Origin of the sequence: Nocardioides zeae (assembly GCF_010686755.1) — a bacterium.
Classification (GTDB): domain Bacteria; phylum Actinomycetota; class Actinomycetes; order Propionibacteriales; family Nocardioidaceae; genus Nocardioides; species Nocardioides zeae.
Genome location: NZ_JAAGXA010000005.1, coordinates 171,504 through 228,171, shown reverse-complemented (window position 1 = coordinate 228,171; position 56,668 = coordinate 171,504). Strand labels below are relative to the sequence as shown.

Sequence of the window (56,668 nt, the reverse complement as noted above, 5' to 3'; positions counted from 1 at the left end):
CGGCTCGAGCCGCGTCGGGTCCTCCAGCGTGAAGTACCGCGCCAGCACGGCGTCGCACGTGCGGAGCCACGCCTCCTCCGTGGTGCCCGTCGCCGCGAACTCGGCCGCCACGGCCGGCTCGCGCTCCCGCACCTCGGCCCAGGCGGCGGGGACCATCCCGGCCGCGCGGTCGGGGGTGCGCTCGCCCGCGGGGAGGTCGAAGAGCAGCTCCAGCACGCGGTGGACGACGGTGCCGCGCACCGCGTCGAGCGAGGGACGCTCGGGGAGCCGGTCCACGTGCCGGAACCGGTAGAGCAGGGGGCACGTCAGGAAGTCGCCCGCCCGGCTGGGCGACAGGGTGCCGAGCACCTCCTCCGACGCGGCGAGCGTCGTGACGGCGTCGGCGGGCGAGGACATGCGGATCACCCTAGGACAGGCCGCCGACAGTCCACCGACAGGACGGGGCCGGGCCACCGACGGTCCCGCGTGGCCGTGGCGGATAGCCTCGCCACGTGGACCGAGCCGACCGCGACGCACCCGAGCAGCCGCGCGCTCCCCGACCCCGCGGGACCGTCCGCGTCGGGCGCATCGCCGACAGCGACGTGCTGGTCTCGGGCTCGTGGTTCCTCGTGGCGGGGCTCATCGCCGTCGTCCTGGCGCCCCGGATCGAGCAGGTGCAGCCGGGGCTCGGGGCGGGCAAGTACGTCGCCGGGCTCGCCTTCGCCGTGCTGCTCTACCTCTCCGTGCTGCTCCACGAGGCGTCCCACGCCGTCGCCGCCCGCCACTACGGCTACCGCGTCACGTCGATCACCCTCCACTTCCTCGGCGGCATGACGGCCGTGGAGACGGAGGCACGGCGACCGCGCGACGAGCTGGTGATCGCCGTCGTCGGTCCGCTCACCTCGATCGCGGTCGGGATCGGGGCGGTCGGGCTCTGGTTCGTGACGCCCGACGGGCTGCTCCGGATGGCCGTGGAGGCGCTCGCGGGCGCGAACATCCTCGTCGGCGTGCTCAACCTCGTGCCCGGGCTGCCCCTCGACGGCGGTCGGGTGATGAAGGCCGGCGTCTGGCGCCTGACCGGCGACCCGCTCCGTGGCGCGATCGCGGCCGGCTGGAGCGGCCGCGTCGTCGCGGTGCTCTCGCTCGGCTGGCCGCTGCTGCTGGCTGCCGTGCTCGACACCCAGCCCCGCCTGCTCGACTTCGTCCTCGCCGGGGTCGTGGCGGCCTTCCTCTGGACCGGGGCGAGCGCGGTCATCGCGAACGCGCGGCTGCGCCAGCGGCTGCCCCGGCTCGCCGCCCGGCCGCTCGCCCGGCGGGTGGCCCTCGTGCCGGCGGACGTGTCGGTCGCCGAGGCGGTGCGCCGCGCGCAGGAGCAGGAGGCCGGGGGGATCGTCACCGTCGCCCCCGACGGGTCGCCGGTCGGGATCGTCAGCGAGGCGGCGCTCGCCCGCATGCCCGTCGACCGCCGGCCCTGGGCGGCCGTGTCGACGGTGGCCCGCACGCTCGAGGCGGGCCTGCGGCTGCCGGTCGACGTGGCCGGCGAGGAGCTCATCGACGCGCTGCGGCGCCGCCCCGCGGCGGAGTACCTGCTCGTCGGGGCCGACGGTGCGCCGTACGGGGTCCTGACGGCCGGCGACCTCGATCAGGCCCTGCGCGCCGACGACCGATAACCTGCGCCGCATGTCCGACGCAGCCCCCGAGACCGACGCCCCCGCCGCGGCCCCGGCGACCGACGCCCCCGACGTGCCCCCGGAGGCGTGGTCGGGCGTCCACCGCGGCCCGCTGCGCGAGGGGGAGTGGGTGCGACTCACGGACCAGAAGGGCCGCCGCCACAACTTCTGCCTCGAGGCCGGCAAGCGCTTCTTCAGCAACCGCGGACACCTCGACCACGACGACCTGATCGGCCGGGAGGAGGGCTTCACGATCCCGTCGTCGGCGGGCGGGGAGTACCTCGTCTTCCGCCCCCTGCTGTCCGAGTTCGTGGTCTCGATGCCGCGCGGGGCCGCAGTCGTCTACCCGAAGGACTCCGCGCAGATCGTCGCCCTCGCCGACATCTACCCCGGCGCGCGGGTCGTCGAGGCCGGCGTCGGCTCCGGTGCCCTCACCTGCTCGCTCCTGCGGGCGGTCGGCCCGTACGGCACGGTGACGAGCTACGAGCGTCGCGAGGAGTTCGCCGACGTCGCACGCCGCAACGTGCACCAGTTCTTCGGTGCCCCCGAGGGCGGCTCGCACCCGTCGTGGACGCTGCGGCTCGGCGACCTCGCCGAGGAGCTGCCGCGTCGCGGCGAGGGTGCGGACCGTGTGATCCTCGACATGCTCGCGCCCTGGGAGTGCGTCGACGCGGTGGCCGACGTGCTCAGCCCCGGCGGCATCGTCTGCGTGTACGTCGCGACCACGACCCAGCTGAGCCGGGTGGTCGAGACGCTCCGTGCCCACGGCGGCTTCACGGAGCCGCAGGCGTGGGAGTCGCTCGTGCGCGACTGGCACGTCGAGGGGCTCGCGGTGCGACCGGGCCACAAGATGATCGGCCACACCGCCTTCCTCGTGACCTCGCGGCGAATGGCGCCGGGCCAGCGCCCGCCGGTCAAGAAGCGGCGGCCGGCGCCGGGTGCCTACGGACCCGACTACAGCGGTCCGCGGCCCGGCGACCTGCCCCCGGGGATCGAGCTGGAGGGCACCGACCTCTGAGCGCAGGACGTCGCTCACTTGGTGGCGGGTTCCCTTCCATCGGCGCGTCGCGCGAGTAGGGTCGGGATCACCCTCAGGAGGTGGTGACGACCATGTCGACATCCGACGACCGCGGCCTCGAGCTCCGGCTCGCCGACACGCAGCGCTCGCTCGCTGCGGTCACGAGCCAGAACGAGCGCCTTGCGAGCACGCTGCGCGATGCCCGCGACCAGATCACCAGCATGAAGGAGGAGATCGACCGCCTGGCGCAGCCGCCGGCCGGCTTCGGTGTCTTCCTCCAACGCAACGACGACGACACGATCGACATCTTCACCGGCGGTCGGAAGCTGCGCGTGTCGGTCAGCCCGGCGGTGGACGCCGAGTCGCTGCGCAAGGGCCAGGAGGTCCTGCTCAACGAGGCGCTGAACGTCGTCGCCGCGTTCGAGTTCGAGCAGGTCGGCGAGGTCGTGATGTACAAGGAGCTGCTCGCCGACGGCGAGCGCGTCCTCGTCATCGCGAACGCCGACGAGGAGCGGGTGGTGCGGCTCGCGGAGCCGCTCATCGGCCACCCGCTGCGGGCCGGTGACTCGCTCCTCCTCGACTCGCGGGCGGGCTACGCCTACGAGGTCGTGCCCAAGTCGGAGGTCGAGGAGCTGGTCCTCGAGGAGGTGCCCGACATCGCGTACGAGTCGATCGGTGGCCTCGGCGCCCAGATCGAGGCCATCCAGGACGCGGTGGAGCTGCCCTACCTGCACCCCGACCTGTTCCTCGAGCACGAGCTGAAGCCACCGAAGGGCATCCTGCTCTACGGCCCGCCCGGCTGCGGCAAGACGCTGATCGCCAAGGCGGTGGCCAACTCGCTGGCCAAGAAGGTCGCGGCGAAGACGGGGGAGGACTCCGACGCGCGGGCGTTCTTCCTCAACATCAAGGGTCCCGAGCTGCTCAACAAGTACGTCGGCGAGACCGAGCGCCACATCCGGCTCGTGTTCCAGCGGGCGCGCGAGAAGGCCAGCCAGGGCACGCCCGTCATCGTGTTCTTCGACGAGATGGACTCGCTGTTCCGCACGCGTGGCTCGGGTGTCTCCTCCGACGTCGAGAACACGATCGTGCCGCAGCTGCTGAGCGAGATCGACGGCGTCGAGACGCTGGAGAACGTGCTCGTCATCGGTGCCTCGAACCGCGAGGACATGATCGACCCGGCCATCCTGCGACCCGGCCGCCTCGACGTGAAGATCAAGATCGAGCGCCCCGACGCGGAGTCGGCGCGGGACATCTTCAGCAAGTACCTGACGACCACCCTGCCGCTGCACCTCGACGACCTCGCCGAGTTCGGCGGCGACCGCCAGGCGTGCGTCGACGGCATGATCCGCGCCACCGTGGAGCGCATGTACACCGAGAGCGAGGAGAACCGCTTCCTCGAGGTGACCTACGCGAACGGTGACAAGGAGGTCATGTACTTCAAGGACTTCAACTCGGGCGCGATGATCCAGAACATCGTCGACCGGGCGAAGAAGATGGCCATCAAGGACTTCCTCGAGCTCCAGCAGAAGGGGCTGCGCGTGCAGCACCTGCTGCAGGCGTGCGTCGACGAGTTCAAGGAGAACGAGGACCTGCCCAACACGACCAACCCCGACGACTGGGCGCGGATCTCCGGCAAGAAGGGCGAGCGGATCGTGTTCATCCGCACCCTCATCACCGGCAAGCAGGGCACGGAGCCGGGGCGCTCGATCGACACGGTCAGCAACACCGGCCAGTACCTCTGACCCACCCTCTCCGCGCAGGACCGTCCCCGGCCCGGCGTACGCTCGCGGCATGAGCGTGCGCCGGGTCATGGGCTCCGAGGTGGAATACGGCATCAGCGTGGTCGGGCAGCCGACCGCCAACCCGATGGTCGCCTCGTCGCAGGTCGTGAACGCCTATGCGTCGTCGGCCCTGCGCGCCCGCCGCGCTCGCTGGGACTTCGAGGAGGAGAACCCGCTGCGGGACGCCCGCGGGTTCGACCTGAGCCGCGGCCAGGCCGATCCGTCGCTCCTCACCGACGAGGACCTGGGGCTCGCGAACAGCATCCTCACCAACGGCGCGCGGCTGTACGTGGACCACGCCCACCCGGAGTACTCGAGCCCCGAGGTCGTCACGCCGCTCGACCTGGTGCGCTGGGACAAGGCCGGCGAGCGGGTGATGCTCGAGGCGACGCGGCTCGCCGCGCAGCTGCCGCAGGGCCAGGCGATCGTGCTCTACAAGAACAACACCGACAACAAGGGCGCCTCCTACGGCGCCCACGAGAACTACCTGATGCGGCGCTCCACCCCCTTCGCCGACATCGTGCGCCACCTCACGCCGTTCTTCGTCTCCCGGCAGGTCGTGTGCGGTGCAGGCCGGGTGGGGATCGGCCAGGACGGCCGCGCCCACGGGTTCCAGGTCAGCCAGCGCGCGGACTTCTTCGAGGTCGAGGTCGGGCTCGAGACCACGCTGAAGCGGCCGATCATCAACACCCGCGACGAGCCGCACGCGGATCCCGAGCAGCACCGCCGGCTGCACGTCATCATCGGCGACGCCAACCTCGCGGAGGTCTCGACCTACCTCAAGGTCGGCACGACCGCGCTCGTGCTCGCCATGATCGAGGACGGCTTCATCGACGCCGACCTCTCGGTCGACGGCCCCGTCGCGGCGCTGCGCGCCGTCTCCCACGACCCCACGCTCACCCACCTCGTGACGCTCAAGGACGGCCGCCGGCTCACCGCCGTGCAGCTGCAGCGGGTCTACCTGGAGCTCGCCCACCAGTACGTCGACGAGCGGCTCGGCGGCGACGTCGACGCGGCGACGAAGGACGTGCTCGTGCGCTGGGGCTCCGTGCTCGACCGCCTCGAGCGTGACCTGTTCGCGTGCGCGGGCGAGCTCGACTGGGTGGCGAAGTACGCGCTGCTGCGGCAGTACCAGGAGCGCGACGGCCTGGACTGGGACGACGCGAAGCTCCACCTGATCGACCTGCAGTACTCCGACATCCGCCCCGAGAAGGGGCTCTACCACCGGCTGGTGGCCGCGGGCCGGATCGAGCGGCTGCTCACCGACGAGCAGGTCGCCGCGGCGATCCACGAGCCGCCGGAGGACACGCGCGCCTACTTCCGCGGGCGCTGCATCGAGAAGTTCGCGGACAGCGTCGCCGCCGCCTCGTGGGACTCCGTGATCTTCGACCTGCCCGGCCGGGAGTCGCTGCAGCGCATCCCCACGACCGACCCGCTGCGAGGCACCCGGGCCCACGTGGGGCGCCTGCTCGACGCCTGCGACTCGGCCGAGGAGCTCTTCGCGGCGCTCACCGGCTGACGCCGGACGAGCCCCCTCCGGCGCCGTCGAGTCGGTAGGGTCGTCACCACGGCTCGACGTCGGGGAGTCCCGACGCCCGAGAGCCCGTCGACGAGGAGGTGCGGTCGTGGCACAGGAGCAGAAGCAGCCCCGGTCATCGAACGAGGAGACCGAGGAGGTCACCGCCGAGGCGAGCAGCGAGGTCGCGGAGCGCAAGGAGGCGCTCGACGACGACGTGGACTCGATCCTCGACGAGATCGACGAGGTGCTCGAGCAGAACGCGGAGGACTTCGTGAAGTCCTTCATCCAGAAGGGCGGGCAGTGACGCGTGACTGAGAACCACCACGGGCCGGCCCAGGGACTCGGGGCCCGGCTCCCCGCGGCGTACCTGACGCCCGGCTCCTCCTCCTTCAGCGACTTCGTCGCGGCGCAGGCGCCTGACCTCCTGCCGGGCCGTCGGGCCCTGCCCGCGGGTTCGGCGGGCGACCTCGCGCCGCACGGCACGACGATCGTCGCGCTCTCCTTCCCGGGAGGCGTCCTCATGGCGGGCGACCGCCGCGCGACCATGGGCAACATCATCTCGAGCCGCGACATCGAGAAGGTGTTCCCGGCCGACGAGCTGAGCTGCGTCGGCATCGCCGGCACGGCCGGTCTCGCCGTCGAGATGGTGCGGCTCTTCCAGCTCGAGCTGGAGCACTACGAGAAGATCGAGGGCACGACGCTCTCGATGCAGGGCAAGGCCAATCGGCTCTCGGCGCTCATCCGCGGCAACCTCGGCCTGGCCATGCAGGGCCTCGCCGTCGTGCCGCTGTTCGCCGGTTTCGACGTCGACAGCGGAGAGGGACGCATCTTCAGCTACGACGTCGTCGGCGGTCGGGGCGAGGAGAACGGCTTCCACGCGGTGGGCTCGGGCTCGCTGTTCGCGCGCGGCTCGCTGAAGAAGCTCTACCGGCCCGACCTCGACGCGCGCACCGCGGCGCTCGTGGCCCTGCAGGCGCTGTACGACGCGGCCGACGACGACTCGGCGACCGGCGGCCCCGACCTCACCCGGCGCATCTTCCCGATCGTGCACGTGATCACGGCGGACGGGGGCGCCCGGCTCTCGGAGGCCGAGGTCAACGCCCTGGCCGAGGAGGTCGTGGCCGGTCGGCTGCGTCAGCCCAACGGCCCGCTCGCCCGGGTCGAGCAGCCCGACACCCCAGGGGAGGACGCCCGATGAGCATGCCGTTCTACGTCTCGCCCGAGCAGCAGATGAAGGACCGGGCGGACTTCGCGCGCAAGGGCATCGCGCGCGGTCGCTCGGTGGTCGCGGTGCAGTACGCCGACGGCATCCTCTTCGCCTCGGAGAACCCGTCGCAGGCACTGCACAAGGTCTCGGAGATCTACGACCGCATCGCCTTCGCCGCGGTCGGGCGCTACAACGAGTTCGAGTCCCTCCGCATCGCCGGTGTCCGGCTCGCCGACATGCGTGGGTTCTCCTACGACCGGCGCGACGTCACCGGGCGCAGCCTCGCGAACGCGTACGCGCAGACCCTCGGGGCGATCTTCTCCTCCGGCGGCGAGAAGCCGTACGAGGTGGAGATCTTCGTCGGCGAGATCGGCGAGTCGGCCGCTGGAGACCAGCTCTACCGGCTGACCTACGACGGCCAGGTGTTCGACGAGCACCGCTACGCGGTCATGGGAGGCGCGGCCGACGTGGTGGGGTCCTACCTGGAGGAGCACTACCAGGAGGGGGCGGACCTCGCGGGCGCGCTGGGCGTCGCCGTGGCGGCGCTCGGCCACTCCCGCAACGAGCGGGGCGAGGAGGCCGACCGGAGCATCGGTGTCGAGCAGCTGGAGGTGGCGGTGCTCGACCGCACCCGGGTGCAGCCGCGGAAGTTCCGCCGGCTGCGGGCCGCGCAGCTCGCGACGCTGCTGGGTCCGCAGGGCTCCCCGGCGGACGCCTGACCTGGGGCTTCCAGGGCGCGACCTCGACCCGGGGGCGGCACGACGCAACTCGTCGTGTCGCCCCCGTCGTCACCACGGGAGCCGTATCGTTCGGTCATGGACCGTCGGATCTTCGGTATCGAGAACGAGTACGGGGTCACCTGCACGTTCCGGGGGCAGCGACGGCTCAGCCCCGACGAGGTGGCGCGCTACCTCTTCCGTCGCGTCGTGTCCTGGGGGCGCAGCAGCAACGTCTTCCTGCGGAACGGTGCCCGGCTCTACCTCGACGTGGGGAGCCACCCCGAGTACGCGACGCCCGAGTGCGACGACATCGCCGAGCTCGTGGCCCACGACAAGGCCGGCGAGCGCGTCCTGGAGGGCCTGCTCGTCGACGCCGAGCAGCGGCTCCACGACGAGGGCATCGCCGGCGACATCTACCTCTTCAAGAACAACACCGACTCGGCGGGCAACTCCTACGGCTGCCACGAGAACTACCTGGTGAGCCGCGCGGGGGAGTTCAGCCGGCTGGCCGACGTCCTCATCCCGTTCCTGGTGACCCGGCAGATCGTCGTCGGGGCCGGCAAGGTGACGCACACGCCGCGGGGGGCGACGTACACCGTCAGCCAGCGTGCGGAGCACATCTGGGAGGGCGTCAGCAGCGCGACCACGCGCAGCCGCCCCATCATCAACACGCGGGACGAGCCGCACGCCGACGCCGAGCGTTACCGGCGGCTGCACGTCATCGTCGGCGACTCCAACATGAGCGAGACCACCACCATGCTGAAGGTGGCGAGCTGCGACCTGGTGCTGCGCATGATCGAGGAGGGGGTCGTCATGCGCGACCTCACGCTCGAGAACCCCATCCGCGCGATCCGCGAGATCTCGCACGACACCTCCGGCCAGCGGCGGGTGCGGCTCGCCAACGGGCGCGAGGCGAGCGCGCTCGAGATCCAGGGCGAGTACCTGTCGAAGGCACGCGACTTCGTCGACCGCCGCGGCATCTCGACGCCGTTGATCGAGCGCGTGCTGGACCTGTGGGAGCGCGGCATCAAGGCCGTCGAGTCGGACGACCTGGGTCTGGTCGACACCGAGATCGACTGGGTCATCAAGTGGAAGCTCATCGAGGCCTACCGCGCCAAGCACGGGCTGCCGATGAGCCACCCCCGCATCGCCCAGCTCGACCTGGCCTACCACGACATCCGGCGCGACCGCGGCCTGTTCTACCTGCTGCAGAACCGGGGCAGGGCGGCACGGGTCACGAGCGACATCGAGATCCTCCAGGCCAAGTCGGTGCCCCCGCAGACGACGCGGGCGCGGCTGCGCGGCGAGTTCATCAAGAAGGCCCAGGAGCGGCGCCGTGACTTCACGGTCGACTGGGTGCACCTGAAGCTCAACGACCAGGCCCAGCGCACCGTGCTGTGCAAGGACCCGTTCCGCTCGGAGGACGAGCGCGTCCAGCGCCTCATCGACGGGATGTGACCACAGGGGGTATGCCGCCCGGTCCGCGCGAGGAGGGTCGGTAAGGTGACCGCGGTTCCTTGCCGATTCGAGACGAAGGGTGTCCTCGTGCGCACTTCCCGGTCCGTCCGCCGTGTGTCCGGCGCGTTCCTCGCCGCGGTCCTGCCGCTGACCGCGCTCGCCGCGTGCGGCAGCTCCGACGACCAGGACGCAGGTCTCGACCAGGTCACCGTCAGCGGTGAGCTCGGGCTCGTGCCCGAGGTCGAGATCGACGGGGAGCTGTCCCCGGAAGGCTTCGCGTCCGAGACGGTCATCGAGGGCGACGGCCCGACGGTCGAGGAGGGCTCCAACGTGGTCCTCCAGGCGTGGATCGGGAACGGGTTCTCCGGCCAGGAGGCGTTCTCGACCTGGGAGTACGGCGACCCCGGCATCCTCCCCGTCTCGTCCGAGGCCCCGTCGACGACGGTGGCCGCGGCGGTCCAGCAGACGGCGGCCTCGCTGCTGCTCGACCCGCTCACCAACGCCATGCCCGCGTCGATCGCCGACTCCCTCGAGGGGGTCAAGGCCGGGTCGCGCGTCCTCGTCGTCTCGGACTACGAGAACGCGTTCGGCGGTGACGGGCAGGCGAACATCGGGATCGGCAACCGCGACTCGGTCGTCTACGTCATCGACGTGCTGGCGGTGGCGCTCGACGGGCCCGAGGGCACCGAGGTGGCCGCACCCGAGGGCCTGCCGACCCTCGTCGAGAGCGGCGACGAGGTGACGGGCTTCGACTTCGAGGGCGCGGCCGAGCCGACCGACGAGCTGCAGGTCGCCACCCTCGTCGAGGGCGACGGCCCGGTCGTCGAGGAGGGCGCCCTGCTGGTCGCCAACTACCTCGGCCAGGTCTACGGGGGCGAGGCCCCCTTCGACGAGTCGTACTCCGGTGGTCTGCCGCGCACCTTCGTGGTGGGCGGGCCGAACGCCGGCGTGATCGAGGGCTGGAACGAGGCCCTCGTCGGTCTCAAGGCGGGCACGCGGGTCGTGCTCGGCATCCCGCCGGCGCTGGGCTACGGCGAGACGGGCAACGAGCAGGCGGGCATCGCGCCGACCGACACGCTCTACTTCGTCGTCGACGTGCTCGGCTCGGTCGTGCTCCCGGAGGCCCCCGCGGAGACCGAGTCGCCCGACGCCGAGGCCACCGACCCGGCCGCGACCGACCCGACGGACCCGGCCGCCACCGACCCGGCTGCGACCGAGTCGACCGAGGCGCCCGCTGACCCGACCGCGCCGGCCACCGAGTGACGCGACGCGCGATCCGATGACACGGCCATGAGCGGACGGCGCAGCGAGCGGCTCATGAAGCTGCTCATCATGCTGCTCGTGCAGCGCGGCTTCGTCTCCAAGGCGCGGATCCGGGCGGAGCTCTACGCCGATCTCGGCGACACCGCGTTCGACCGGGCCTTCGAGCGCGACAAGGACGAGCTCCGCGGGCTCGGCGTACCGGTCGAGGTCGGGTCGTTCGACCCGCTCTTCGAGGACGAGCTCGGCTACCGCGTGCCGGCGGCCGAGTTCGCGCTGCCGGAGATCGCCCTGGAGCCCGACGAAGCGGCGGTGCTCGGTGTCGCGACGCAGGTGTGGCAGAGCGCCCGGCTTTCGGACGCGGCGCGCACCGGCCTGCGCAAGCTCACCGCGGCCCGCCGCGGGGCGGACGGCGACCCGGAGAGCGAGGCGGCCGAGACGATCGACGCCGCGGACCTCGGCGTCGCGGTGCCGCGGGTCGGTGCGGAGGAGCCCTCCTTCGAGGTGATGGTCGAGGCCGTGCACTCGCGCACGGCGGTGGAGTTCGACTACCGGGGGCGGCGCGACGCTGCCCCCGCGCGTCGGCACCTCCAGCCGTGGGGTCTCGTCCGCTACGGCAGCCGCTGGTACGCCGTCGGGCTCGACACGGACCGGGACGCCGAGCGCGTCTTCCGGTTGTCGCGCATCGTCGGCACGGCGCGGGCCGTGGGACGCCGCGACGCCTTCGTGCCGCCGCCCGGCGTGGACGTCTCCGAGGTGGCGCGCCGGTTGCGGCCGGCGCCGCCGACGGGGGACCCCGCCGTGCTCCTGGTACGTCGCGGGGCCGGCTTCGCGCTGCGGCGCGACGCCACGAGCACGGAGCCCGAGGTGCGGGGACCGGACGGCACCGACGCGTGGGACCGCGTCACCCTGCCGTGGTCGGGTCCGGTGGCCCTGCGCCTCGTGCTCGAGCACGGCCCCGACGTCGTCGTCGAGGCGCCCCCCGCGCTCCGGAGCGACGTCGTCGCCGCCCTGCGCGCGGCGCTCGAGCCGACGACCCGTCCCGAGGAGGAGCCCGCATGAGCACGGCCGGCACCGGCGCCCGCGAGCAGGTCGGGCGGATGCTCGCCCTCGTGCCCTACCTCAACGCGCGGGGCACCGTGCACGTCGAGGAGGCCGCGCGCGACCTGGGGCTGACGCCGCAGCAGATCGTGAAGGACCTGCACGTGCTCTTCATGTGCGGGTTGCCCGGCGGCTATCCCGACGACCTCATCGACGTCGACATCTCGGCGCTGGTGCAGCCGGACGGCGACCGCCTGATCCGCATGTCGAACGCCGACTACCTCGACCGCCCGCTGCGGCTCTCGCCCACCGAGGCCTCCGCCCTCGTGGTGGCGCTCCGCGTCGTACGCGGGTCGGCGGAGGCGGACACCCGGGACGTCGTGGACCGGGTGCTGCACAAGCTGGAGGCCGCCCTCGGCGACGAGGCGGCCATCGACGCGGGGGAGGACGGCTCGGGCGTGGACCCGGCCGCCGACGTGCGGGCGCAGCTGGAGGAGGCGGTGACCGCGGAGCGGCAGGTGCTGCTGCGCTACCACGTGCCCTCGCGGGACGAGGTGGTCGAGCGCACGGTCGACCCGCACCTCGTCACCGAGCACGGGAACGTCGCCTACCTCGACGCCTGGTGCCACGCCGCCGACGCGCCCCGCACCTTCCGCGTCGACCGCATCGTGGAGGCCCGCACCCTGGACACGCCCGTGGTCGTCCGCGCCGACGCCTCCCCGGCGGAGGCGACCGGGTCCGAGGCGGCGCAGGCGACGTTCGAGCCGTTCGTGCCGCCCGCCGACAGCCCGCTCGCGACGCTGCTCCTCGACGCCGAGGTGCGGTGGCTGCCGGACTACCTCCCCGTCGTCGCGCAGCGTGACCGCGCCGACGGCCGGTCGGAGGTCGACCTCCACGTCGTCGACCCGCGGTGGCTCGTGCGCCTCGTCTCGCGGCACGCACCGCACGTCACCGTCCTGGCGCCGGCGGAGCTCGCCGCATCGTTCACCGCGCGTGCACAGGAGACCCTCAGCCTGTACGCCTGACGTCGCGTACAGTGGACGAGCCGTCTCCGACAGTCTGTGAGGAATACCGTGGTTCTGCCTCTCGTCACCTTCCCGGGAGGGTGGGAGCTCGTCCTGATCATCCTGGTGATCGTGTTGCTGTTCGGCGCCAAGAAGCTCCCCGAGCTGGCCCGCGGCACCGGCCAGGCGCTCCGCATCTTCAAGTCGGAGACCAAGGGCCTCGTCGACGACGACGACGACGAGAAGGACGCGAAGGGCCGTGGCACCACGGCCGAGCTGCCGCTCGAGGCCCGCCAGGTGGACGACGCCGAGGCCCTGCGCCAGGAGCGTCGCGACACCACCAACGGCTGACCTCCGCACCGTCCTCCGTGGCTATCAAGGGACTCCTGCGCTTCTACTCGGTCCGCCCGGTCCACACCGTCGGCGACGACGGCCGGATGGCGCTCTCCGACCACCTGCGGGAGCTGCGCGGCCGCGTCATGCGTGCCGTCACCGCCTGGGTCGTGGCGCTCATCGTCGCGCTCTTCTTCTTCGACCAGATCTTCGCGCTGGTCTTCGAGCCCTACAAGCAGGCCGCCGAGCGGCTCGGCGGCGACACCGACACCCAGGCGACCATCGCCGGTGTGGGCGGGCCGCTCGTGCTCTACCTCAAGCTCTGCGGCATGGCCGCGCTCGTCGTGACCAGCCCCTACTGGCTGCACCAGATCTGGTCGTTCATCCTCCCGGGGCTGCACGCCCACGAGCGCAAGTGGAGCCGCGTGTTCGCGGCCTTCGCCGGACCGCTCTTCATGGTCGGCGTGCTGGTGGGCTACCTGACGTTGCCCAAGGGCCTCGAGATCCTCATCGGGTTCACGCAGGCCGACCTCACCAACCTGGTGGAGTTCGGCGACTACTTCTCGTTCCTGGTGCGCACGCTGCTGGTCTTCGGCATCTCGTTCGAGATCCCCGTCTTTCTCATCCTGCTCAACCTGACGGGCCTGCTCCCGGGCCGGGTCATCGGGCAGTACCGCCCCTGGTTCATCATCGGTATCTTCGTCTTCGCGGCGATCGCCACGCCGTCGACCGACCCCTTCACGATGCTCTTCCTCGCGCTCCCCATGTGCGCCCTCGTGGGCGTCTCGGAGGTCATCGCGCGGGTCCTCGACAAGCGCAAGGCCGCGCGGTCGCCGTACTCCGGGCTCTCGCCCGACGAGCCGTCGCCGATCTGAGGCGGCCGTGCGTCGGATCGCCCTCCTGACCCATCCCGGCGCGGGTCGGGGCCGTGGTGCCCGCGCGCGGTCGGTCGTGCTGCCGCGCCTGCGCGACGCCGGGTTCGAGGTGCTGGACCTCGTCGGTCGTGACGTCGACGAGGCGCGCCGGCTGGCGGGTGCCGCCGTGGCCGACGGCGTCGAGGCGCTCGTCGCCTGCGGCGGCGACGGGACGGTCCACCTCGCGCTCCAGCACGTCGTGCCGGCGGGCGTCCCGCTCGGCGTCGTACCGGCGGGCACGGGGAACGACCTCGCGCGCGAGCTCGGGCTGCCCGCCGATCCGCGAGCGGCGGCGGACCGGATCATCGCGGGACCGCGTCGTACCCTCGACGTCGCCCGCGTGGGCGACCGCTACGTCGCCACCGTCGTGGCGTGCGGCTTCGACGCCCTCGTGGCGGAGCGGGCCGACGCGATGACCTGGCCGCGGGGGCCGTTGCGGTACGTCGCGGCGACCGCCGTCGAGCTCCGGAGCCTGGCTCCCCGTCGCTACACGCTCGAGCTCGACGGGCGCGTGCGTACGGTGGAGGGCGTGCTCGCGGCCGTCGGCAACACCTCCTCGTTCGGCGGGGGGTTGCGCATCACCGAGGGCGCCGAGCCCGACGACGGGCTGCTCGACGTCGTGGTCGTGCGCTCGCTCGACCGTCGTGGCCTCGTGCGGGCGTTCCCCCGGCTCTACCGCGGCACGCACACCACCCACCCGGCCTACGAGCACCACCGGGTCCGGTCGGCGACGATCGCCGCCGCCGACATCACCGCCTACGCGGACGGGGAGCCCCTCGGCTCCCTCCCGCTGACCGTGACCGCCGTTCCCGCGGCGCTCACGGTGATCGCCTGAAGGGGCTGCCCATGACCGACCGGTCCGACACCGCCGAGCCGAGCGCCGCCGAGCGGTACGCCGCGTTCCGCAAGTCCCAGTCGCACCCGCTGCTCCACGACTTCGCCGCGGGGTTCTCCTTCGGGCTCGACGACTTCCAGCTGCGCGCCTGCCGCGAGCTGGAGGACGGTCGCGGCGTGCTGGTCGCCGCGCCGACGGGCTCCGGCAAGACCGTGGTGGGCGAGTTCGCGGTGCACCTGGCGCTGGCCGAGGGGCGCAAGTGCTTCTACACGACGCCCATCAAGGCGCTGTCGAACCAGAAGTACAACGACCTCGTCGACCGGTACGGCGCGGACCGCGTCGGCCTGCTCACCGGTGACAACGCGGTCAACGGCGAGGCGCCGATCGTCGTCATGACGACCGAGGTGCTCCGCAACATGATCTACGCCGGCTCGCGGACGCTGTCCGAGCTCGGCTACGTCGTGATGGACGAGGTGCACTACCTGGCCGACCGCAACCGCGGTGCCGTCTGGGAGGAGGTCATCATCCACCTCCCGGAGTCCGTGGTGGTGGCCTCGCTGTCCGCGACGGTGTCCAACGCCGAGGAGTTCGGCGAGTGGCTCGCGACGGTGCGCGGCGACACGACGACGATCGTCGAGGAGCGCCGCCCCGTCCCGTTGTTCCAGCACGTGATCGTCGGGCGCCAGCTGCACGACCTGTTCGCCCGCAGCGACGAGGCAGCGAGCGCCGGGTTCGCGGGCGACGGGGCCAAGGTGAACCCCCACCTGCTCAAGATCGCCCGCGACGACTGGGCGAGCAGCCGCATCCGTGACCGGCGCACGCCCAAGGGGCAGCGCCACGGCGGCAGCCAGGGCCGCGGTGGCGCCGGCCGCGGTCGCGACGTCGGCAACGGGCGGCGCATGTGGATCCCCAGCCGCGCCGAGGTCGTCCAGCGCCTCGACCGCGAGGGACTGCTGCCGGCCATCACCTTCATCTTCAGCCGCGCCGGCTGCGACGCCGCGGTGTCCCAGTGCCTCGACGCCGACCTCTGGCTCACCGACACCGAGGAGCAGAAGGAGATCCGCGCCTACGTCGAGGAGCGGTGCGCCGACCTGCCCCGCGCCGACCGCCAGGTGCTCGGCTACGCCACCTTCCTCGAAGGCCTGACGCGCGGTGTCGCCGCCCACCACGCCGGCATGCTCCCGACCTTCAAGGAGTGCGTCGAGGAGCTCTTCGTCCGCGGCCTGGTGCGGGCCGTCTTCGCCACCGAGACGCTGGCGCTGGGCATCAACATGCCGGCCCGCACCGTGGTGCTCGAGAAGCTGGTGAAGTGGAACGGCGAGGCGCACGCCGACATCACGCCGGGGGAGTACACCCAGCTGACCGGCCGCGCCGGGCGTCGCGGGCTCGACGTCGAGGGCCACGCGGTCGTCGTCTGGCAGCAGGGCATGAACCCGACGGACGTCGCCGGGCTCGCGTCGACCCGCACCTACCCGCTGCGCTCCTCGTTCCGGCCGTCCTACAACATGGCGGTCAACCTCGTGCACCGGTTCGGCCGTGACCGCTCGCGCCAGCTCCTCGAGAGCTCGTTCGCGCAGTTCCAGGCCGACAAGGCGGTCGTGGGCCTCGCCCGCCAGCTGCACAAGAGCGACGAGGCGCTCGCCGGCTACGCGGAGTCCGCGGCCTGCGACCGCGGGGACTTCATGGAGTACGCCGCGCTCCGCCGCCGCGTGTCCGAGGCCGAGAAGGAGGGGTCACGGGCACGTCGCACCGACCGGCGCGAGGACGTCGTGGGCTCCCTGACCCGGCTCAAGGTCGGCGACGTCATCAAGGTGCCCGGAGGCAAGTTCGCCGGCTGGGCCGTGGTGACGGACCCGGGCCTGGGGCGCGACGAGCCCCGGCCCTCGGTCGTGACGGTCGGTCGCCAGTCGCGGCGCCTCGGCCTCATCGACTTCCCGGAGCCGGTGCGCGCGGCCAGCCGCATCCGCGTGCCCAAGAACTTCGACGGCCGCAATCCCCAGCAGCGGCGCGACCTGGCGGCGTACCTCGCCAACCACGTGCGCGACCTCCCGCCGCCCCCGCCGGTCGAGCGGGCCCGCGAGGCCCGTGCGGGCAGGGCGGCCGGGGCCGACGGCCGCGGCAGCGGTCCGGAGCGGGTCGCGGCCGAGGTCGAGCGGCTGCGGGCCGAGATGAAGGCGCACCCCTGCCACTCCTGCCCCGACCGCGAGACGCACGCCCGGTGGGCGGAGCGCTGGTTCAAGCTCGACCGTGAGGCGAGCACGCTGCGCCGCCGGATCGAGTCGCGCACCAACACGATCGCGCGGCAGTTCGACCGGGTCAGCGACGTGCTCAAGGCGCTCGACTACCTCGACGGCGAGATCGTCACCGACCGCGGGCGGGCGCTCATGCGGATCTACTCGGAGCTCGACCTCGTGGCCGCCGAGGCGCTGCGCCTCGACGTCTGGGAGGGCCTCGACGCGCCCGACCTGGCGGCCGCCCTGTCGGTGCTCGTCTTCGAGGCGCGCCGCACCGAGGACGGCCGGGGACCGCGACTGCCGTCGGCGAAGGTCTCGGAGGCCGTCAGCCTGACCCGTCGGCTGTGGGCCGACCTGTCCGCGCTCGAGAAGCACCACAGGCTCGACCAGCTGCGCGAGCCCGACGCCGGCTTCGCATGGGCGGCGCACGCGTGGGCGCGGGGCGACGACCTCGACGACATCCTGCGCGCGACCGGGATGCCGGCCGGCGACTTCGTGCGGGTCGTCAAGCAGCTCCTCGACGTCACCGACCAGATCGCTGCCGCGACGACGAGCACCGCGCTGCGTCGTACGGCGCGGGAGGCGGGCGACCTGCTCAACCGCGGGATCGTGGCCTACACGACGGTCGCAGCCGAGATCTGAGCCGGGGGCGGAGAGGTGGGGGACCTGCTGCTGCGGCCCTGGCGGCGCGAGGACGCGCCGGCGGTGCTGGCGATCTTCGCGGCGTCGACGGACCTCGACACGCAGTACCCGTGGCCCGTGCGCACGCTGGACGATGCGGCGGCCTGCCTCGAGCGGATGCTGGCGTGGCAGCCGGACCCGGCGGCCGGGGAGCAGTACCCGCTCGCGGTGGTCGTCGACGGGACGCCCGTGGCGAACGTGGGCCTGGCGGAGGTGTCGCGGCGGCACGGCACCGCGTGGGTGTCCTACTTCAGCTCGGGCGCGGTGCGCGGTCGCGGGCACGTGCGACGTGCGCTCGCGGCCGTCGTCGACTGGGCGTTCACCGACCTCGACCTGTTCCGGCTCGAGCTCGGGCACCGCACGAACAACCCGGCGTCGGGCACGGTCGCGGAGGCGGTGGGCTTCGTCCCGGAGGGGGTCGAGCGGGCGAAGCTGCGGCACGGCGACGAGCGGTTCGACGTCCGCACCCTGGCCCTCCTCGCGACGGACCCCCGCCCGGCGGGTCGGCCGGGCGAGGGTCGGGTGTCGCTGGAGACGGGTCTCAGGCGGTCGCGGACCTGACGGCATCGACGACGGCCGTGCTGCCGCCGACGAGCTCCCACTGGTGGCCGACCGAGGTCGGCTCGTCGAGCACGGTGGCGACCACGGCCGCCACGTCGCCGCGGGTGACGTCGCCGCGCTCCACCTCGGGGGCGAGAGTCACGGTGCCGGTCGGCGGGTCGTCCGTGAGGCGCCCCGGCCGAATGATGGTCCAGTGGAGGCCGGAGGCGCGGAGCGCCTTGTCGGCGTCGCGCTTGGCCGCGACGTACTCCTTCCACACCGGCTCGGTGTCGTCGGGCACCGGCTGGTCGACCCCGATCGCAGAGATCTGCACGAAGCGCTCGACCCCGGCCTGGCGGGCGCCGGCGATGGAGCCGAGCGAGCCGCCGAGGTCGACGGTGCGCTTGCGCTCGGCGTTGCCGTCGGGCCCGCCCCCGGCGGCGAAGACGACCGCGTCGGCGCCCTCGAACGCCGTCGCGTAGTCCTCGGGCCGGCTGTTCTCGATGTCCAGGATGCCGACCTCGGCGCCGAGCGCCTCGAGGTCGGGGGCGTAGGACGCCGTGCGCACGAGCGCGACCGGCGTGTGCCCCGCCTGCACCAGCAGGGGGTGCAGCAGCCGGGCGATCTGACCATTTCCTCCGACGATGGCGATGCGTGACATGCGCCCCACCGTACGCAGGGCCCCGCAACTCCCCGCCGAGTTGTCACGTACGCCGCGGCGGTGTCGTCGAGCTGGGTCGTTCGGCGCGGCAGGATCGTTGAGCTGGGTTGTTCGGCTGGATCCGATCCAGCCGTACCGTCCCAGCTCGGCGCCTGAGCCGCGCCGTACAACCCAACTCGACACGTTGACGCGGCGTACGTGACAACTCGACGCGCCCCAGGTCTCAGGCGCCGAGCGACCCCAGCACCTCGGTGAGGCGGGTGGCGCTGGAGCCGAGGTCCCAGCGCTCGGTGAGCGCCGCGGCGGCCTCGGGGTCGGCCGGCGCGGTCGGCAGGGTGAGGTCGGCGTCGCGGACGGGGAGGTCGCGCACCACGGCGACCACCCTCGGTGCCACGTCGAGGTACGGCGCGGCCTCCTTCACCTTCGCCCGCACGCCGGGGGCCATGTCGGCCGCGGGGTCCTCGGCCGCAGCGCGGATCCCGGCGATGTCGCCGAACCGTCCGAGCAGGGTCGCGGCCGTCTTCTCGCCGACCCCCTTGACGCCGGGCAGGCCGTCCGAGGCGTCTCCGCGCAGCGTGGCGAAGTCGGCGTACTGGTCGGCGCGCACGCCGTACTTCTCCAGCAGGACGTCCTCGGTGACCCGCTCGTGGCGTCCGACCCCGCGGGCCGTGTAGAGCACCCGCACCTCGGCCGCGTCGTCGACGAGCTGGAAGAGGTCACGGTCGCCGGTGACGACGTCGACGGGCATCCCCGCCCCGGTGGCGAGGGTGCCGATCACGTCGTCCGCCTCGTGCTCCGGCGCCCCCACGACCGGCAGCCCCCACGCCGCGAGCACCTCGCGGATGATCGGGACCTGCAGCTGGAGCGGGTCGGGCACCTCCTCGACGTCCGGGTCGGCGGGCCGCTCCTCGACCACGCGGTGCGCCTTGTAGGTCGGCAGCAGGTCGACGCGCCACTGCGGGCGCCAGTCGTCGTCCCAGCAGCAGGCGAGGTGGGTGGGCCGGTACTCGTCCGTGAGCCGCGAGATGAAGTCCATGAGCCCCCGCACCGCGTTGACCGGCGTGCCGTCCGGCGCGCGCATCGAGTCGGGCACCCCGAAGAACGCCCGGAAGTAGAGCGAGGCGGTGTCGAGCAGGAGCAGGCGCGGGGTTCGGGTCGGCACGGCGCGATCCTGCCACGGACCAGCGGCCCGCGCGGGCCGTGATGCCCTAACGTGTCCGCCGTGGAAGAGACGGACCGGAAGATCCTCGCCCTCCTGGCCCAGGACGGCCGGATGTCCTTCACCGACCTCGGTCGCGCGACGGGGCTGTCGACGTCCGCGGTGCACCAGCGGGTCAAGCGGCTCGAGCAGCGGCGGGTCATCAAGGGATACGGCGCGACCGTCGACTACGAGCAGCTCGGGCAGCCCCTGACGGCGTTCATCTCGATCCGCCCGATCGACCCGTCGCAGCCCGACGACTCCCCGGAGCGCCTGCGCGGCATCGGCGAGATCGAGTCGTGCTGGTCGGTGGCGGGGGAGGAGTCCTACATCCTCAAGGTACGCACGGCGACGCCCGCGGAGCTCGAGAACCTCCTCGCCCGTGTGCGCGCGGCCGCGAACGTCTCGACCCGCACCACCATCGTGCTGACGACGTTCTACGAGAACCGCACGGTCTCCTGACCCCCGCGCCCGGCCGGGCGCGGGGGTGGTGTCCTCAGACCGGGACCGACGCCGCCACCTGGGCCCGCCACCACTCCTGGCCCTCGGCGGGCAGCGTGTGGATCGGGTCGTAGTAGGAGTAGTGCCGCTCCAGCGCCTCGGGGTCGTCCTGCTCGAGCGTCGTGCGGTAGTTCTTCGTCCAGCCGCTGATGCCCCGCACCTCGTCGTACGACGCGAGCTGGTGCACCCAGCGCTTGCCCACGAAGGGCACGTCGCAGACGATGCGCGGCGTGGCGAAGCCCGGTAGGTAGCCCATGATCGCCGACTGGAGCCGCTGCGCGTCGGCGACGGAGACCCGCCAGTGCTCCGCGAACGGGATCATGTCGCACATGTAGAAGTAGTACGGGGTGATGCCGGCGCCGTCGAGCAGCCGGAAGCACAGGTCGAGCAGCGCGTGGGGGTCGGCGTTGACGCCGTCGAGCAGCACGCCCTGGTTGCGCACGTCCCGCAGGCCGGCGTCGAGCATCGCCCGGGTCGCCTCGGCGACGAGCGGCGTGACGGAGGCCGCGTGGTTCGCGTGGGTGTGCATCGCCAGCGCGACGCCCCGGTCCCGCGCCGTACGGGCCACCCGCTCCACCCCGGCGCGCACGTCGTCGCCGAGCCAGTGCTGCGGCATGCCGACGAGCGCCTTCGTCGCGAGCCGGATGTCGCGCACGTTCTCGATCTCGAGCAGCGCCGCGAGGAAGGCCTCGAGCCGCGGCCAGGGCAGGTTCGCCACGTCGCCGCCGGACACGACGACGTCCCGCACCGACGGCGTGCGACGCAGATAGTCCAGCATGTCCTCGAGCCGGTCGGCGGGCTTGGCCGCGAACTTGAGCTTGGTGATGGTCGGGGTGGAGTTGCCGACCAGGTCCATGCGGGTGCAGTGCCCGCAGTACTGCGGGCAGGTCGGCACCACCTCCGCGAGCACCTTCGTGGGGTAGCGGTGCGTCAGGCCCTCCGTCGCCCACATGTCGTGCTCGTGGAGCGAGTCGCGGCTCGCGTGCGGGTGCGAGGGCCAGTCGGCGCGCCGGTCGGAGAACACGGGCAGCATGTAGTGCCGCACCGGGTCGCGCAGCCACGCCTCCGTCAGCGAGCCGGGGCCGGCGGGCGCGAGGTCGGGCGCGATGGTGTTGACCATCTGCGGGGGCAGGAGCATCGACATGGTCGCGCGCTCGGCCTGGTCGCGCTCGAGGTCGGCGAAGAAGGACTCGTCGAGGAGGTCGCCGACGAGCTCCCGCAGCTGCTTGTTGTTCTTCACGCAGTGCACGCGCTGCCACTGCGCGGAGCGCCACTCCGCCTCGGTCACGTCCCGCCACCCGGGGAACCGCCGCCAGTCCGGCTCGACCAGCTCGGCGCGGCGGTAGGGGTACGGCTGCCCGGTCGCCAGGGTGATCGAGGTGTCGACGCTCATGGCTCTCCTTCGTGGTGGGGCGACGTGAGCGCGGGTCCCGCGGCGTCGCGTCGGCGCGGGCGATTGCCCGCGTGGCGTGAACCATGCCACAGTAGGTGGAGGTTCTACGCCCTGTCGACACCGCCGCCGCAAATCCTTCGGTCGATGACCGCGCAGAGGAGAAGGAATGACAGTCCCCGTCGTGCACGCCCCGCTCACGGGCGGCCCGGGCGCGCTGCCCGCCGATCCCGTCGGCGTGCACCGCGTGCTCGACCGCCCGCTCGTGCTGCCGCAGGCCGCGCACCGCCTCGACGCCCGCGCCGCCCTCTGGCCCGACGAGGTGCGCGTGCGGGTCGAGCGCCTCAACCTCGACGCGGCGTCCCACCGCCAGCTGCGGGAGCAGCACACCGATGAGGGCGGCGACCTGGACGTCGCCGCCCTCCGCGCCACCGTGCTCGGGATCGTCGCGGAGCGCGGGAAGATGCAGAACCCGGTCACCGGCTCCGGCGGGATGCTGCTCGGCACGGTCGAGGAGGTCGGCCCCGACTCACCGCTCGGCCTCGCCGTGGGCGACCGCGTCGCCACCCTCGTCTCCCTCAGCCTCACCCCGCTCGCCCTCGCCGACGGGCTCGAGCGCTGGGACGGCGCCGGCGAGCAGGTGGCCACCGACGGGCACGCCATCCTGTTCGGGCGCTCCGTGGTGGCCCGGCTGCCCGAGGACCTGCCCGCGGGTCTCGCGCTGTCCGTGCTCGACGTCTGCGGCGCGCCTGCCCTCACCCGTCGCGTGGTGGAGCAGCACCGGGCGGAGCACGGCACCGCTCCCGTCGTCGCCGTCGTCGGCGGGGCCGGCAAGTCCGGCTCGCTGTCGCTGGCCGCCGCCCGGGAGTCCGGAGCCGGCCGCACCATCGGCGTCGTCCCGCACGCCGCCGAGCAGCAGGCCCTGGAGGCCAGTGGGCTCGCGGAGACCGTCGTGGTCGCCGACGCCCGGGATCCCCTCGCGCTCCGCGACGCCGTCACCGCCGCCGGTGGACCGGCCGACGTCACCGTCGTCTGCGTCGACGTGCCCGGCTGCGAGGGCGGCGCCGTGCTCGCGACCGCCGACGGCGGCACGGTCGTCTTCTTCTCGATGGCGACCTCCTTCACCGCCGCGGCCCTCGGTGCCGAAGGGCTGGCCGCCGACGTCACCATGCTCGTCGGCAACGGCTACGTGCCGGGCCACGCGACGTACGCCCTCGACCTCGTCCGGCGCCACCCGGCGGCGCGCGCCCTCGTCGAGGCCCGCGGGGGCCACCGGTGAGCGCCAAGCTGGGTCTCCCCGACGAGACCGTACGGCGCGCCCGGGCCCTCGCCGCCCGCGTCGGTGCACCCGTGGTCGAGCTCGCGAAGGCGCACACGACCGTCGCGGTGGAGCGGGCGACGCTGCGTCTCGCCGGCCTGGCCGGGGCTGACCCGGACGGCACGCCCTGGGCCAACCTGCTCCTCGACGCGGTGCGGTCCGGGCTGGGGGAGGACGCGCTCCCCCACGGGGTCGCGCTGCCGGTGTGGGACGCCCTGGTGCGCGGGGAGGCGGACGACCTGGGCGTGCTGGCGCAGAAGGCGGCGGCCGGCTCCGTGCGCTTCCGCCTGCCCGCCGGGGTCGACGCGGAGCGCGCGCGGTCCGCGGCGCGACAGCAGGTCGGGCACGGCCTGGCCCGGGTCGACGCCCGGCGGGCGGAGCGTGACCACCTGCTGGCCACGATCGGTGACGCACCGCGCCAGCCGTGGATCTACCTCATCGTCGCCACGGGCGACATCCACGAGGACATCCCGCAGGCGCAGGCCGCCGCGCGCGAGGGCGCCGACGTCATCGCCGTCATCCGCAGCACCGGGCAGAGCCTCCTCGACTACGTGCCCGAGGGCGCCACGCGCGAGGGGTTCGCGGGCACCTACGCGACGCAGGAGAACTTCCGGCTCATGCGGGCGGCGCTCGACGAGACCAGCCGGGAGCTGGGCCGGTACGTCCGGCTCACCAACTACGCCAGCGGGCTGTGCATGCCGGAGATCGCCGTCCTGGCGGGCCTCGAGCGTCTCGACATGATGCTCAACGACTCCATGTACGGGATCCTCTTCCGCGACATCAACCCGGTGCGCACCTTCGTCGACCAGCGGTTCAGCCGCCAGGTCCACGCCCGGGCCGGCATCGTCATCAACACCGGCGAGGACAACTACCTGACGACGGCCGATGCGATCGAGGCCGCTCACACGGTCACGACGAGCCAGCTGCTCAACGAGTACTTCGCCCGCGAGGCAGGCCTCTCCGACGACCTGCTGGGGCTCGGCCACGCCTTCGAGATCGACCCCGCCGTCCCGGACTCGTTCCGCCTCGAGCTGGCGCACGCGCTCCTCGCCCGCGAGCTCTTCCCCGACGCCCCGCTCAAGTGGATGCCGCCCACGCGGCACATGACGGGCGACGTGTTCCGGGGCTACCTGCTCGACGGCTTCTTCAACCTCGCCGGTGCGCTCACCGGCCAGGGCATCCTCCTCGTGGGCATGATGACCGAGGCGGTCGTCACCCCGTTCCTCTCCGACCGCGACCTGGCGCTGCAGAACGTCCGGTACGTCCTGGAGGCCGCCGGCCGGCTCCACGAGGACTTCCACCCGGCACCCGACGGCGTCATCGTGCAGCGCGCCCACCGGGTGCTCGCCGAGTCCATCGACCTGATGGAGCGGATCTGCGAGCACGAGCACGGCCTGCTCGACGCCATCGCCGACGGGACGTTCGGCCTCATGCGCCGCCCGGCCGACGGCGGCCGGGGGCTCGAGGGCGTCGCGGAACGCGCGCCGGGCTACCACAACCCCGCCACCGAGCTGCTCGAGGAGGAGCCCGCATGACGCAGCTGTCCGACCCGCCCCCCGGGGCGGCCGCACCTCCGTCCCGGGAGGGGCGCCTCGTCCGCCCCTACGGTGACACGACCGGGGACGGCATGGTGCAGGTGTCCTTCACGCTGCCGCTGCCCCACGACAAGGTCGCCGAGGGCGCCGCCGAGCAGCTGGCCCACAAGATGGGCATGGACCCCGCGATGGTGGTCCACGCCAAGCCCATGGGACCGGACTTCACCTTCTTCGTGGTCTACGGCAAGGTGCGCCACCTCGTCGACACGGCCGCGGTCGAGGTGGTCGAGCGTGACTACCCGCTGCTGGGGTCCAAGGAGATCGACCTCGCCATCCGGGAGCGCCTGCGCCGTCGCCTCGTCGTCGTCGGCGCCTGCATCGGCACCGACGCCCACACGGTGGGGATCGACGCGATCCTCAACATCAAGGGGTTCGCGGGGGAGAAGGGCCTGGAGTACCACCGGGAGATCAAGGTGGTGAACCTCGGCGCGCAGGTCGCGGTCCCGCGCCTCGTGGAGGTGGCCCTCGCCGAGCGGGCCGACGCGGTGCTCGTGTCGCAGGTCGTCACGCAGCGCGACGCGCACCTGCTCAACACCCGCGAGATGTCGGCGGCGTTCCGGGAGGCGTGCGCCCCGGAGCGGCGTCCACTGCTGGTCGTCGGCGGCCCCCGCTTCGACGAGCGGATGGCGGGGGAGCTCGGCGTGGACCGGATCTTCGCCCGGGGCACCACCCCGGCCGAGGTGGCCAGCTACCTCGTCCACCACGTGCGGAGCGCGGCGTGAGCGCGCCGGAGCCGCCGCGGGTGGGTGAGCTCGTGGTCCACCGGCGCTACGTCGACCACGGGCACGCCCACTACGCGGGCGGGCTCGTCGACGGCGCCTTCGGGCTCGCGCTCTTCGGCGACGTGGCGACGGAGATGTGCATCCGCACGGACGGGGACGAGGGCCTCTTCGCCGGCTACGCCGACGTGCGGTTCCACGCTCCCGTGCGGGCCGGCGACGTGGTGGAGGTGCGTGCCGAGCTCGTGCGCGTCGGTCGGCGCTCCCGTGACCTCGACCTCGTGCTGAGCATCGTCGCCCGCGGCGCGCCGACCGTCGACCAGCCGGGAGCCAGCCGTCTCGTGGAACCGCCGATCGTGGCGACCACGGCACGCGGCACCGTCGTCGTCCCCGGGCCCGCCGGAACGACGTCGCAGCACTAGCGCACGGTTCCGGCGTGTCGTCGTGCGACACGCCGGACGACCGAAAAATCGCGTCCGGAACCTGGGGTGGACCGCATGGTCGCTGACCTGCGGGGACACCCTGTCGCCGCAGGTCAGCCCCAGGTTGACACCACCCCTCGGTCACCGGAAGTCTGGCCCGCGTTCACCTGAGCAGCACGCGCGTGGGGTCCTGGAGCGCGAGCGGGTGGACCGACGGGTCGCGCACCACTTCCCGGTCGGTCCGCACGGTCACCAGGGAGCTGCACCGTGGTGGTGGATGCGGAGGGGGTCCGCGGTCCGTAGACAACTTCGTGAGCCTGGCATCCGGTCGGGACCACGTCGGTCCGAAGGCCGTGGCGACCCCCTCCGCCCTGCTGGACCCCGGCCCCGTGCCCGGCCCCGTGTCCGGTGCTCGGGATGCGTGCGCGAACGCCCCCTGGGCTACCTTCTCCCCGTGGTCGTCTCCTTCCGCCGTCGCGCGGGTCTCGCCGCGGTCGCGGGCGCCGTGACGACCTGCATGTTCGCCCCGGTCGGCCTCGTCCTGGCCGGCCCGCTGGCCCTCCTCGGCCTCACGCTGGCCCTCCGTGGCGCGCGGCTGCCGGCGGCTGCCGGGATCGGCGTGGTCTTCGGCGGCGTCTTCTCGTTCTCCCTGCTGTGGTGGATGCGGGCCGTCGGCACCGACGCCTGGATCGCGCTCTCGCTCATCGAGACCGCCTACTTCCTCCTCCTGGGTCCCGTGGTGGCTCTCGTGCAACGCCTGCCCGGTTGGCCCCTGTGGGTGGCGGCCGCGTGGGTCTCCTACGAGGAGCTCCGCGCCGGGTGGCCCTTCGGCGGCTTCCCGTGGGGTCGGCTGGCGTTCGGCGTGATGGACACCGGCTTCGCGCCGCTGCTGCCCTACCTCGGCACCGCTGGCGTCGGGTTCGTGGTGGCCCTGCTCGGCACCGTGACGGCCTGGGTGGTCGTGCGGGTGGCGGAGCTGCGCCGTACCGGCGGGAACGACGCGCTGCGGGACCGGCGGGCGCTCGGGGGGCTGGTGGCGCCCTACGTCGCCGTCGGCGCCGTCGTGCTGCTCGCCGCGGTGCGCCCCTACGAGGCGCCCTCCGGCGGCGAGGTCGTGGAGGTCGCCGCCGTGCAGGGCGACGTCCCGGGCGCGGGCGACGACGTCGTGCCCGTGCACCGCGAGGTGACGCAGAACCACGTGGAGTCCACCATCGAGCTCGGCGCCGCCGTCGACGCCGGCGAGGAGCCGGAGCCGCGCTTCGTCGTGTGGCCCGAGAACTCCACGGCGGTCGACCCGTTCCTCGACCGGCGCACGCGCACCGAGATCGACGCCGCGGTGTCCGCGGTGGGCGTGCCGGTGGTCGTCGGCGGCATGGTCGACGCGGTCGACGACGAGCAGGTGCTCAACCAGGGCATCGTGTGGGACCCGACGACCGGCCCGGGGGACCGCTACGCCAAGCGCCACCCCGTCCCCTTCGGCGAGTACATCCCGTTCCGCAACGCCTGGTTCACCTCGGTCGTCGAGGACTTCGACCTCATCCCGCGCGACATGCTCTCCGGCGTCCGCACCACCCCGCTCGACGTCGCCGGGGTGCAGGTGGGCAACGCGATCTGCTTCGACGTCGCGTACGACGACGGGTTCCGCGAGCAGGTCGGCGCCGGTGCCGAGATGCTCACCGTCCAGACGAGCAACGCCATGTTCATCCGCACCCACCAGATCGACCAGCAGTTCGAGATGACGCGGATGCGGGCGCTGGAGTCGGGCAAGTACCTCGTGGTCGCCGCCATCAACGGCGTCAGCGGCATCATCCGTCCCGACGGCACCGTCGCGGCCACCATCGACACCCGCACGCAGGGGGTCGTGGCCGGCGAGGTCGTGCTCAACGACGCCGTCTCCCCGGCGATGCGGTACGGCGCGGGGATCGCACTCGTGCTCGGCGCCACGACCCTGCTGGCCGCCCTGGGTGGGTTGCTCCGCGGTCGGATCGGGCGACGTAGCATGACGCCTTCCGGTGGAGCTCGGTCCGCCGGCGCGGCCCCGGACGAGCGGGCCGAGGCGCACGACGCCGCGGGGGAGGGTCCCGCGACGACCACGAGGGAGAGAGTCGGATGACCAACGGCGGTCTCGGACGAGGCATCATCGTCGTCCCCACCTACAACGAGGCGCTCAACATCGAGCGGATCGTCGGTCGGCTGCGGGCCGCGCAGCCCGACCTCGACGTCCTCGTCGTGGACGACGGCTCCCCGGACGGCACGGGGCGCCTGGCCGACGAGCTGGCCGCCGCCGACCCGGCCGTCACCGTCGTGCACCGCACGGCCAAGGAGGGCCTGGGCGCGGCGTACCTCCACGGCTTCGCCGTCGCGCTCGAGCGCGGCTACGACGTGATCGGGGAGATGGACGCCGACGGCTCCCACCAGCCGGAGCAGCTCGGCCGCCTGCTGGGCGCGCTGGAGAGCGCGGACCTCGTGATCGGCTCCCGCTGGGTGCCGGGCGGGTCCGTCGTGAACTGGCCGCGGTCCCGGATGCTGCTGTCCCGCGGCGGCAACCTGTACGTGCGGCTCCTGCTCGGCATGAAGGTGCGCGACGCCACGGCCGGCTTCCGCCTGTTCCGGCGCACGACCCTGGAGAAGATCGACCTCGCCTCGGTGGAGTCGACGGGCTACGTCTTCCAGACCGACCTGACGTGGCGCACCGTGAAGAACGGCCTGCGGGTCGTCGAGGTGCCCATCGAGTTCGTCGAGCGCGAGCGGGGCGACTCCAAGATGACGGGCTCCGTGGCCTCCGAGTCGCTCTCGCGCATCACGCGCTGGGGCCTGCGGGAACGCCGCAGCCAGCTGCGCAGGTTCCGCGACCGCCGCCGCGCGTCGTGAGCCAGCCCCTGGGGGCCGGTCCCGACCCGGCGCACGGCCCCGACCCGGCGCACGGGCCCGACCCGTCGGCCCGGCACGACCTGCCCCCGGGCACCGTGCGACGGGCGCGGCTGCGCGCCCTGCGGCTCACGCTGCCCCTCGTGGTCGGCGTCGCGGTCGAGGTCGGGGCGTTCCTCCTCGTCGCCGACCTCGTCGGGGTCCCCCTCGCCGTGCTGCTGGTGCTCGGCTCGACCCTGCTGGGCTTCGTCGTGCTCGGCCGGGCCGGGCGCCGCTCGTGGCAGGCGGCGATGACCGCGACGCGTGAGGGCCGTCCTCCGGCGGACGAGCTGCTCGACGGCGTGCTCGTCTTCGTCGGGGCGGTGCTCCTGATCCTGCCCGGACTGGTCAACGGCCTCGTCGGGCTCCTGCTGGTGCTGGGACGGCGACTCGTGCGCACGCCCGTGCGCGCCCTGTTGATGCGACGAGCCCGTCGGTACGGCGTACCGACGGGCTCGTGGCCCACCGCCGGGCCCGGACGGAAACCGGGGGACGGGGATGTCGTGCAGGGCGAGGTCGTCGAGGACTGATCCTCCCGACCGGGCCGGGGCGGGTCAGCCCTTGCGGGTGCGGTGCAGGTGCGCCGGGCCGATCTCGCCGCCGCGCAGCAGCTCGAGCCGCTCGGTGAGGATCTCCTCGAGCTCGGTCTCGGAGCGGCGCTCCAGCAGCATGTCCCAGTGGGTGCGGGCCGGCTTCTCGGCCTTCTCCTCGGGCAGGATCCCGGCGGTGCTCAGACCCTCGGACCCACAGCGCGGGCACTCCCACACGGCGGGGATGTCGGCCTCGACCGACATGGTGATCTCGAACTCGTGGCCCTGCTTGCAGCGGTACCCCACCTGCTGACGGGCGGCGAACTCGATGCCGCGCTCGTCCTCGAAGCTCTGACCTCCCAGTCGTGCCCCTCGCAGCGTGCGCTCAGCCATGCGGCACCTCCACCTCTCCGGTCGTCGTTCGGGGTGGCGCATTCCTGCGCCAAGTTGTCAACGGTACTGGCCGCGCGACGATTCCCGAAACTCGCCGCGGACGGCTCACGCCGTCGGGCGCGGCTGCCCCGGCCGGGGAGCCTTGACCGGCAGCAGGAGGAGGAGGCCGGCGAGCAGCACGAGGAGGATCCCGAGGATGCCGGCGTACTGCACGTCGTCGGAGGACCGCCCCGTCACCCCCGCGGCGATCGTGAGTGCCAACGCCCACGCCGTGGGCGCGAGGAAGCTCGCGGCACGTCCCGTCGTCGCGTAGAGGCCGAACACCTGGCCCTCCCGGCCCTCGGGGATGAGGCGGGCCAGGAGCGACCGGGAGGCCGACTGGGCCGGACCGACGAAGATGCAGAGCACCAGGCCGAAGATCCAGAACACCGTGCTGCCGCCGTCGTGGAGCACGAACAGCACGAGGCCGGCCACGCACATCGCGGTCAACGACCCGACGATGACGCGCTTCGGACCGATCCGGTCGTCGAGCAGGCCGAAGAGGATGGTGGCGATGCCCGCCACCACGTTCGCCGCGACGCCGAAGATGATGACGCCACCCGCGGAGAACCCGAAGCTGCCGGCCGCGAGCACGGCGCCGAACGTGAAGACGCCCGCGAGGCCGTCGCGGAAGACGGCGGAGGCGCCGAGGAAGTACACCGTGTTGCGATCGGTGCGCCACAGGTCGCCGACCGTGGCGAAGAGGTGCCGGTACGACGCGACGATCCCCGTCCGCGGTCCGGCGACCCGCTCGGACGCGCCCCGGGGGGCGTCGCGGATGGTGAGGATCACGGGGAGGGAGAACACCGCGGTCCAGATCGCGCAGACGAGCATCGTCACGCGGACGTCGAGCCCGTTGTCGCCGGTGATGCCGAACAACCCGACGTCGGGGCTGATGAAGCCGAAGTACACGAACAGCAGCAGCACGATGCCGCCGAGGTAGCCCAGGCCCCAGCCGAGCCCCGAGATGCGGCCGACGGTCGCCGGCGTCGAGATCTCGTTGAGCATCGCGTTGTAGTTGACCGAGGCGAGCTCGAAGAAGACGTTGCCCGCCGCCAGCAGGAAGAGGCCGAGCAGGAGCATGCTGGGCTCGGGCGTCACGAAGAACATGAGCGCCGACGCGACGATGACGACGCCCGTGTGGATCGCGAGCCAGAAGGTGCGCCGTCCGGAGCGGTCGGCGCGCTGGCCCGTGAGGGGGGCCAGCAGTGCGATGAGGACGCCGGCGGCCGCGAGCGCCCAGCCCAGCTTGGTGTCGACACCGGGGCCGAAGAGCGGCTGGCCCGCGTCGTCCTCCGCCGTGAGGTACACGGTGAAGACGAAGGTCGTGATGACGGCGTTGAACGCCGCCGACCCCCAGTCCCACAACCCCCACGCGGTGACGGGCCAGCGGCGTCCCGCGTACGGGTTGCCGACCGCGGGTGCCTCGGTGGTGCTCATCGGTCCTCCTCGTGGGGCCAGTCGCCGCGCTCCTCGAGCACGGCGCGCAGCAGGTCCGTGCGGTCCGTCATCAACCCGTCGACGCCCAGGTCGAGCAGCCGTCGCATCTCCGCGGGCTCGTCGACGGTCCACACGTGCACGTGCAGCCCCGCCGCGTGGGCCCGACGGACCAGCCGGGCGGTGACGACGGGGAGCACGCGACGTACCGGCACCTGCAGCGCGGCCGGACGGCCGGGCGTCGCGCGACGGGCGAGCGGCGCGGGCAGCGCGAGGTACGCCAGGATCTCGCCGCGGTGGGCGGCTGTCGGCACCCGTCGCCGGGTGAGGCGGCGGAACTCCGCGATGCGGCGGCGGGCGAACGAGCCGACGAGCACCCGGTCCCAGAGGTCGTGCGCGGCGACGAACGCGGCGAGCGCCGCGGGGGAGCGGTCGCACTTGAGGTCGATGTTGAAGCCGACGGTGGGGAAGCGCTCCACGAGCTCGCCGAGCAGGGGCACGCGCCCCCCGTCGCCGACGCTGAGTGCCTGCACCTCGGCGGCCGTGAGGTCACCCAGCGACCCCGACGTGCCGGTGACGCGGTCGAGCATCGTGTCGTGGAACGCCACGAGCTCGCCGTCCGCCGTCACCTGCACGTCGGTCTCGAGGTAGCCGTAACCGAGCTCGACCGCGTGCTCGAAGGCACGCAGCGTGTTCTCCAGGCCCCGGAGGTCGGGGTGCTCGGCGCCGCCGCGATGGGCGAAGGCCAGGGGACGGGTGCGGTGCTCGCCGTGGGGACCGTCGAGGTAGGCGAACCCCGTGGCCGGCCGCAACGCTGAGGGGCTCACGGCGTCACCCTAGACGGCCCTGAGCCGCGTCCGGGGCCGCATCGGTCGAGTGGCCCGCCCGCGTGTCATCCCTGGAGACGCGCCAGTCCGTTGCGCCCCACCGCCGGCGACCCGACGCTCGAGAACTGGCCGCACACCACGATCCGGCCGTCGGGCTGCACCACGGTGGCATAGGCCAGGGAGTTGAGCTGCGGGTCGGCGAAATCGAGGTCCACGGAGCCGTCGGGCAGGAAGCGCGCCAGGTTCCTCCGCGGCGTGGCGGCGGGACCGATGGTGGTGAAGTCGCCGGCGACCAGGATCTTCCCGTCGGGCTGCACGGTGACGCCCCACAGGGTGCGGTTCGAACCGGGGTGTGCGAACGAGGTGTCGAGGGTGCCGTCGGCGTTGAGCCGGAACAGGTTGCTGGTGGTGGTCGCGCCGGCCGCCGCGATGCCCAGCCCCGCCACGACGATCTTCCCGTCGGGCTGGACCGCCAAGGTGTAGACATCGGCGCCCGTGTTGAGCGCCGGATTGGCGAACCCCGTGTCGATCGAGCCGTCGCTGTTGAAGCGCGCGACGCCCGTCATGGCCCGGCCCCCGGCCGTCCGGAACTGGCCGCCGACGAGGATCTTGCCGTCGGGCTGCACGACGACCGCGCGCGCGAGGGCGTCGAGGCCGGGGTCGGCGAACGCGCCGTCGACCGTGCCGTCGCTGTTGAATCGGGCGAGGCGTCGCCGGGACACGCCACCGGCCACCGTGGTGAAGAACCCGGCGGCGAGCACCCTGCCGTCGGTCTGGACGGCGACCGCACGCACGTTGTCGCCGACCGCAGGGTTCGCAAAACCCGCGTCGAGGGTGCCGTCGGCATTGATGCGGGCGAGGTTGCCACGGTTGACGCCGCCCACCGAGGTGAACCCGCCGCCCACGACGACCTTGCCGTCAGGCTGCACCGCGACGCTGTTGACGTTGCTGCTGATCCCCGGGTTGCCGAATCCCGGGTCGCGGGTGCCGTCGGCGTGGAACCGGGCCGCGCGCGACATGGTGGCGCCCCCTGCTGCGGTGAAGGCACCGGCGACGACGATCTTCCCGTCGGCCTGCAGGGCGATGGTGCGACCACTGCTCACCAGTGCGGGGTTGGCGAAGGTCGGGTCGACGGTGCCCGGCGTGCTCGCCGTGATCGTGGTCGAGGCCGGTGTGTACCCCGCGATGCCCACGGCCACCGTGATCGTCGCGGGGGTGGGGTTGCCCGTCGTGAAGTCGAGCCGGTACGTCGCCTCCCCGGCCCCGCTGCTCACGAGCGTGAACGACGTGGTCGTCGCACCACTGTCGCTGTAGGTGACCGCCGGCGACGGGGTGGAGGTCGGCGCGGGAACCAGGGTCAGGAGCACCGATCCCGTGCGCGACGTCGTCGAGGCGCGGGCGGAGACGACCGTGGCCGTTCCCGCGTTGCTGGCGGCCAGGGCGGGCGCCGCCGAGGCGACGGCGATCGCCGGGACCGACCAGGCGGCGGAGCGGACGACGGCGCGGCGGGTGGTAGCAGGCAGCATGCGGAGGTTCTCGTTCCTGCTCGCAGCGACGCCCCGAGCGTGTCGTGCGCCTCGATCGGCTGGGCGCGTTCCAGCGAACCGTAGTGCACGCGCGCCCGCCGCGCTGCAGATGCGGGGACCGCGGCAACCTCGCGCCGCGGTCCCCGTCGCTGACGTTCTCGATCAGATGTCGCGGAACGTCTCGATGTTGGCGCCGAGCTGGTTGAGCCGCTCCGCGAGGTCCTCGTAGCCGCGGTGGATCACGTAGGTCGAGCGCAGCACCGAGGTGCCCTTCGACGCGAGCATCGCGAGCAGGATGACCACGGCGGGGCGGAGCGCCGGCGGGCAGATGAGCTCGGCGCCCGAGAAGTGCGTGGGGCCCTCGACGAGCACGCGGTGCGGGTCGAGGAGCTTCACGTTGCCGCCGAGCTTGGTGAGCTCGGTCAGGTAGATCGCGCGGTTCTCGTAGACCCAGTCGTGCAGCATCGTCTGTCCGTTCGCCACGGCACCGATGACGGCGAAGAACGGCAGGTTGTCGATGTTGAGGCCGGGGAACGGCATGGGGTGGACCTTGTCCCGCGGCGCCTGCAGCTCCGAGGGGTGGGTCGTGAGGTCCACGAGGCGGGTGTGGCCGTTGAGCGCGACGTACTCCTCCGAGCGGTCGTACTGCAGGCCCATGCCCTCGAGCGTGGCGAGCTCGACCTCGAGGAACTCGATCGGCACGCGGCGGATGGTGATCTCCGACGCCGTGACGATGGCGGCCGCGAGGAGCGACATCGCCTCGATCGGGTCCTCGCTCGGCGCGTAGTCGACATCGACGTCGATGCGCTCCCGGCCGGTGACCGTGAGCGTCGTCGTGCCGATGCCCTCGACGTCGACCCCGAGCTTCTGCAGGTAGAAGCAGAGGTCCTGGACCATGTAGTTGGACGACGCGTTGCGGATGACCGTCGTGCCCGGGTGGAGGGCCGCTGCCATCAGCGCGTTCTCGGTGACCGTGTCGCCGCGCTCCGTGAGCACGATCGGCTTGGCCGGACCGATGCCGCGCCCCACGGCCGCGTGGTAGAGACCGTCGGTCGCCTTGACCTCGAGGCCGAAGTGGTGGAGGGCCGTCATGTGGGGCTCCACGGTGCGCTCGCCGAGGTTGCAACCGCCGGCGTACGGCAGCTCGAACTCCTCCAGGCGGTGCAGCAGCGGGCCGAGGAACATGATGATCGAGCGGGTGCGCCGCGCCGCGGCGGCGTCGATGTTCGAGAGGTCGAGGTGCTCCGGCGGCACGATCTCGAGGTCGTTGTCGGCGTTGAGCCAACGCGTGCGCACCCCGAGGCTCTGGAGCACCTCGAGCAGGCGGTTGACCTCCTCGATCCGCGCCACCTTGCGCAGCGTCGTGCGGCCCCGGTTGAGGAGGCTCGCGCACAGCAGGGCGACGCCGGCGTTCTTCGAGGTCTTCACGTCGATGCTGCCCGAGAGCGTCGTCGGCCCGGTCACCCGCAGGTGGGTGGGGCCGGAGCCGATCGCGACGATCTCGGAGTCGAGCGCGGCGCCGATGCGCGCCACCATCTCGAGGGAGAGGTTCTGGTGGCCACGCTCGATGCGGTTGATCGCGCTCTGCGAGGTGGCGAGGAGGTCGGCGAGCTGCGCCTGGGTGAGCCCGCGGTGGATGCGGGCGTCACGGATGAGCTTGCCGATGCGACGCTTGTAGTCCGCCGGGTCGGCGAGTTCGGTCGTCGGGGTGACAGTCATGCCCACCAAGGTATCTCAGATATGAGATAAGGCAATTCCCACCGGGTACGGCGTGTCCCCGGCCCCCGACGACCCTCCCGTCAGCGTCGCAGCACCTTGCGCGCGAGCACGTTGCCGAGGAGCTGGCCGAGCTGCACGATCACCACGATGATGAGCACGGTCGCCCAGGTCACCACGGGGTCGAACTGGCGGAACCCGTAGCGCAGGGCGAAGCTGCCCAGGCCGCCGCCGCCCACCACGCCGGCGATCGCGGAGGCGTCCACGATGGCCACGAAGGCGAAGGTGTAGCCGAGGATGAGCGGTCCGAGTCCCTCCGGGAGGAGCACGGTGAACACGACCCGCGCACGGCTCGCCCCCATCGCCCGTGCCGCCTCGACGACGCCGGGGTCGACGGAGAAGAGGTTCTGCTCGACCACGCGGCTGATGAAGAAGCCCGCCGCCAGGGCGAGCGCGAAGATCGCGGCCTCGATGCCGAACCCCGTGCCGACGACCACCCGGGCCAGCGGCTGGGCCGCACCGATGAAGATGACGAACGGGATGGGTCGGAAGAAGTTGACGAGGAAGTTGAGCACGACGAACACGGGACGGTTGGCGTAGATCCCGCCCGCCCGCGTCGTGTAGAGGGCCAGGCCGATCAGGGTGCCGAGCAGCACGCCGAAGAACAGCGCGATCGCGACCGTTCCCAGGGTCTGGCCGAAGGCCTCCCAGAGGTCCGGTCCGAGCTCGAAGAGCCGGGTGTCTCCCATCACTGCACCTCCTGCACGTCGGCGTGGGCGGCCACCGCGGCGATCGCGGCGTCCACCTCCGCTGGGTCGCCCTCGAGCGACAGGGTCAGGTTGCCGAACGTGCGTCCCTGGATCTCCTCGATGCCGCCGTACACGAGCTCGAAGGCGATCCCGCGTCGTACGAACTCGGAGAAGACGGCCGACTGACCGCCGCCGGTCTCGCGGAACGCGACCGTCACGAAGCGACCGGCGTGACGCTCGCGGAGCGCCGCGAGGGTGCGCTCGTCGGGCGTGCCGTCCACGAGCGTGGAGACGAAGCGGCGCGTAGCCGGGTGCTGGGGTGCCGAGAACACCTCGTAGACGGGGCCCTGCTCGATGATCCGGCCGGCCTCCATCACGGCGACGCGGTGGGCGATCGTGCGGATCACCTCCATCTCGTGCGTGATCAGCACGATCGTGATGCCCAGCTCCTCGTTGACCCGGCGGAGGAGCGCCAGCACCTCCTGGGTCGTCTCCGGGTCGAGCGCGCTCGTCGACTCGTCGGCGAGCAGGAGGCTCGGTGAGGTCGCGAGGGCGCGTGCGATGCCGACGCGCTGCTTCTGGCCGCCCGAGAGCTGGTCGGGGTAGTGCCCCGCCTTGTCGACGAGGCCGACGAACGAGAGCAGCTCGGCGATCCGCGCGTGCCGCTCGGCCTTGGGGACGCCGGCGACCTGCAGCGGATAGGCCACGTTGTGGTAGACGGTGCGGGACGAGAACAGGTTGAACTGCTGGAAGATCATGCCGATGTCGAGCCGTGCCCGGCGCAGATCCTTCTCGGGCAGGCCGGTGATCGTCGTGCCGCCGACCACGATCGTGCCCTCGGTCGCCACCTCGAGCGCGTTGACGAGTCGCACGAGCGTCGACTTGCCGGCACCGGAGTAGCCGACGATGCCGAAGATCTCGCCCTTCTCGATGTCGAGGTCGACGCCGTCGATGGCGACCACCGACTCACCGCCACGCTTGCTGGGCGGGAACACCTTCCGGACCCCACGGAGCTCCACGAGTGCCATCGATCCTCCTCCTTGTCTCGATCTCCACGACGAGGGTGGGGCAGGACCGCGGTCCTGCCCCACCCGTCTCAGCCCGCGAGGTGCGTCAGCTGTTGGCCTCGGTCTCCTCGACCGTCTCCCGCAGGGACTGCTCGAGGTCGGCCTGGGGGATCTTGACGAACTCGGCAGTGCCGCCGGCCGCCTCCTGCACGCCGTCGAGGATCGACTGCGTGTCCTGGTAGATCTCGACGAGCTTCTGGTAGTCCGCGTTGTCCTTGTCCTCGGCGCGCACGGCGAAGATGTTGACGTAGGGGATCGCGTTCGGGTCGGCCGGGTCGTCCTCGGCGATCGCGTCCTCGGGGGTGAGGCCGGACGGCTCGAGGAAGTCGTTGTTGATGACCGCCGCGGCGATGTCGCCGAGCGAGCTCGCCGTGAGGTCGGCCGCCGCCTCGGTCACGGTGACGCGAGAGGCGTCCTCGTCGACGTCGGAGAGATCGGAGAAGATCGAACCGCCGTCCTGGAGCTCGATGAGCCCGGCGGACTGCAGGATGAGGAGGGCGCGGGCGCGGTTGCTCGGGTCGTCCGGCACGACGATCTCGGCGCCGTCCGGGATGTCCTCGACGCTGTCGTACCGGGTCGAGTAGAGGCCGAGCGGGTAGATCGCCGTCGAACCGATCGGGACGATGTCCGAGCCGCTGGACGCGACGTACTCGGCGAGGAACACGATGTGCTGGAACTGGTTGATGTCGATGGCGCCCTCGTCGAGCGCGGGGTTCGGCAGCGTGTACTCGTCGTAGTTGACGATCTCGATGTCGAGCCCCTCATCGGCGGCGGCGTCGACGAAGGTGTCCCAGTAGGGGTCGGAGTCGTCGACGACGCCGATGCGGATCGTGTCGGCGTCGGCGTCGTCGCGGATGAAGAAGAAGTACGCAGCGACGGCGAGCAGGAGCACCAGCACGACGGCGATCGCCGTGTAGAGCGGGGTGCGCGACTTCGGCGCCTCGAGGATCTGGTCGGACATGCTGAACCTTTCGCACGGTGGTGCAGGATGATCGGCGCGTGCGCTCGATCGAGGCGCACACGACGTGGACCACGAAGGCTAAAGATCAGTAACACCACCGACACAATCGTCTTACGTGTCGGTTCCGTCACGTGGCGGTCGTGTCGAGGCCGTAGCATGCGCCGGATGGACGAGCGCGAGACCTTGACCTGGGAGACCTACGGCGTCGCGGTGAGGGAGCTCGCGCAGCAGGTGGCCGACGCGGGTTTCGTGCCCGACGTCGTCCTCGGCATCGCGCGCGGCGGGCTCATCCCGGCCGGTTCCATCGCCTACGCGCTGGACTGCAAGAACCTCTTCACGATGAACGTGGAGTTCTACACGGGCGTGGGCACGACCCTCGACGTGCCCACCATGCTGCCGCCCTACCTCGACGCCTCCGAGCTCGACGACACGCGCGTGCTCATCGTCGACGACGTGGCCGACTCGGGTCGCACCCTCGAGATGGTCGACGCCTTCGTGCGGGGCCACGTGGCGGAGGCCCGCACGGCGGTCATCTACGAGAAGCCGCGCTCCGTCGTGAAGGGCGACTTCGTGTGGAAGCACACCGACAAGTGGATCAACTTCCCCTGGTCGACGCTGCCCGCGATCACCGACCGCTCGGGCGTCCGGGACGCCTGAGGGCGGACCGCGGCGTACCCCCGGGAGGAGGTACGCCGCAGCCGGCCCGTCACGCCGGGATGCGCTCCGGGAAGAGGCCGCGGAGCATGTCGGCGAACGACACGACGCCGAGGAGGCCGTCCGTGTCCTGCACGACGGCGAGCTGGGCGCTCGCCTGACGCATCTCGGCCAGCGCGGCGAGCACCGTGACGTCCGGCGCGAGCGTGTGCACCGGACGGACCATCGGAGCCAGCGGGGCCTCCCGGTCCTCCGTCAACGTGTCGCGGACGTGCACGAGCCCGGTCGGGGCGTCGGGCGAGCCCACGAGGATCCGCAGGTGGCCCGTCGTGCGGCTGGCGTCCTGCACGTCGCCGACCGTGGCGTGCTCCGGTACGGCGACGGGTCGCCGCGGCCGCACCAGCTCACGCACCTGCACGTGGCCGAGGTCGAGCGCGCCCGACAGCTGGGCCGAGTAGCTGGCGTCCAGCGCACCGACGTTCGCCGAGTGCTGGACCAGCTGGCGCAGCGTGTCCGGGTCGGCGCCCGAGTTCAGCTCGTCCACCGGGTCCACGCCGACCCGCCGCAGGCACCAGTTGGCGCCGTTGTTCAGCGCGTGGATGGCCGGGCGGGTGAGCCACATGAAGCCCCGCATGGGCAGGGCGAGGAGGGTGGCCGAGCGCTCGGGGTGGGCGATCGCCCACGACTTCGGCGCCATCTCGCCCACCACGAGGTGGATGAAGGTCACGACGACGAGCGCCAGCACGAAGCCCGCGACGTCGGCGAGCCAGAGCGCGATGCCCCACGACTCGAACAGCGGGGTCAACCAGTGGTGCACGGCCGGCTTGGTGATGGCGCCGAGCGCGAGGACGCAGAGCGTGATGCCGAGCTGCGAGCCCGCGAGGAGCACGGAGAGCTCGGACGCGCTGCGCAGTGCGGCCCGACCGGCCCGGCTGGTGGCCGCGGCGTCCTCGAGCCGGTGCTTCTTGGCGCCGATGAGGGCGAACTCGATGGCCACGAAGAACGCGCTGAGCGCGATGATCACGACCGTCGCCACGATGACGACGACTGGGTTCTCCATCAGGCCTCCACCTCCGTGCGCGAGCCACCGGCGTCGGCGGCGTCGGTGCCGTCCGTGCGCTCGTCGGCGCCTTCGTCGTCCTGGGTCGCCTCGACCACCTGCACGTGCAGGGAGGACGGGACGTACTGCTCGATCTCGAGCACCTCGACCGCCAAGTGGCGGACGACGGGCTCGTCGCTCCCGGCGAGGTCGCCGGGGTCGTCGGGCAGGCGGACGAGCAGGGACGTGCCCGGCTCGGGCAGTGCGCCGTGCTCGGCGATGACGAGCCCGGCGAGCGTCTCGAAGTCGCCGGTCGGGAGGTCGTGCTCGATCACGCGCTCGACCTCGTCGACGGGCAGGTCTCCGCGCATCTCCCAGCCGCCGCGCACGGCGTCGACGCTGAACTCGGGCTCGGCCGGCTCGTCGTGCTCGTCGCGGATCTCGCCGACGATCTCCTCGACGAGGTCCTCGATGGTGACGATGCCGGCGAGACCGCCGTACTCGTCGACGACGCAGGCCATCTGCTCCTTCGCCTCCGCGATGGTGCGCAGCGCGTCGGGCATGGCCATGAGCTCGGGCAGCACGATCGGTGGCCGGAGGGCGGTCGTGACCGGCTTCGACCACGGCTCCTCCCCGCCGAGCGCACCGAGGTCGAGGAGGTCGACCAGGTGCACGATGCCGAGGATCTCGTCGTCCTCGCCGAGCACGGGGTAGCGCGAGTGACCGGTGCGCATGAGCTCGCGGACCTCGCCGAGCGTCGCGTCGTGCTCCACGGAGTCCACGCGGCTGCGGGGCACCATGGCGTGCTCGACGTCGTGCTGCGGGAAGTCGAGCACGCGGTCGAGCAGCACGGACATCTCCGCGGTGAGCTCACCCGAGGCGCGCGACTCGGCGACGATGTGCTCGAGGTCGCGGGCGGTCGCCGAGCTCTCGACGTCGTGGACGGGCTCGATCTTGAGGGAGCGGAGCAGGAGGTTCGACGACTGGTCGAAGAACCAGATCAGCCACCCGGTGATCGCGAGGTAGCCCAGCGTCGAGCGCGACAGCCAACGGGCGACGGGCTCGGGGCGGGCGATCGCGAGGTTCTTGGGGAACAGCTCACCGAACAGCATCTGCACGACGGTCGCGAAGGCGAGCGCGAGCAGGGTGCCGATCGTGACACCCAGGGCCGTCGGCACGCCGCCCAGGGCGAGCAGGTCCCCGAAGGCGGATCCGATGAGGGGCTCGGCGACGTAGCCGACGAGCAGGCCGGTCACGGTGATGCCCAGCTGTGCCCCGGAGAGCATGAAGGAGGTGCGGCCCGTCACCTTGAGGGTGCGGGCGGCGGTCGCGTCCCCGGCCTCGGCCTTGGCGCGCAAGGTCGAGCGGTCGACCGCCATGTAGGCGAACTCCTGCGCCACGAAGTAGCCGGTCGCTGCCGTGATCAGCAGCACGACGACCACTCCGAGCAGGAGCGAGAGCAAGATGGTCACCTGGCGCGCACCTCCCCTCGAGCGGGAGCGCGGCGTGCGTCTGCGCGCCGGGTGTGGGGTCTACAGGGTTCGTCTGTCGGCCCGGTCAAGTCCTGTCCTCGTGTCGATCTGGTGCCGACGGTTGCCGGCTCGGGACGTTCAACGTCGCTCCGGCGTGGATGGTTCCCGCGACACGCCAGGAGTGTCGGACCTCGCGCCTAGCCTGCCGTCCATGGACACCACACCCACCTCCTCCGGCGAGCGGGCCGACCTGCTCGGTGCCCTGCGCAAGCACCGCGCCCTCTTCCTCCGTGCCCTCGACGGCATCTCCGACGACCAGGCACGACTGACCCCCACGGTGAGCTCCCTCAACCTCGGCGGCCTCGTCAAGCACGTGACGGCGACCGTCGGGGAGTGGAACCGCTTCGTCGAGCACGGTCCCGAGGAGCAGGCCGCGGTCGACTGGGAGCACATCGACTGGACCGACCCGCCGGCGGAGGTGCTGGCCTACCACGAGCAGTTCGTGCTGAGCGCCGACGAGACGCTGGCGGGAGTGCTGGAGGACTACGCCGGTGCTGCTGCCGCGACCGAGGCGCTGGTGGCGTCGGTCGACCTCGACGCCACGCAACCGCTGCCGGAGGCTCCGTGGTTCGCGCCGGGGGAGAGGTGGACCGCGCGGCGCACCTTCCTGCACGTGCTCGCCGAGACCGCCCAGCACGCGGGCCACGCCGACATCATCCGGGAGTCCATCGACGGCGCGAAGTCGATGGGCTGATCTACTGGTCACCATGCGGGTGATCGGACTGATCGGCGGGATGAGCTGGGAGTCGACGGCGGAGTACTACCGGGTGGCCAACGAGCTCGTGCGCGAACGTCGGGGTGGCTACCGCTCGGCGCGGATCGTCCTGACGTCCGTCGACTTCGCTGACGTCGAGCGGCTGCAGGCCACCGGCGACTGGGCGGCCGCGGGCGAGCTGTTGGCGGCCGAGGCCCGACGCCTCGAGGCGGCCGGCGCCGACCTGGTGGTGCTGTGCACCAACACCATGCACAAGGTCGCGGACGCCGTCGCGGCCGCGGTCGACGTGCCGTTCCTCCACCTGGCGGACACGACCGCTGCCGCGGTGCAGGGGGCCGGCGTCCGTCGGGTGGGCCTGCTCGGCACGCGCTTCACGATGGAGCAGGCGTTCTACCGCGACCGCCTCGCCGAGCACGGTCTCGAGGTGCTCGTGCCCGACCAGGCCGGCCGGGAGGTCGTGCACCGGGTGATCTACGACGAGCTCGTCCACGGTGTGGTGCGCGCCGAGTCGCGTGAGGCGTACGCCGCGGTGATGTCCGAGCTCGTCGAGCGCGGCGCGGAGGGCATCGTGCTCGGCTGTACTGAGATCGAGCTGCTCGTGGGAGCCGAGGACACCACCGTGCCCGTCTTCCCCACGACCCGGCTGCACGTCGAGGCCGCCGTCGCCGCCGCGCTGGGGGAGTAGGGCCCGCGTCGAGGTGGGTCGCACGGCGCGGCGGGGGCGTTGAGGTGTACGAAGTGCGCGGGTCGCGCGCGCCGAGCTGTCACGTACGCCGTGGTGCGAGTGGGGGCTCGTCGCTGCATCGAGGACAACTTGCTGGGGGCCTCGGATTGGTCATCCACAGATCACCACCGGGAGGTGGTCATCGCACATGTGTTCGACTAGAATGGTTCCCATGGATCGGGGGACCCACACCACAGCGGCTGCGTTGATCGACGCGGTCCGCGAGCGCACCCACGCGGCTCGTGAGGCAGAGGCGGCTGCGTTCGTCGCGGTGGGTGACTGGGCGGCCGCGCACACCTCGGACGAGGTGGTGGGTGACCCGATCACGACGCTGGGCGAATGGGACGCCGCGGCCCTGGCCGGGGATCAGTTCCTCGAGCTCGGCGGGCCAGGGGCGCCCGTGGTCGCGGAGTTCTGCATCAGCGAGATCGCCGCCGCGCGCGGGTGTTCGTTCGACGCGGCTCGTCGCCTGGTGGGGGATGCGGTCGAGCTGCGGTACCGGCTCCCGCGCGTTCATGCGCGGGTTGCTGCGGGTGAGGTCGAGGTCTGGCGGGGCCGGCGGATCGCGGAGGCCACGCGGACGTTGACGTTCGAGGGGGCCGGGTTCGTCGACCGGCACGTTGCGTACGTCGCGGGCAAGGCCACCGGTGCCGAGGTCGACCGGTTGGTGGCGGAGGCCGCGGCCAGGTTCGACCCCGAGACCACCGAGGCCGAACGCCACGCAGCCGATGGCGACCGGTACCTGTCGATCGAGCTGGGCGAGGTCGGTTATGCGGACCCGTTGACCGGGACGCTGCGCGGCACGGTCGACATCCACGGCTCCCTGGATCTGGCTGATGCGCTCGACCTGGAGCGGAGCATCGCGCATGTCGCCCGGCAGCTCGGCGAGCTGGGGTGCGACCCGAACCTGGATGTTCGCCGGTCGATGGCTCTGGGTGAGATCGCGCGGCGCTGCGACGGGGTGACGACCTTGGGGTACGACGCGGGTGATCCGACGAGCGTCACCGAGCCGCGCCAAGTTCAGCGGGCGCGGCGGGAGGTGGTGCTGTTCGTGCACCTCGACCAGGCCGCGATCACCGGCACCCTGAACGGGATGGGTCCCGGGGTCGATGCCTGTACCGGGATGGCGGGCATCGACCTCGCGAGGCTGGACACCCCCGGCGCACCCCGTGGGGTCGTGACGGTCGAGCAGGTCCGGGCTTGGTGCGGATCGCCCGACACGACGGTGATCGTCAAGCCGATCGTCGACCTCAACCGCGACGACGCCGTGAACGGCTACGCCCCGCCCGACCGGATCGCCGAGCACGTCCGGGCCTGCTGGCCCCGGTGCGTCTTCCCCTACTGCACCCGCTCATCCAGAACTGCCGACCTCGACCACTGCGAGCGGTACGACGAGAACGGCCCACCCGGCCAGACCTCGACCCGGAACCTGTTCCCGCTGTGTCGACGCCACCACCGCATGAAGACCCACCGCGAACTGAGAACAGGCAACCGGTGGACCTACCGGCCCACCGATCCCAACGCCGGAGAGCCGCCGAACGCGGTCATCTGGACCAGCCCGATGGGCCTGCGCTACCTCGTCGACCGCGACGGCACCCGACCCTGGCCACCAGAAGCGACCTAGCGCCCGCCCGCTGCCCGCCGAGCCGCCCGCCCACACCCCGTGGCCGGGCGGCGAAGCATGTCCACGGGTGACGATCCACGTCCTGCGGAACGGACGCAGTTCCACGAGGCCTGACATTGCGCCCGTTCCGCACGATTCGCGACCGGCCCGAGCGCTCCTGGCTCCGCCCTGCCGCTCCGCCCGGACCGCGGCCTCCATCGTCGGCCCGCGAAGCATGCCCACCACAGCAACTTCACAGCCTCCGTCGACCTGGTCCACGGGAAGCAGGACGAGGCTGGCGGTGTTCATCCCGCACCACGTCCCTGTCCGGAGGTTCCCATGTCGGTGTCACCCGTCTCTCGTTCGCGCCGTCGTCTGGTCGGCCTCGCTCCTGCCGCCGCGGGCCTCGCCGTCCTCGTCGCCGGCGCCGTCGGCGTGCTGCTGGCCGGTCCCGAGCACATGGCGGAGGTCGCGGGCGTCGTCGCCCTGCTGACCCTCGCGGGCGCTGCCGCCGCCGTCACCTCGTTGTCGCTGATGGCTCGACGCCGTCTCGCGGAGCTGCAGCACCTTCCCGACCTGGGCCGCCGCTTCGTCACGCACCACGAGCACGGCCGGGTCACCCGGGTGACGGAGGGCCAGGGCCACCTCGTCGTCCACCTGGCCAGCGAGCAGGTGCAGACGATCGTGCTCGACGAGGCCGGGGCACCCGACCACATGACGCCCGGCATGGCCGAGACCTCGAGCTGGCGCATGTCGACGGCCCGGCTGTCGCCCCCGCAGGTGGCTGCCCTCAAGGAGAAGCTGACGACCGGTGACGAGATCACCGTCGTGTCGTCGGGCGTCGTCGCCCTGACCGGACCGGTCGAGAAGTCGTGGCGGCTGACGAGCAGCAACGGCCTGGTGGTGTCGTCGGGTCGCGCCAACGGGTGACCACGCGTCACGTCCGCGTCACGCGGTCGTGACCTGCGTCGGGTCCTCTTGCCCCGGGTGCTCGCGTGAGCGCCCGGGAGGGGAGACGCATGGACCTGACCGACCTGACGTTGGTCGCCCGCCTGCTTAAGGTGGTCGAGCACGACGTCGTACCGCTGACGCGAGCGGGAGTCGAGCAGGGCAACAAGCTCTTCGGGGCCGCGATCCTGCGCCGGGAGGACCGCTCGCTGGTCGTCGCGGCCACGAACGCCGAGACCGCGAACCCGTTGTGGCACGGCGAGGTGCACGCGATCAAGCTCTTCCACGAGCTGCCGCCGGCCGGGCGCCCGGACCCGGGGGACTGCCTCTTCCTCGCCACCCACGAGCCCTGCTCGTTGTGCCTGTCGGCGCTGGCGTGGTCGGGGTTCGCCGACGCGGCGTACCTCTTCAGCCACGCCGACTCCGCCGACGCCTTCGCGATCCCGCACGACATCGCGATCCTGAAGGCCGTCTACGCGGTGCCGGACCCCGACCGGGAGGCCCCGGCCCCGGGCCGCGACCTCTACAACCGCAGCAGCCGGTTCCTGAGCACCGCCGACCTCGCGGCCGCCGTCGCGGCGTCGCAGGACCCGGAGGCGATCGCCACCGTGGCGCGGCTCCGCGCGACGTACGACGCGTTGTCGGCGACCTACCAGCAGTCGAAGGGAGCAGCGGGCATCCCGCTGCCGTGACCGCCGGGGCGCCGGGCCCCCAGGGGCTCAGCCCAGGGGCCGCCGCGCGACGGTGAGCACGTGGGTCACGGGCCAGGGCAGCGGTGCGCCGGTCCCCGCGTCGGTCAGCGACGCCACCGGGGAGAAGCGGTGCTCGGCCAGCCAGTCGTTGCGCCACGCGCCCGACGTCGGGTCGAGCGTGAAGCCCGCGTCCGTCAGCACGGTCCGCCAGTCGGCGAAGGTCAACCCGCAGAACGACTCGTGGCACTCGCTCAACCAGTTGTCGGCGTAGTCCTTCGTGGTCATGAACTCCATCGCGTCGCCGAGCCGCAGCTGGTACGTCGCGGCGCCGTCGTCCGTCGGCAGTCGCTCCGCGCCGAACGCGGTCCCGGACAGCCGGGGGAAGTCGTGCGCGAACTGCACGAGCCGCCCCGCGGTCGACAGGCCCTCGACGTACGCCGCCACCTCGGCGGGGGCGAGGTCGTCGAGCTCGCGGTGCGGCTCGACGGGGGTCGCGCCGTCGTCGGTCCGCAGCGTGAGGCGGACCACGCGGTCGGGCTGGTCGGGGCCGAGCACGTCGGAGTTCACCCAGACGCCGCCCACGCGCGTGTGCTCGTGCACCCGGCGCGCGAACGCCTCGACGTCGGCGCGACCCGCGCCGTACGAGAACACCTCGTGGGTGAGCGCGACCGTGACGGTGGAGTCGATGGAGGCGGCGGGCATCACCGGGCCGGAGAGGATGTTGGCGCGCACGAACCAGATGTTGGGGTTCGCGAAGACGCCGGTGGCCTTCTTGTGCTCGGCCTCGTCGAGGAGCGGCCGCGCGATGTCGACGCCGAAGAGGTCGGACTCGGCGAACCGCGGGTCGGCGGCGATGCGCTCCAGCAGCCCGCCGGTGGCGCAGCCGACGTCGACGACCCGGCCGGGCTCGAGGAGCGGCCCCACCTGCTCGAACTTGCGGTCCGAGGCGGTCTCGAAGGACGCCGCGTAGGTGCGGTAGTCGCGGGTCGTCGTCAGGTCGCCCTCGCTGGAGACCACCGGGTCGGCGAACAGCTCGGTGACGAGGCGCGGCACGTCGTAGCGCTCGTAGAACGCCACCGTCTCCGGGTGCGCGATGAGCCGCCACGAGGCGTCGCCCTCGGCGAGGCGCTGCACGACCTCCCACGGACGCGCCGGCTGGTCCTCGGGTGCGGACTCGACGGCGTCCTCGACGCCGACGACGGCGAACCCCAGGGCTCGGTACGACGCGGCGACCGCCGGCGTCGAGCAGGCGACCAGGGTGTGCTCGGGCGACGGCGCGGGTCGGTGGCCGAGCGCCGTGGCGACGGTCGTCACGACGAGCTCGGCGAACCGGGGGTGCTGCGGCACGTCGGGCACCGGCACGACGAGGCTGGGCAGCCCGGAGGCGACCGAGACACGCTCGACGAGCGCCTCGCGGCGGTGGCCCGGCAGCGGGTTGCGGCGTGTCCAGGCGTGGTTGGCGGACGTCAGGGGCCAGATCACCACGGCGTCGTCGGCCACGGCGATCGTCTGGTCCGACGCCTCGGTGACCTCGCCGGCGAGCAACCGGTGCAGGTACTCGACCTGGAACGCGGTGACCGCGTGGTGGCGGCCGGGGAACAGCACCTCGGTGAACGTCACGGTCACACTGTGGCAGGTGCGGGCCACTTCCCTGCTGCACACCCTGCCGTCACTGCGCATTACGGTGAAAGAGCGTAGTACGACCGTCCTCTCCCACGTTCGCTCGCCACCTCCGAGCCCTAGGGTGACCGGTGTGGACCTGCGCACCCCGCACCGCCGCACCGAGGTCGCGATCGGCGGCGCGCGCGTCGCCGCCTCGGGCGTCGTCGTCGTGCTCCTGGTGCTGACGTACGTCGAGCGCATCGCCGCCGGCGACGGCAATCCGTTCAACTACTTCGGATACTTCACCAACCAGACGAACCTCCTGATGAGCGTGCTGTTGGGTCTCGCGGGCGTGCTGGTGCTCCTCGACCGACCGGCGCCGACGTGGCTGGCGGCCGCCCGCGGCGTCGCGACCGCCTGCCTCCTGGTCGTCGCCGTCATCTACAACACCCTCATCCCGGGCACGGGCACCGCTCCGGCGTGGGTCAGCGCGGTGCTCCACCTGGTCTTCCCGGCCGTCGCCCTGGCCGACTGGCTGCTCGTCGGTGACCGGCCCCGGCTCCGGTGGCGCTCCTGGTGGATCGTCCTGCCGTACCCCGTCGCCTGGCTGGCCGTCGTGCTCGTGCGCGGCGTGACGGACGGCTGGGTGCCCTACGGGTTCCTCCTGCCCGAGCGCGGTCTGGTGTCCCTCGTCGCGCACTGCGTCGTCCTGCTCGTGGCGCTCGTCGCGGCGGGTGCGGTCGTCTGGGCGGGCTCGCGGCTCCGGGGGACCTTGCTCCCCCGGAGCCCGCGGGCTCCGGCCTGACGCTCCGACGGCTGCCGACCCGTCAGACGGCCGCGCCCCCGTCGATGTCGACGTCACGGCGGTCGACGCCCGTGATGACGGCGTACGCAAGACCGGCGACGGCCGCACCGACCAGCGGTGCGACGACGAACAGCCACGACTGGCCCAGCGCTGCGGTGTCGAACCAGGCGACGCCCAGCGACCGCGCCGGGTTGACCGAGGTGTTGGTGACGGGGATCGAGACCAGGTGCACGGCGGTCAGGGTGAGGCCGATCGCCAGCGGTGTGAATCCGACCGGCGCGCGGCGGTCGGTGACCCCCAGGATCACGAACACGAAGACCGCCGTGAGCACGATCTCGGTCAGGGCGGCGGCCACGAGCGTGTAGCTCTCCGGCGAGCCCAGCGTCACGGCCGGGTTGAAGTGGCCGCCGGAGACGTGGCCGACGGCGTACGCCATCGTGAGGACCGCGAGCCCGAAGGCGAGCGCCACGCCCAGGTAGCCGACCTGCTCCCCCGCCAGCACGGCGGTGCCGCAGCCGGCCAGGACCAACCAGAAGGTGCCGACGGTCTCGGCGGCCAGGCGCGGACCGAGACGGATCGGGGCGCCCTCGGCGCGGGGGGACGTAGGGGGTCGGTCGGGCCTGTCGGCCCGGACGCTCGAACGGGTGGACGGCAGTTGGTCGCGCGGTGCAGCCGGTCCGTCACGCGCGGGCCCCTGGGAGGATGACCTCATGACCGTGCCCCTGGGAGTCGCGACCACCGCCGACGTCCGCGCCTGCGCCGCCGTGCTCGCCGAGGCGCTCGCCGACGACCCGGCCCTGCACCGTCTCGTGCCCGGCGACCACGACCGGCACAGCCGGGTGGCGGTCGTCTACGAGGGCGTCGTCCGCGCCGCCCTCGTGTCCGGCATCGTCGACGTCGCCCGTCGCGAGCCCGGCGGCCCCGTCATCGGCGTGGCCGTGTGGGAGGCACCGGATCGCCGCCCCGCACCCCTCGTCGGCCTGCGCGGGCTCCCCCGCACCGTCGGCGCCGTCGGGCTCCGCCACCTGCGGTCGGTGCGTGAGGAGAGCGCACGGTACGCCGCGGCGCGGCCCGCGACGCCGCACTGGTACCTCACCGACATCGCGGTCGGTGGCGCCGCCCGCGGGCTCGGCGTCGGCAGCGCGCTGCTGCGCCACCGGCTCGCGACGATCGACGCGGACGGGGCGGCGGCCTACCTCGAGGCGACGAGCCCGGTGAACCGACGGCTCTACGAGCGTCTCGGCTTCGCTCCGCTGGGGCGCATCGGCGGGCCGGGTGACGACGAGGGCCTGACCACGATGTGGCGGCCCGCCCAGGGCTGACCGCGCGCCTCCCGCGCGGCGGGCGGGGACCTGGCTACGGTCCTCCCGTGGTCGCTGCACGGGAGCTGGACCGGGTCACGGTGCGGGTGGCGGTCGACCGCTACCTCGACGGCGTCGCCCGGGCTGTCGCCGGCCACTCGCTCGCGGCCACCACGGCCTCCAACTACCGGCGGGACCTCGCCGAGTTCGTCGAGCTGGCCGGTCCCGACACCGTGCTCGACGACATCACCGGCGCGCAGCTCGACGACATCGTGCTGGCGTACGGCGCCCGCCCCGACGGGCGCTTCCGCGGCAACCGGGACGGCGGTGACGGCGGAAGCAGCGTCGTACCGACTCCCGGGGCGACGAAGACCCGCGGCGCCGGCGCGACCCGACGCTTCCAGTCCTCGGTGTCGCGGTTCTTCGAGCGGGCGACCAGGGAGCGCTGGGTCGAGGCCAACCCGGTGCTCGACGCGGAGGTGCGCGTCAAGCGGCCCCGCACCTCCGATCCCGCGCGCAAGGCCGTTCCCACGCCCGTCGCGAAGGCGCTCCTCGACGGCACGACGGCGACGCCGCCGGGCGCGGCGACCAAGCCCGGCGCCGACCGGGACCTCGGTCCGCGCGACGAGCTCATCTTCCGGTTGCTGCTCGAGACCGGTATCCGCGTCTCGGAGCTCTGCGGCATCGACCAGGCCGACATCGAGGAACGGATCGTCGGCGAGGGCTCCGGCGACGACTACGAGACCCAGACCTGGCTGCGCGTGCTCGGCAAGGGCAGCAAGGAGCGGTGGGTGCCCCTCTCCCCCGGCACCGTCGCCATGGTCGAGGCGTACGTCGCGGGTTCCCGCCCGACGCCCCAGCCGCGGACCGTGAAGGACCCGGAGACCGGCGAGCGGGTCGTCACCGTGGATGTCGAGGACGCCGAGCGCGCGCTGCTGCTCACCTGGCGCGGCCTCCGCATCCGCCCGCGCGACGTGCAGCTCATGGTGAAGCGCTCCTGCGACGCCCTCCCCCCGCGCCTGCGGCGGCGCGTGACGCCCCACGGCCTGCGCCACACCGCCGCGACCGTGCTCGTGCACCACGGCGTGCCCGTCAACGTCATCAAGGACCTTCTCGGCCACGCGTCGATCGCGACCACGGACGTCTACCTCGACACCGTGGCCGAGGAGCTCGTCGCCGCGGTGAACCGGCACCCGTTGACCTCGGGCGGATAGTCTGACCCAGGTCAGGTAATCTGGACGCCATGACCGTCGTCGACACCCTCCGCCGCTTCAACCGCACGTACACCCAGCGCGTCGGCGTGCTCGAGGAGTCGCACCTCGGCACGGGGCGCACGCTCGGGGCGTCGCGCCTGCTCTACGAGGTGGACGGCGAGGTGGGGTCGACCGTCGCCGAGCTCCGCGACCTGCTCGGTCTCGACTCCGGGTACGTCGCCCGCCTCCTCCGCGCGCTCGAGTCGGACGGCCTCGTCGCCACCGAGCCCGACCCCGCTGACCGGCGACGACGCCGCGTGGTGCTCACGGCTGCCGGCCGGGCCGCCCGCGCCGACCTCGACCACCGCTCCGAGGACCTGGCCGCACGGCTCGTCGCCCCGCTGACACCCCGGCAGCAGGCACGGCTCACCGACGCGCTCGCCACGGCCGAGCTCCTCGTGCGTGCGGCGACCGTCGAGCTCCACGAGGTCGACCCCGCGGACCCCTCCTCCGTCCGTGCCGCCCGCGCTGCCCTCGAGCAGTACGTCGCGGAGGTCGCTGCGCGTCTCCCCGGCGGCTTCGCGCCGAGCGGCCTCGACGCGGTCGAGCCCGGGTCGACGTGGGTCGTGGCCACGAGCGACGGCCGGCCCGCGGCGTACGGCGGGATCCGCCCCCTCGACCTGCCCGCCGGCGTCGCGGGCGACGGTCCGGCCGTCGAGGTGAAGCGGATGTGGGTCGACCCCGCGTGGCGCGGAGCCGGGCTGGGCGGCCGCATGCTGCGGCACCTCGAGGGCCTCGCCCGCGGCCAGGGAGCCGTGCGCGTCGCCCTCGACACCAACAGGGCGCTCGACGAGGCCGTCGCGCTCTACGACCGGGCGGGGTATGCGCGGGTCGAGCGCTACAACGACAACGCGGACGCCGAGCTGTTCTTCGCGAAGCGGCTCTGACGACCCTGGCCCGCGACGCGGATCAGCGCGGCGCCCAGACCCCGACGACGTAGCCGCCGCCGTCGTACGGCGCCCGGTCCCACGCCGCCCACCGCTCGGGCGGGGCCATCCCGGCCTCCGCGAAGGCGGCCTCGACGTCGGCCAGAGGGGTGGGCGGGCACCCGACCGGCAGGTGCGCGGCGTCGAGGCCGAACCCCGCGACGAGCAGACCCTCCGGTGCGACGTGGGCCGCCAGGGCTGCGGCGGTGGCCGTCAGCGTCCCGGGCTCGAGCAGCGGGAGCACGTTGCCCGCCACGACCACCACGTCGAAGCGCTCCCCCAGGTCTAGCGTCGCCAGGTCGGCCACGTGCCACTCGAGGTGCGGTGCGTCGCGGCGGGCGACCTCGACCATCGACGCGTCGACGTCGACCCCGACGACCGGGTGGCCCAGCTCGTGCAGGCGCACGGCCACCCGCCCCGTGCCGCACCCGGCGTCGAGCACCCGCGACGGCGGCGGGGCGAGCGCCGTCACCAGCGTCGCCTCGCCGTGCACGTCGTTCCCGGCGTCGGCCTGCTGCCGGAACCGGGCCGCGTACGCCGCGGCGTAGTCCTCCCCCGCCTGCGACCGTGCGACCTGCTCCCACCTCGTGACCATGGGTCGAGTCTCCCGCAGCCGGGCTACTTCCGGCCGCGCCCCCAGTTCAGGCCCCAGCCGAACGCCTGGTCCAGCTCGACCTGGTCCGCGCCGTACCGCACCTCGCGGCGGACCTGCAGCGACCCGCCCTCGTTGGTGAGCAGCGCGATCGCGCAGGCGCGGCGGTCGGCGGCGGGCTCGTCGAGCCGCACCTCGATCGGGGGTGCGCCCACCGGGTGCAGCGTCACCACGCCGTCCGCGGCCGCCCAGTTGGGGACGCCCTCGTAGATGAAGGCGTAGACGAGGATGCGCTTGATGTCGCCCAGCCGGTCGAGGTTGACGAACAGGTTCTCGCCGCCCTGCGCCGTGCCGGAGCGGTCGTCGCCGTCGAGCATGACCCACGGCGGACCGTCGATGCTGCCGAACGCGTTGCCCAGCGCCTGCACGCCGCCCTTGCGGCCGTCGCTCAGCTCCCACAGGCACCCGAGGTCGAGGTCCACGGCCCCGCTGCCGGCCGCGAAGGCCCGCTTGAGGAAGCCGCCCTTCGCGGGCGCGGCGCCCTGCGACCAGTTGAGGTTGATCCGCATGCGGCCGCCGGCACCCGCGCCCTTGGTGAGCGAGATGCTGGGCGCGGCCTTCGTGAGCGTGACCTTGGTGAGGTTCGGCCCGCCCGCCGGGCGGTGGCTCGGCGGCTGGTTCGGGGGCTGGTTCGGCGGCTGGCTCGGCTGCTGGGGGCGCTTGGTGTAGTCGACCATGCGGAGCGTCCTGCCCCGCGGGCGCGTGCGCGAACCCCTCCGCGCGGTGCGGATCCCGGGTGCGTTTGGACGGCGAGCCACGGGCAAGAGTGCGGGTCGGCCCGGGCGGTCCGGTCCACGCACGGAGGAGGAACCAGTGGTCGACCTGACGAAGCGCGCCGACACGGCGCAGGGCGCCATCATCTCGCTGCTGAAGCGGGAGGCGGACAAGGGCATCGACCTGGGCGAGATCACCGCCCGCGTCGTCGTCGCGATCGACTACTCGGCCTCCATGCAGGGGCGCTACGCCAACGGCGAGGTGCAGGACCTCGTGGAGCGCGTGCTCGCGCTCAGCCTCGCGGGCCTGGACGACGACGGCGACATCCAGGTGCACTTCTTCCACAACGACCCCTTCCCGCCGCAGGAGGTCGACAGCTCGAGCTACAGCGGCTTCGTCGACCGCTGGCGGTCGGGCAAGACGATGGGCGGCACCAACTACGCCGGGGTGATGAAGGCGATCCTGGCGGAGGCCGGTCACGGCAAGAAGGGGCTCGGCAAGCGCCTCTTCGGTCGGGGCAGCGCCCAGCCGGAGGGTCCGGTGGCCGTCCCGACGCTCGTGCTGTTCGTGACCGACGGCGAGCCGTTCGACAAGGACGCCACCAAGAAGCTCCTCGTCGAGGCGAGCGGCAAGCCGGTCTTCTGGCAGTTCCTCGGCCTGGGCTACTCGCCGCAGTTCCTGCAGGACCTCGACACCATGGGCGGCCGCGTCGTCGACAACGTCGGGCTCACGTCGATGCAGGACTCGAAGGCGACCGCGGACGAGACGTGGTTCCACGCGGTGCTCGAGGAGTACGTCACCAGCTGGGTGCCCGCCGCGCGCCAGGCCGGTCTCATCGCCTGAGCGGTTCCCCGGCCGGGCCGGCCCCGGGATCCGGGTCGGCCCGCCCACCGGTGAGCCCGACCGCGACGGCCAGCCCGGCCACGGCGGCCAGCCCCGCGACGACGAGGAGCGTCGTCGCCCAGCCGCGTGCGTCGTACACGTGGCCGGACGCCCAGCCGAGGACGGCGGTGCCGGCGAGCCACGAGAGCTGGTAGAGCGCCGTGGACTGGGCGCGCCCGGCACGGGCGAGCTGGCCCGAGAGGCTGCTCGTGACGGGGTGGGCGCAGAAGATCCCCACCGTGAAGACGGCCAGCCCCAGCACGAGCACCACGAGGTCGTCCGCGAGCAGCAGGGGCAGCGACACGAGCACGAGGGCGACCCCGGTGAGCGCGACGGGGACGGCCCCCAGCCGTCGGACCGCGGAGCCGCCGACACGGCTCGCCACGGTGCCGCAGAGGTACACGAGGAAGAGCAGGCTCACGAGCTGCTCCGGCACCCCGAACGGCGGCGCGGTCACGCGGAAGCCCAGGTAGTTGTAGACCGTCGCGAAGGCGCCCATGAGGCAGAACCCGGCGACGTACGTCGCGAGCAGCGCCCGGGTGCGCAGGTGATGCAGCACGCGTCGTACCGCCCGGTCCCCCGGCCGCCGGCCCGCGAACCCCCGGGGTGCGGGCACCACGCGCCAGAACACCACGGTCAGCACCGCGCAGAGGGCCGCCACCGCGAGCAGCCCGGCGCGCCAACCGACCCACTCCGAGACCGGTCCGGCGACGAGACGACCGACGATGCCGCCGATGGTGTTCCCCGCGATGTAGGTCGCGGCCGCCACCGGCACCTGGTCGCGCCGCACCTCCTCGTTGAGGTAGGCCATCGCGACCGCGGGCACGGCGCCGAGCGCGACGCCCGTCAGGGCCCGGAGGGCGACGACCGCCTCGAGCGACGGCATCAGCGGCGCGAGCAGGGAGAGCACCGTGGCCACCCCGAGCGACCACGTCATCGCGCGGGTGCGGCCGATCCGGTCGGAGACGGACGCCCACACGAGCACGGAGCACGCGAGCCCGGTGGTGGTCGCCGACACGGCGAGCGCCGCGGTGGCGGGCGGCACCGCGAGGTCGCGCGCCAGGGCCGGCAGCACCGCCTGCGCGTCGAAGATCTGCGCGAAGGTCGCGAAACCGGCGGCGAAGAGGGCGAGGACGAGCCGCTGGTAGTCCCCCGAGCCGCGCACGTGGCCCACCCAGGTGTGTCCGTCGTGCTGCACCGGCCGATCCTCTCGCAGGTCGGGAGCGGGCGCCGCCACCCCGTAGGTTGGTGGACATGAGCATCGACGTCCCCCTGCGGACCCTCAACGACGGCACGACGCTCCCGGCGATCGGCTTCGGCACCTATCCGCTGAAGGGCGAGGAGTGCGTCGCCGGTGTGCTCTCGGCGCTCGAGGTCGGCTACCGACTCATCGACACCGCCGTCAACTACGAGAACGAGGAGGCGGTCGGTGAGGCGCTGCGCCGCAGCGGCCTGCCCCGTGACGCCTACCAGGTGACGAGCAAGATCCCGGGCCGCGACCACGGGTACGACGACGCGATCGCCAGCGTCGAGGGCAGCCTCGCGCGGCTCGGCCTCGACCACCTCGACCTCCAGGTCATCCACTGGCCCAACCCGAGCCAGGGCAGGTTCGTCGAGGCGTGGCGTGCCCTCGTCGAGCTGCGCGAGCGCGGGCTCGTGCGGAGCATCGGCGTGTCCAACTTCACCGAGGCGCACCTCGAGGAGGCGATCGACGCCACCGGCGTCGCGCCCAGCGTCAACCAGGTGGAGATGCACCCCTACTTCCCGCAGACGGCCCTCCGGCAGGCGCACCGGCGCTGGGACGTCCTGACCGAGGCATGGAGCCCGCTGGCCCGCGTCGGCGACCTCGCCGTGGAGCCGGCCGTCACCGGGCCCGCGGAGCGCCTCGGCGTCGATCCCACCGCCGTGGTGCTGCGCTGGCACGTGCAGGTGGGCTCGGTGCCGATCCCGAAGTCGGCGTCGCCCGAGCGCCAGCGCTCCAACCTCGACGTGTTCGGCTTCGAGCTCACCGACGCGGAGGTCGAGGCGCTCACCGCGCTCGGGCGTCCCGACGGCCGCATCTTCGGCGCCGACCCCGACACGCACGAGGAGATGTGAGGGCCTCGCCCACGACGCCGTACCTCGCCGTCGACGGCGCGCGCCTCGACGCGAACGTCCGGCGCGTCCAGGCCGCCGCCGACCGTGCCGGGGTCCGCCTCCGCCCGCACGTCAAGACCCACAAGGTGCCCGCCATCGCGCGGCGCCAGCTCGACGCCGGAGCCGTGGGGATCACCGTCGCGACCGTCGGCGAGGCCGAGGTCTTCGTCGACCAGGGGTGCACGGACGTGCTCGTCGCCTACCCGGTGTTCCTCGACGCGGAGCGGGTACGCCGCGTGCTCGCCCTCGCCGACCGGGCGCGGGTGGTGATCGGGGTGGACTCCGTGGACGGTGCCCGGCGGGCCGCTCCGCTGACCGGCGCCGTCGGTGTGGCGGTGGAG

The 56,668-nt window shown here is 72.8% G+C and carries 56 protein-coding genes (2 of these 56 only partly in view); 37 read left to right on the top strand and 19 right to left on the bottom strand.

Annotation, left to right across the window (positions count from 1 at the left end):
* A protein-coding gene (locus G3T38_RS09210) for a RecB family exonuclease (protein WP_163771994.1) crosses the window boundary here: on the bottom strand, positions 1-396 show its 5' portion. It extends 468 nt beyond the left edge of the window; only the first 396 of its 864 coding nucleotides appear in the window; the start codon lies at positions 394-396; its stop codon lies beyond the left edge, outside the window.
* Positions 397-491: 95 nt separating this feature from the next.
* Here G3T38_RS09210 and G3T38_RS09205 point away from each other — a divergent pair, with 95 nt between their 5' ends.
* The 16 genes from G3T38_RS09205 to G3T38_RS09130 all read left to right on the top strand — a co-directional run bounded on the left by G3T38_RS09205 (position 492) and on the right by G3T38_RS09130 (position 18,214).
* Complete coding sequence (locus tag G3T38_RS09205; protein WP_163771993.1) at positions 492-1,649, top strand: M50 family metallopeptidase; 1,158 nt, start codon at positions 492-494, stop codon at positions 1,647-1,649.
* Positions 1,650-1,659: 10 nt separating this feature from the next.
* Positions 1,660-2,667, top strand: a complete 1,008-nt coding sequence (locus G3T38_RS09200; RefSeq protein WP_163771992.1) for a tRNA (adenine-N1)-methyltransferase — start codon at positions 1,660-1,662, stop codon at positions 2,665-2,667.
* A 92-nt stretch (positions 2,668-2,759) separates the two neighbouring features.
* Positions 2,760-4,409, top strand: a complete 1,650-nt coding sequence (gene arc / locus G3T38_RS09195; RefSeq protein ID WP_163771991.1) for a proteasome ATPase — start codon at positions 2,760-2,762, stop codon at positions 4,407-4,409.
* Positions 4,410-4,458: 49 nt separating this feature from the next.
* Positions 4,459-5,967 (top strand): depupylase/deamidase Dop, encoded by a 1,509-nt coding sequence (gene dop / locus G3T38_RS09190; protein WP_163771990.1) that lies wholly within the window; start codon positions 4,459-4,461, stop codon positions 5,965-5,967.
* Between the two features lie 106 nt (positions 5,968-6,073).
* Positions 6,074-6,271, top strand: coding sequence for a ubiquitin-like protein Pup (locus G3T38_RS09185; RefSeq protein WP_163771989.1), 198 nt, complete (start codon positions 6,074-6,076; stop codon positions 6,269-6,271).
* A 3-nt stretch (positions 6,272-6,274) separates the two neighbouring features.
* Positions 6,275-7,165, top strand: a complete 891-nt coding sequence (gene prcB, locus G3T38_RS09180; RefSeq protein ID WP_163771988.1) for a proteasome subunit beta — start codon at positions 6,275-6,277, stop codon at positions 7,163-7,165.
* Entirely contained in the window at positions 7,162-7,893 is a 732-nt protein-coding gene (gene prcA, locus G3T38_RS09175) for a proteasome subunit alpha (RefSeq protein WP_163771987.1), read from the top strand. The genes prcB and prcA overlap by 4 nt, the downstream gene beginning before the upstream one ends.
* Before the next feature lie 96 nt (positions 7,894-7,989).
* Entirely contained in the window at positions 7,990-9,351 is a 1,362-nt protein-coding gene (gene pafA, locus G3T38_RS09170) for a Pup--protein ligase (RefSeq protein WP_163771986.1), read from the top strand.
* Between the two features lie 87 nt (positions 9,352-9,438).
* Positions 9,439-10,614 carry an FKBP-type peptidyl-prolyl cis-trans isomerase gene (locus tag G3T38_RS22610; protein WP_163771985.1) on the top strand — a complete coding sequence of 392 codons (1,176 nt, stop codon included), beginning with the start codon at positions 9,439-9,441 and terminating at the stop codon, positions 10,612-10,614.
* Positions 10,615-10,641: 27 nt separating this feature from the next.
* A complete protein-coding gene (locus G3T38_RS09160; protein WP_163771984.1) occupies positions 10,642-11,673 on the top strand; it encodes a helix-turn-helix transcriptional regulator in 1,032 nt (343 codons plus the stop codon).
* On the top strand, positions 11,670-12,677 hold the full coding sequence (locus G3T38_RS09155; RefSeq protein WP_163771983.1) for a helix-turn-helix transcriptional regulator: 1,008 nt from the start codon (positions 11,670-11,672) through the stop codon (positions 12,675-12,677). Before G3T38_RS09160 ends, G3T38_RS09155 begins: the two co-directional genes overlap by 4 nt.
* A 48-nt stretch (positions 12,678-12,725) precedes the next feature.
* Positions 12,726-13,007, top strand: coding sequence for a Sec-independent protein translocase subunit TatA (tatA, locus tag G3T38_RS09150; RefSeq protein ID WP_163771982.1), 282 nt, complete (start codon positions 12,726-12,728; stop codon positions 13,005-13,007).
* 17 nt (positions 13,008-13,024) lie between these two features.
* Complete coding sequence (gene tatC / locus G3T38_RS09145) at positions 13,025-13,864, top strand: twin-arginine translocase subunit TatC (RefSeq protein ID WP_338037555.1); 840 nt, start codon at positions 13,025-13,027, stop codon at positions 13,862-13,864.
* Between the two features lie 7 nt (positions 13,865-13,871).
* A complete protein-coding gene (locus tag G3T38_RS09140; protein WP_163771981.1) occupies positions 13,872-14,738 on the top strand; it encodes a YegS/Rv2252/BmrU family lipid kinase in 867 nt (288 codons plus the stop codon).
* Between the two features lie 11 nt (positions 14,739-14,749).
* Positions 14,750-17,614, top strand: coding sequence for a DEAD/DEAH box helicase (locus tag G3T38_RS09135; protein ID WP_163771980.1), 2,865 nt, complete (start codon positions 14,750-14,752; stop codon positions 17,612-17,614).
* 15 nt (positions 17,615-17,629) lie between these two features.
* A complete protein-coding gene (locus tag G3T38_RS09130) occupies positions 17,630-18,214 on the top strand; it encodes a GNAT family N-acetyltransferase (protein WP_206675834.1) in 585 nt (194 codons plus the stop codon).
* Here the strand turns inward: G3T38_RS09130 and G3T38_RS09125 are convergent.
* Both G3T38_RS09125 and G3T38_RS09120 read right to left on the bottom strand, forming a co-directional pair.
* Complete coding sequence (locus tag G3T38_RS09125) at positions 18,195-18,854, bottom strand: SDR family oxidoreductase (RefSeq protein ID WP_163771979.1); 660 nt, start codon at positions 18,852-18,854, stop codon at positions 18,195-18,197. The two genes, G3T38_RS09130 and G3T38_RS09125, sit on opposite strands and share 20 nt — an antisense overlap.
* Positions 18,855-19,077: 223 nt before the next feature.
* Positions 19,078-20,016 carry a 5'-3' exonuclease gene (locus G3T38_RS09120; protein ID WP_338037554.1) on the bottom strand — a complete coding sequence of 313 codons (939 nt, stop codon included), beginning with the start codon at positions 20,014-20,016 and terminating at the stop codon, positions 19,078-19,080.
* A gap of 60 nt (positions 20,017-20,076) precedes the next feature.
* Between G3T38_RS09120 and G3T38_RS22605 the strand changes: the two genes are divergently transcribed.
* Positions 20,077-20,514 carry an AsnC family transcriptional regulator gene (locus G3T38_RS22605; protein ID WP_163771978.1) on the top strand — a complete coding sequence of 146 codons (438 nt, stop codon included), beginning with the start codon at positions 20,077-20,079 and terminating at the stop codon, positions 20,512-20,514.
* A gap of 34 nt (positions 20,515-20,548) precedes the next feature.
* Here the strand turns inward: G3T38_RS22605 and G3T38_RS09110 are convergent, their stop codons facing one another.
* On the bottom strand, positions 20,549-21,946 hold the full coding sequence (locus G3T38_RS09110) for a KamA family radical SAM protein (RefSeq protein WP_163771977.1): 1,398 nt from the start codon (positions 21,944-21,946) through the stop codon (positions 20,549-20,551).
* 166 nt (positions 21,947-22,112) lie between these two features.
* On the opposite strand from G3T38_RS09110, the gene kdd reads away from it, so the two are divergent.
* The 7 genes from kdd (at position 22,113) to G3T38_RS09075 (ending at position 29,434) form a co-directional block, all read left to right on the top strand.
* The gene (gene kdd / locus G3T38_RS09105) at positions 22,113-23,222 is read left to right on the top strand and encodes an L-erythro-3,5-diaminohexanoate dehydrogenase (RefSeq protein WP_163771976.1); all 1,110 of its coding nucleotides are present in this window, start codon (positions 22,113-22,115) and stop codon (positions 23,220-23,222) included.
* The gene (gene kamD / locus G3T38_RS09100) at positions 23,219-24,796 is read left to right on the top strand and encodes a lysine 5,6-aminomutase subunit alpha (RefSeq protein ID WP_163771975.1); all 1,578 of its coding nucleotides are present in this window, start codon (positions 23,219-23,221) and stop codon (positions 24,794-24,796) included. Before kdd ends, kamD begins: the two co-directional genes overlap by 4 nt.
* A complete protein-coding gene (gene kamE, locus G3T38_RS09095; protein ID WP_163771974.1) occupies positions 24,793-25,578 on the top strand; it encodes a lysine 5,6-aminomutase subunit beta in 786 nt (261 codons plus the stop codon). Before kamD ends, kamE begins: the two co-directional genes overlap by 4 nt.
* Positions 25,575-25,997, top strand: coding sequence for a 3-aminobutyryl-CoA ammonia lyase (gene kal, locus G3T38_RS09090; RefSeq protein ID WP_163771973.1), 423 nt, complete (start codon positions 25,575-25,577; stop codon positions 25,995-25,997). The genes kamE and kal overlap by 4 nt, the downstream gene beginning before the upstream one ends.
* 454 nt (positions 25,998-26,451) lie before the next feature.
* Complete coding sequence (gene lnt / locus G3T38_RS09085) at positions 26,452-28,110, top strand: apolipoprotein N-acyltransferase (RefSeq protein WP_163771972.1); 1,659 nt, start codon at positions 26,452-26,454, stop codon at positions 28,108-28,110.
* Positions 28,107-28,868 carry a polyprenol monophosphomannose synthase gene (locus G3T38_RS09080; protein ID WP_163771971.1) on the top strand — a complete coding sequence of 254 codons (762 nt, stop codon included), beginning with the start codon at positions 28,107-28,109 and terminating at the stop codon, positions 28,866-28,868. Before lnt ends, G3T38_RS09080 begins: the two co-directional genes overlap by 4 nt.
* Entirely contained in the window at positions 28,865-29,434 is a 570-nt protein-coding gene (locus G3T38_RS09075) for an FxsA family protein (protein WP_163771970.1), read from the top strand. The genes G3T38_RS09080 and G3T38_RS09075 overlap by 4 nt, the downstream gene beginning before the upstream one ends.
* Positions 29,435-29,458: 24 nt before the next feature.
* On the opposite strand, the gene G3T38_RS09070 is transcribed toward G3T38_RS09075, so the two are convergent.
* The 8 genes from G3T38_RS09070 to G3T38_RS09035 all read right to left on the bottom strand — a co-directional run bounded on the left by G3T38_RS09070 (position 29,459) and on the right by G3T38_RS09035 (position 38,149).
* Positions 29,459-29,827, bottom strand: a complete 369-nt coding sequence (locus G3T38_RS09070) for an RNA polymerase-binding protein RbpA (protein WP_163771969.1) — start codon at positions 29,825-29,827, stop codon at positions 29,459-29,461.
* A 105-nt stretch (positions 29,828-29,932) separates the two neighbouring features.
* Positions 29,933-31,306 carry an MFS transporter gene (locus G3T38_RS09065; protein WP_163771968.1) on the bottom strand — a complete coding sequence of 458 codons (1,374 nt, stop codon included), beginning with the start codon at positions 31,304-31,306 and terminating at the stop codon, positions 29,933-29,935.
* On the bottom strand, positions 31,303-32,130 hold the full coding sequence (locus tag G3T38_RS09060) for a glycerophosphodiester phosphodiesterase family protein (RefSeq protein WP_338037553.1): 828 nt from the start codon (positions 32,128-32,130) through the stop codon (positions 31,303-31,305). Before G3T38_RS09060 ends, G3T38_RS09065 begins: the two co-directional genes overlap by 4 nt.
* A gap of 65 nt (positions 32,131-32,195) precedes the next feature.
* A complete protein-coding gene (locus G3T38_RS09055; RefSeq protein WP_163771967.1) occupies positions 32,196-33,656 on the bottom strand; it encodes a hypothetical protein in 1,461 nt (486 codons plus the stop codon).
* A gap of 162 nt (positions 33,657-33,818) precedes the next feature.
* A complete protein-coding gene (locus G3T38_RS09050; protein WP_163771966.1) occupies positions 33,819-35,375 on the bottom strand; it encodes a helix-turn-helix domain-containing protein in 1,557 nt (518 codons plus the stop codon).
* Between the two features lie 80 nt (positions 35,376-35,455).
* A complete protein-coding gene (locus G3T38_RS09045) occupies positions 35,456-36,121 on the bottom strand; it encodes a methionine ABC transporter permease (protein WP_163771965.1) in 666 nt (221 codons plus the stop codon).
* Positions 36,121-37,149 carry a methionine ABC transporter ATP-binding protein gene (locus G3T38_RS09040; protein ID WP_163771964.1) on the bottom strand — a complete coding sequence of 343 codons (1,029 nt, stop codon included), beginning with the start codon at positions 37,147-37,149 and terminating at the stop codon, positions 36,121-36,123. Before G3T38_RS09040 ends, G3T38_RS09045 begins: the two co-directional genes overlap by 1 nt.
* Before the next feature lie 85 nt (positions 37,150-37,234).
* The gene (locus G3T38_RS09035) at positions 37,235-38,149 is read right to left on the bottom strand and encodes a MetQ/NlpA family ABC transporter substrate-binding protein (RefSeq protein WP_163771963.1); all 915 of its coding nucleotides are present in this window, start codon (positions 38,147-38,149) and stop codon (positions 37,235-37,237) included.
* A gap of 156 nt (positions 38,150-38,305) precedes the next feature.
* Between G3T38_RS09035 and G3T38_RS09030 the strand changes: the two genes are divergently transcribed.
* Positions 38,306-38,806, top strand: coding sequence for a phosphoribosyltransferase (locus tag G3T38_RS09030; protein WP_206675833.1), 501 nt, complete (start codon positions 38,306-38,308; stop codon positions 38,804-38,806).
* Positions 38,807-38,855: 49 nt separating this feature from the next.
* On the opposite strand, the gene G3T38_RS09025 is transcribed toward G3T38_RS09030, so the two are convergent.
* Together G3T38_RS09025 and G3T38_RS09020 are read right to left on the bottom strand one after the other, a co-directional pair.
* Positions 38,856-39,863 (bottom strand): hemolysin family protein, encoded by a 1,008-nt coding sequence (locus G3T38_RS09025; protein WP_163771961.1) that lies wholly within the window; start codon positions 39,861-39,863, stop codon positions 38,856-38,858.
* Entirely contained in the window at positions 39,863-41,314 is a 1,452-nt protein-coding gene (locus G3T38_RS09020) for a CNNM domain-containing protein (RefSeq protein ID WP_163771960.1), read from the bottom strand. The genes G3T38_RS09025 and G3T38_RS09020 overlap by 1 nt, the downstream gene beginning before the upstream one ends.
* Before the next feature lie 211 nt (positions 41,315-41,525).
* Here G3T38_RS09020 and G3T38_RS09015 point away from each other — a divergent pair, with 211 nt between their 5' ends.
* From G3T38_RS09015 to G3T38_RS08995, 5 genes are all read left to right on the top strand, one after another.
* On the top strand, positions 41,526-42,068 hold the full coding sequence (locus G3T38_RS09015; RefSeq protein WP_163771959.1) for a DinB family protein: 543 nt from the start codon (positions 41,526-41,528) through the stop codon (positions 42,066-42,068).
* A 13-nt stretch (positions 42,069-42,081) separates the two neighbouring features.
* Entirely contained in the window at positions 42,082-42,774 is a 693-nt protein-coding gene (locus G3T38_RS09010) for an aspartate/glutamate racemase family protein (RefSeq protein ID WP_163771958.1), read from the top strand.
* A 211-nt stretch (positions 42,775-42,985) separates the two neighbouring features.
* Complete coding sequence (locus tag G3T38_RS09005; protein WP_163771957.1) at positions 42,986-44,437, top strand: HNH endonuclease signature motif containing protein; 1,452 nt, start codon at positions 42,986-42,988, stop codon at positions 44,435-44,437.
* Between the two features lie 324 nt (positions 44,438-44,761).
* On the top strand, positions 44,762-45,346 hold the full coding sequence (locus G3T38_RS09000) for a hypothetical protein (protein ID WP_163771956.1): 585 nt from the start codon (positions 44,762-44,764) through the stop codon (positions 45,344-45,346).
* Positions 45,347-45,435: 89 nt separating this feature from the next.
* Positions 45,436-46,056, top strand: a complete 621-nt coding sequence (locus G3T38_RS08995) for a cytidine/deoxycytidylate deaminase family protein (RefSeq protein ID WP_174267776.1) — start codon at positions 45,436-45,438, stop codon at positions 46,054-46,056.
* 27 nt (positions 46,057-46,083) lie between these two features.
* Here the strand turns inward: G3T38_RS08995 and G3T38_RS08990 are convergent, their stop codons facing one another.
* Positions 46,084-47,676 carry a methyltransferase domain-containing protein gene (locus tag G3T38_RS08990; RefSeq protein ID WP_338037552.1) on the bottom strand — a complete coding sequence of 531 codons (1,593 nt, stop codon included), beginning with the start codon at positions 47,674-47,676 and terminating at the stop codon, positions 46,084-46,086.
* A gap of 133 nt (positions 47,677-47,809) precedes the next feature.
* On the opposite strand from G3T38_RS08990, the gene G3T38_RS08985 reads away from it, so the two are divergent.
* Entirely contained in the window at positions 47,810-48,463 is a 654-nt protein-coding gene (locus G3T38_RS08985) for a Pr6Pr family membrane protein (protein ID WP_163771954.1), read from the top strand.
* 22 nt (positions 48,464-48,485) lie between these two features.
* Here the strand turns inward: G3T38_RS08985 and G3T38_RS08980 are convergent, their stop codons facing one another.
* Positions 48,486-49,175, bottom strand: coding sequence for an aquaporin (locus G3T38_RS08980; protein WP_174267775.1), 690 nt, complete (start codon positions 49,173-49,175; stop codon positions 48,486-48,488).
* Here G3T38_RS08980 and G3T38_RS08975 point away from each other — a divergent pair.
* From G3T38_RS08975 to G3T38_RS08965, 3 genes are read left to right on the top strand one after another with little or no spacing between them, the layout of a single operon-like run.
* Positions 49,174-49,785, top strand: coding sequence for a GNAT family N-acetyltransferase (locus G3T38_RS08975; protein ID WP_163771953.1), 612 nt, complete (start codon positions 49,174-49,176; stop codon positions 49,783-49,785). The genes G3T38_RS08980 and G3T38_RS08975 overlap by 2 nt on opposite strands.
* Positions 49,786-49,832: 47 nt before the next feature.
* Entirely contained in the window at positions 49,833-50,978 is a 1,146-nt protein-coding gene (locus G3T38_RS22205) for a tyrosine-type recombinase/integrase (protein ID WP_163771952.1), read from the top strand.
* A gap of 29 nt (positions 50,979-51,007) precedes the next feature.
* Complete coding sequence (locus tag G3T38_RS08965) at positions 51,008-51,904, top strand: helix-turn-helix domain-containing GNAT family N-acetyltransferase (RefSeq protein WP_163771951.1); 897 nt, start codon at positions 51,008-51,010, stop codon at positions 51,902-51,904.
* A gap of 22 nt (positions 51,905-51,926) precedes the next feature.
* Here G3T38_RS08965 and G3T38_RS08960 read toward each other — a convergent pair whose 3' ends face one another.
* On the bottom strand, positions 51,927-52,538 hold the full coding sequence (locus G3T38_RS08960) for a class I SAM-dependent methyltransferase (RefSeq protein WP_163771950.1): 612 nt from the start codon (positions 52,536-52,538) through the stop codon (positions 51,927-51,929).
* Between the two features lie 23 nt (positions 52,539-52,561).
* The gene (locus G3T38_RS08955) at positions 52,562-53,272 is read right to left on the bottom strand and encodes a TerD family protein (RefSeq protein ID WP_163771949.1); all 711 of its coding nucleotides are present in this window, start codon (positions 53,270-53,272) and stop codon (positions 52,562-52,564) included.
* Between the two features lie 136 nt (positions 53,273-53,408).
* Between G3T38_RS08955 and G3T38_RS08950 the strand changes: the two genes are divergently transcribed.
* Positions 53,409-54,152: a VWA domain-containing protein gene (locus G3T38_RS08950; RefSeq protein ID WP_163771948.1), complete on the top strand. Its 744-nt coding sequence runs from the start codon at positions 53,409-53,411 to the stop codon at positions 54,150-54,152.
* Here G3T38_RS08950 and G3T38_RS08945 read toward each other — a convergent pair.
* Complete coding sequence (locus G3T38_RS08945; RefSeq protein WP_163771947.1) at positions 54,142-55,389, bottom strand: MFS transporter; 1,248 nt, start codon at positions 55,387-55,389, stop codon at positions 54,142-54,144. The genes G3T38_RS08950 and G3T38_RS08945 overlap by 11 nt on opposite strands.
* Before the next feature lie 56 nt (positions 55,390-55,445).
* On the opposite strand from G3T38_RS08945, the gene G3T38_RS08940 reads away from it, so the two are divergent.
* Positions 55,446-56,288 (top strand): aldo/keto reductase, encoded by an 843-nt coding sequence (locus G3T38_RS08940; RefSeq protein ID WP_163771946.1) that lies wholly within the window; start codon positions 55,446-55,448, stop codon positions 56,286-56,288.
* Positions 56,285-56,668: the start of an alanine racemase gene (locus G3T38_RS22600; RefSeq protein ID WP_163771945.1), read on the top strand. 687 nt of this gene lie beyond the right edge of the window; the window shows 384 of its 1,071 coding nt (coding positions 1-384); it begins with the start codon at positions 56,285-56,287; its stop codon lies beyond the right edge, outside the window. Before G3T38_RS08940 ends, G3T38_RS22600 begins: the two co-directional genes overlap by 4 nt.

Bases quoted from the DNA above. Each gene is read 5' to 3' on its own strand.
- G3T38_RS09200 (WP_163771992.1), top strand. From the start codon at position 1,660: ATGTCCGACGCAGCCCCCGAGACCGACGCCCCCGCCGCGGCCCCGGCG.
- arc (WP_163771991.1), top strand. From the start codon at position 2,760: ATGTCGACATCCGACGACCGCGGCCTCGAGCTCCGGCTCGCCGACACG.
- dop (WP_163771990.1), top strand. From the start codon at position 4,459: ATGAGCGTGCGCCGGGTCATGGGCTCCGAGGTGGAATACGGCATCAGC.
- prcA (WP_163771987.1), top strand. From the start codon at position 7,162: ATGAGCATGCCGTTCTACGTCTCGCCCGAGCAGCAGATGAAGGACCGG.
- pafA (WP_163771986.1), top strand. From the start codon at position 7,990: ATGGACCGTCGGATCTTCGGTATCGAGAACGAGTACGGGGTCACCTGC.
- G3T38_RS09160 (WP_163771984.1), top strand. From the start codon at position 10,642: ATGAGCGGACGGCGCAGCGAGCGGCTCATGAAGCTGCTCATCATGCTG.
- G3T38_RS09155 (WP_163771983.1), top strand. From the start codon at position 11,670: ATGAGCACGGCCGGCACCGGCGCCCGCGAGCAGGTCGGGCGGATGCTC.
- G3T38_RS09135 (WP_163771980.1), top strand. From the start codon at position 14,750: ATGACCGACCGGTCCGACACCGCCGAGCCGAGCGCCGCCGAGCGGTAC.
- G3T38_RS09125 (WP_163771979.1), bottom strand. From the start codon at position 18,854: ATGTCACGCATCGCCATCGTCGGAGGAAATGGTCAGATCGCCCGGCTG.
- G3T38_RS09110 (WP_163771977.1), bottom strand. From the start codon at position 21,946: ATGAGCGTCGACACCTCGATCACCCTGGCGACCGGGCAGCCGTACCCC.
- kdd (WP_163771976.1), top strand. From the start codon at position 22,113: ATGACAGTCCCCGTCGTGCACGCCCCGCTCACGGGCGGCCCGGGCGCG.
- kamE (WP_163771974.1), top strand. From the start codon at position 24,793: ATGACGCAGCTGTCCGACCCGCCCCCCGGGGCGGCCGCACCTCCGTCC.
- G3T38_RS09080 (WP_163771971.1), top strand. From the start codon at position 28,107: ATGACCAACGGCGGTCTCGGACGAGGCATCATCGTCGTCCCCACCTAC.
- G3T38_RS09070 (WP_163771969.1), bottom strand. From the start codon at position 29,827: ATGGCTGAGCGCACGCTGCGAGGGGCACGACTGGGAGGTCAGAGCTTC.
- G3T38_RS09065 (WP_163771968.1), bottom strand. From the start codon at position 31,306: ATGAGCACCACCGAGGCACCCGCGGTCGGCAACCCGTACGCGGGACGC.
- G3T38_RS09055 (WP_163771967.1), bottom strand. From the start codon at position 33,656: ATGCTGCCTGCTACCACCCGCCGCGCCGTCGTCCGCTCCGCCGCCTGG.
- G3T38_RS09050 (WP_163771966.1), bottom strand. From the start codon at position 35,375: ATGACTGTCACCCCGACGACCGAACTCGCCGACCCGGCGGACTACAAG.
- G3T38_RS09045 (WP_163771965.1), bottom strand. From the start codon at position 36,121: ATGGGAGACACCCGGCTCTTCGAGCTCGGACCGGACCTCTGGGAGGCC.
- G3T38_RS09040 (WP_163771964.1), bottom strand. From the start codon at position 37,149: ATGGCACTCGTGGAGCTCCGTGGGGTCCGGAAGGTGTTCCCGCCCAGC.
- G3T38_RS09035 (WP_163771963.1), bottom strand. From the start codon at position 38,149: ATGTCCGACCAGATCCTCGAGGCGCCGAAGTCGCGCACCCCGCTCTAC.
- G3T38_RS09030 (WP_206675833.1), top strand. From the start codon at position 38,306: ATGCGCCGGATGGACGAGCGCGAGACCTTGACCTGGGAGACCTACGGC.
- G3T38_RS09025 (WP_163771961.1), bottom strand. From the start codon at position 39,863: ATGGAGAACCCAGTCGTCGTCATCGTGGCGACGGTCGTGATCATCGCG.
- G3T38_RS09015 (WP_163771959.1), top strand. From the start codon at position 41,526: ATGGACACCACACCCACCTCCTCCGGCGAGCGGGCCGACCTGCTCGGT.
- G3T38_RS09010 (WP_163771958.1), top strand. From the start codon at position 42,082: ATGCGGGTGATCGGACTGATCGGCGGGATGAGCTGGGAGTCGACGGCG.
- G3T38_RS09005 (WP_163771957.1), top strand. From the start codon at position 42,986: ATGGATCGGGGGACCCACACCACAGCGGCTGCGTTGATCGACGCGGTC.
- G3T38_RS08995 (WP_174267776.1), top strand. From the start codon at position 45,436: ATGGACCTGACCGACCTGACGTTGGTCGCCCGCCTGCTTAAGGTGGTC.
- G3T38_RS08975 (WP_163771953.1), top strand. From the start codon at position 49,174: ATGACCGTGCCCCTGGGAGTCGCGACCACCGCCGACGTCCGCGCCTGC.
- G3T38_RS08980 (WP_174267775.1), bottom strand. From the start codon at position 49,175: ATGAGGTCATCCTCCCAGGGGCCCGCGCGTGACGGACCGGCTGCACCG.
- G3T38_RS08965 (WP_163771951.1), top strand. From the start codon at position 51,008: ATGACCGTCGTCGACACCCTCCGCCGCTTCAACCGCACGTACACCCAG.
- G3T38_RS08960 (WP_163771950.1), bottom strand. From the start codon at position 52,538: ATGGTCACGAGGTGGGAGCAGGTCGCACGGTCGCAGGCGGGGGAGGAC.
- G3T38_RS08955 (WP_163771949.1), bottom strand. From the start codon at position 53,272: ATGGTCGACTACACCAAGCGCCCCCAGCAGCCGAGCCAGCCGCCGAAC.
- G3T38_RS08940 (WP_163771946.1), top strand. From the start codon at position 55,446: ATGAGCATCGACGTCCCCCTGCGGACCCTCAACGACGGCACGACGCTC.